Genomic DNA, 57,671 nt, shown 5'->3' on the forward strand with positions numbered 1-57,671 from the left:
AAATGGTCATCTTTCCATCACAATTGCTCAAAGATTTCTCTCTAATGATATTGACAAACTTCTTGCCCTTGTGGAATGAATCAGCCCTGCCTTAAGAAGGGGGGTTGGGGGGATCAAAAGCCTATGAGGCCGCTCTCAAAGACTTGTGTGTACACCGTAGCTGTGTAGGCAGAGGGCAGGGAGCAGCGGGGAGAAGTATGGCTCAAACCCACAATTAAAGTTTTTCGTTCCTGTTCCCTATTCCCAACCCCTTCGATGTTTGTAAAGCCTTTCATCGTTCATTTTAATACTATGTTTCCAATTCATCGCCCGCGTCGGCTGAGAAGCCATCCCCAATTGCGGCGGATGGTGCGCGAAAACCTCCTGACAACCAGTGATTTAATTTACCCGCTTTTTGCCGTACCGGGTAAGGCGATCGCTAACGAAGTCAAATCCATGCCCGGAGTTTACCAACTTTCTGTAGATAAAATCGTGGAAGAAGCCAAGGAAGTCTACGACCTCGGCATTCCAGCCATTATTTTATTTGGCATTCCTGAAGATAAGGATTCAGATGCAACGGGCGCTTGGCACGATTGCGGCATCGTGCAGCAAGCTGCCACCGCCGTAAAACAAGCAGTCCCAGAATTAATTGTCATTGCCGATACCTGTCTGTGCGAATACACTAGTCACGGACACTGCGGTTATCTGGAATTAGGTGATTTAACTGGGCGCGTTCTCAACGATCCGACACTGGAATTGCTGAAAAAAACAGCAGTTTCCCAAGTTAAAGCTGGCGTAGATATCATTGCACCTTCAGGGATGATGGATGGTTTCGTGCAAGCTATTCGTTCGGGTTTAGATGAAGCTGGTTTCCAAGATACGCCGATTCTGTCCTATGCTGCTAAGTATGCTTCAGCTTACTACGGGCCTTTCCGGGATGCCGCCGACTCAACACCGCAATTTGGCGATCGCAGAACCTACCAAATGGACTCCGGTAACAGTCGTGAAGCCTTAAGAGAAATCGAACTCGACATTACCGAAGGTGCAGATATGTTAATGGTCAAGCCAGCCTTGGCCTACATGGATATTATCTGGCGTGTTAAGGAAGCAAGCAACTTACCCGTTGCTGCTTACAACGTTTCTGGCGAATACTCGATGGTTAAAGCTGCTGCCCTCAACGGTTGGATTGATGAAGAACGGGTAGTAATAGAAACATTAACTGGCTTTAAACGGGCTGGCGCTGACTTGATTTTGACTTATCACGCCAAAGATGCTGCTCGTTGGTTAGCAAAACTTGGCAATTAAACTTTCTAGTTTTGATTTCATATTGTCCGCAAGTTTTTGATAAACTTCACTGTTTTTAAAGGCTGCGTATATCAATTGTATTAACGTGCTTCAGATGTAAAACTTACGCACTCAGATCCCCGAATCCTGTTAAAAAGGTAGCCACTGCGTTAGGCGGATAAAGAGACTTGTAGCAAATGGTCTGACTTTAGAAGTTCCCTCCTTTTTTAGCTACGGTGTACACACAAGTTTCTTAACCTGCACCTTTAATGCATCGACTTGCACCTTTAATGCATCGACCTGCACCTTTAATGCATCGACTTGCACCTTTAATGCATCGACTTGCACCTTTAATGCATTGACTTGTACCTTTAATGCATTGACTTGTACCTTTAATGCATTGACCTGCACCTTTAATGCATTGACCTGCAAAAATTAACTTTCCTTACGTTACGCAACAACTCTAATCTAAAAGACTTGTGTGTACACGGTAGCTTTTTAAGGGGAGCCAGTGCGGTCTTCTCCCAAAGGGAGAGGCTAGCGCCAAGGGGGTTTCCCCCATGAGCAACTGGCGTGGATTTAGGGGGATCTAAAAAGTTAGGAGGCTAAACAAAAATGTTCGCTATTAGCAATACTCTGGACAGTTTTAAGTTGAGCCTTAGACAAGAAAGCTATCGATTCATTAGGGTGCTGATTAGAAGAAACAAGCACTCTTTACGATAGCTACATGGAAATTGTACAAAACCCTTTGTCTTTCCAATAACGAGTGCCAAACAACGGGCACTCAATGACCATTTACTCGACACCTTTATTTCAACGTTAGGACTCTCGCCGACTGTAATTAAATCTCATCCTAACTACCAAAACCTACGCTTTTACGGCGTTATTGCTGCTGAATTTTGTCCGGAGTATTGTATTAGGAAACTAGGAAAAATAGGTTGATCTTATGAAAACTACTTTAACTCCTCAAGCAACTCAATCCAAATCTCTACCCCCAGTTGATGCCAAGACTAGAGTCAGTCAATTGATGCGACAGTTGCAAGACGAAATCTGTCAGGTATTGCAACAGCTAGATGGCGAAGGCACGTTTCAGGAAGATGCATGGGAACGACCTGAAGGAGGTGGAGGGCGATCGCGCGTCATCCGCGACGGTGCAGTATTCGAGCAAGGTGGAGTTAATTTCTCTGAAGTCTGGGGTTCTCACCTGCCGCCTTCAATCTTGGCACAACGTCCAGAGGCGGAGGGACATCAGTTTTATGCCACCGGAACTTCAATGGTATTGCATCCGCGCAATCCTTACGTGCCAACTGTTCATCTCAACTACCGCTACTTTGAAGCTGGCCCGGTTTGGTGGTTTGGTGGCGGCATCGATCTAACGCCTTACTATCCCTTTGCTGAAGATGCAGCCCATTTTCATTACACATTAAAGCAGGCTTGTGACGCGCACGATCTCGAATATTATTCAGTGTTTAAGCCTTGGTGCGACGAGTATTTTTATCTCAAACATCGTCAAGAAATGCGGGGCATTGGCGGGATCTTTTTTGACTATCAGGACGGTCAAGGTCAGCTTTATCGAGGCCCCGATCCCAAAGGTGCAGCAGCCATTACCAGCGATCGCGTTGGCATACCAGCATCCCGCAATTGGGAAGAATTATTTGCATTCGTGCAGGATTGCGGTAAAGCTTTTTTACCTGCTTACACGCCAATTGTCAAGCGGCGGCAGTCAATGGAGTATAGCGATCGCGAACGTAATTTTCAATTGTATCGGCGCGGACGCTACGTTGAATTCAATTTAGTTTACGATCGCGGCACAATTTTCGGTCTGCAAACTAACGGGCGCACGGAGTCAATTTTGATGTCTTTACCTCCATTAGTGCGTTGGGAGTACGGTTATCAACCCGAACCAAATACGCCAGAAGCCGAGTTATACCAAGTATTTTTAAAGCCTCAAGATTGGGCAAGCCTAACATCGCTTCTGGTTTAACTTTTGCCGTCAAACCGTTGCTTGCCTGCTTTGCGTTACTAAAGTCCTCACTGAAATTTGAAGGATTGACATGAATTTACAATTGCTCTCGAAACCTTCAAAGCAATGGGCGCTGGCTGTAGTTGTCGGTGGTACTGCCCTTACAGGAATTATCGCTTTCTACGGTATTTATCAATCAAATTCTCAATCCAAATCAACCAGCAAACCCGTTGAAGTTGTGCAAACCAAACCAAAGATTGAGGAAATTACCGCTTTAGGACGGATAGAACCAGCAACGGAAGTCATCAACGTATCCGTACCTGCTACCTTAAGCAACGATCGCGTAGCCAAATTGCTTGTACAGCGTGGCAGTGGCGTTAAAGCAGGTCAAGCGATCGCCATTATGGATTCGCGCGATCGGCTGCAAAATGCTCTACTGGAAGCACAAGCACAAGTCAAAGTATCCCAGGCAGAGTTAGCCAAGGTGCAAGCTGGCGCAAAATCTGGAGAGATTGCCGCCCAAAAAGCTGAAATCGATCGCCTTGAAGAAGAGTTAAAGGGCGAAATAGCTACTAGAGATGCCACCATCTCTCGCTGGCAAGCCGAAGTCAAAACTGCCAATAGTGAGTACAATCGCTATTCCTCGCTTTACCAAAACGGAGCGATTTCTGCTGTGGAAGTAGATCGAAAACAACTTGCTCTGGAAACAGCGCAAGCACAGCTTACCGAAGCGAGAGCTAACCAAAATAAGAGTGTAGATACTCTACGGCAGCAAATCCAGCAAGCTAAGGCAACCCTAAATAAGATTGCTGAGGTACGTCCGGTAGACGTGCAAGCAGCTGATGCCGAGGTCAATAAAGCGATCGCCGCAGTCAAAAAGGCTGAAGCCGATCTCGCTGAAGTTTATATTCGCGCCCCCATAGCAGGTCGCATTCTCGATATTAAGGCCAAACCCGGAGAAGTTGTTGGTGAGAAAGGCATTGCCGAACTCGGACAAACCAGCTCAATGGAAGCGATCGCAGAGGTATATCAAACTGATATTGGCAAAGTTCGTGAAGGTCAACAGGTAACGATTTCGAGTGAGTCGTTCTCCCCAGAGTTACGCGGAACCGTTCGGCTCATTGGACTACAGGTGATGCAACAAGAAGTAACTAGCGGCGAACCTGGAGAAAACCTCGATCGCAAAGTCATTGAAGTGAGAATTGCACTCGATCCACAAGCTAGCAAACGAGTTGCGAACTTAACTAACTTGCAAGTACAGGTTGCTATTCAGCCGAATAACAATATCAACCAATAAGAGGGAACAGGCAAAATTAATACTAATTCTCAAAAGTAATGCGACAAGTAGACCATTTTGTAGAGACGCGATTCATCGCGTCTTCAGTTGAATTTTTAATTTTGAATTGGAGCGAAGCAATTTGACTATCAAAACATTTATATTCGGTAAATTATTCCGCAAAACCCCACTTGCTTGGCGGCAAATGAGCCGTCAAAAGACTCGTTTGTTCGTTGCTATAGCAGGAATTGCCTTTGCTGATTTTCTGATGTTTTTTCAATTGGGAGTTAGGGATGCACTCTTTGATTCGCAAGTTACCCCCTATACCAGCCTTAAAGGAGATTTATTTTTAGTCAATAAACTGTCTGATAACTTGCAATCTATCAAAAGTTTTTCCAGAAATAAGCTCTATAAAATAGCAGGTGTTAACGGTGTAAAATCCCTTGCGACGCTATATGTGGGTCAAGCATCGTGGCGAAATCCTGAAAATCGAGCTAGCCGTAAAATTTTCGTCTACGGAATCGATCCGAATCAGCCAGCATTTGACTTACCAGAACTCGATCAACAATTGAATAAACTGAAGTTATTAAATCGAGCGTTGTTTGACAGAGCCGGATTGGTTCCTCAGCTTGGGGACGTTCCTAGTTTACTGAAAAAACAGAATCCGCTTTCTGTTCAAGCTAACGATTATCAAATTCAAATAGTTGGATTATTTAAGCTCGGTTCTTCTTTTTCTGCTGACGGCAATCTAATCGTCAGCGATTCTACGTTTTTACGGCTCTTTCCCCAACGCCGATCAAACGAAATCGATCTGGGTATTGTTGACGTAGAACCAAATGCTTCAATTGAGCAGATCCAGGCTGATTTACGAGCCAAGCTACCGGATGATTTACTGGTACTAAATCTTGCTGAATTCACTGCCCGTGAAAGTGCATATTGGTCTACAGGTTCCTCTATTGGCCCGACTTTTAACCTTGGTGTTGCAATTGGTTTTTTAGTCGGAGCAGTTATCGTTTATCAAATTCTCTATACCGATGTCTCCGATCATTTGCCCGAATACGCAACGTTAAAAGCAATGGGTTACAGCGATATATATCTGATTGGAGTTATTGTTCAAGAAGCTTTTACTTTAGCGGTTTTGGGCTTTCTTCCAGGTTTTTTGCTCTCAAGTGGATTTTACATTTTTTTTCAATCCGTGACGTTTTTACCGACTGCAATGAAACTAGCTCGTGCGGTAACTGTGCTAGTTTTGACTTTTGTCATGTGTATTGGAGCAGGAGCGATCGCTATGCAAAAGTTACGAGCAGCCGATCCGGCTGATATCTTCTAAGTTTTGAGTTGAAGTTTAGAAAAATATCGCATTTCAAAACTCATAGTTTTCTAGAACCAAGCCCAAACTTACGGTTGAACTCTTATGCTGCAAGAAATTAGTCAGGGAACTCAAAACTCAAAACTTAAAGTTCAAAACACTTCCCAACAACCCGTTATTTCAGTTTGTCATCTCGATTACTACTTCGGTCGGGGAGAACTCTGCAAGCAAGTCTTGTTTGATATTAATCTCGACATTTATTCTGGAGAGATCGTGATTATGACTGGGCCATCTGGTTCTGGTAAAACCACCTTACTAACATTAATAGGTGGATTGAGAGCCGCTAGAGAAGGCAACCTTAAAGTTTTGGGACAGGAAATATCTGGGGCTAGTAAGCGGCAACTGATGCAAGTGCGGCGGCAGATTGGTTATATTTTTCAAGCACACAATTTGTTGACTTTCTTAACAGCAAAGCAGAATGTCCGAATGTCTTTGGAATTACACGATGAGTACCTAAAACAAGATATGGATCGGCTGGCAACGGATACTCTGAAAAGTGTTGGTTTAGGCGATCGCATCGATTATTATCCAGACAGTCTCTCTGGAGGGCAAAAGCAGCGAGTTGCGATCGCTCGTGCCCTAGTCAGTCGTCCTAAAATTGTTCTTGCCGACGAACCTACTGCTGCTCTCGATAAAAAGTCAGGTCGCGATGTTGTAGATATCATGCAGCGTCTAGCTAAAGAGCAGGGTTGCACTATTTTACTCGTCACTCACGATAATCGAATTCTCGATATTGCCGATCGCATTATCCACATGGAAGATGGACGATTAGTACAAGAAGTATCTGCAAAGATTTTATGAGTCAAACCGAAGAACCAAAATATTGCGTATTGCAATCCTATAATGATATTGAAATCCGGCAATACGAGCCAAAAATTGTTGCTGAAACAGTCATTCAAACTGAAAGAGATCGAGCAAACAAGGCTGCATTTTCGATTCTTGCCGCTTACATATTTGGTGAAAACACGTCTGTAACCGAAATTGCTATGACTGCGCCTGTCACGCAATCCCAGCCAAGTGAAAAAATCGCCATGACTGCGCCTGTCATTCAACAAGAAGCGGCAGAAAATCTTGCCACAAGCAATCGGGATACTTGGGCGGTACAGTTCGTGATGCCCTCACAATATACGCTGGCAACGCTGCCAAAACCAAAAGACTCTCGCATTACTATCAAAGAAGTTCCCAGCAACAAAGTAGCGGCAATCCGTTTCTCCGGTCTAGCTGGGGATGAACAATTGCAGGAAAACGAAGCCAAATTATCTGCTTTTCTGGCTCGGCAAGGTATCGAGACAAAAGGTAAAGCGATTTATGCTTTTTATGACTCTCCGTTCATCTTGCCCGCATTTAGACACAATGAAGTCATGCTCGAATTGAAATAATATCTGCACGTTTTGCTTGACACTCTTAATAACTAGATTCTCGCTCTTCGCGATCGCATCAGATCAAATATCTCAGGATAAAAAATTATGATTGCAACGACTCGGTTAAAAACCACCCAATCGGAGGAAATCTTTGCTGCTGCCCAAAAATTAATGCCAGGAGGAGTTAGTTCCCCCGTGCGGGCTTTCAAATCTGTTGGTGGACAGCCAATCGTATTCGATCGTGTCCTTGGCGCTTACATCTGGGATGTGGATGGCAATCAATATATCGATTATGTCGGCAGTTGGGGGCCTGCTATCTGCGGTCACACTCATCCTGAAGTCATTGCCGCTCTGCACGATGCCCTGTATAAAGGAACTAGCTTCGGTGCGCCCTGCTATCTAGAAAATGTACTGGCACAGATGGTAATCGATGCTGTTCCCAGTATCGAGATGGTGCGTTTTGTCAACTCCGGCACGGAAGCTTGTATGGCTGTTCTTCGTCTGATGCGAGCTTTTACGGGGCGGGAGAAAGCAATCAAGTTTGAAGGCTGCTACCACGGACACGCCGATATGTTTCTCGTTAAGGCTGGCTCTGGTATTGCCACTCTCGGTTTGCCCGATTCTCCTGGTGTGCCCAAATCGGTGACTAGCAACACGCTGACTGCTCCTTTCAACGATTTAGAAGCAGTAAGACTATTATTTGAGCAAAATCCCAATGAAATTGCTGGTGTAATTATTGAACCTGTGGTTGGCAATGCAGGTTTTATTCCACCTACTGCGGGTTTTCTTGAAGGTTTGCGAAAACTCACGCAGGAGTATGGAGCGCTATTAGTATTTGATGAAGTGATGACAGGCTTTCGGATCGCTTACGGTGGAGCGCAGGAGAAATTTGGTGTTATTCCTGACTTAACTACATTAGGTAAGGTCATCGGCGGTGGTCTGCCAGTCGGCGCTTATGGTGGTCGCCAAGAAATTATGTCGATGGTTGCTCCAGCCGGAAGCGTGTATCAAGCCGGAACGCTTTCGGGCAATCCACTGGCAATGACAGCAGGGATTAAGACGTTAGAGTTGTTGCAACAACCTGGAACTTACGAGTATCTCGATCGCATTACGAAGCGACTCACAGAGGGGATGCTGGAGATTGCTAAAGAAACAGGCCATGCTGCCTGTGGTGGTCAGATAAGCGGGATGTTTGGTTTCTTCTTTAACGAAGATCCGGTTCGCAATTATGAGGATGCCAAAAAGTCTGACTTAAGTAAATTTGCTCGCTTCCATCGCGGTATGTTAGAACATGGAGTTTATTTAGCTCCATCTCAATTTGAAGCCGGATTTACTTCTTTAGCTCATACCGAAGCAGATATCGATCGCACCCTCGAAGCAGCCCGAACAGTCATGTCTCAGTGAACTAGGCTAATGGTTTGAGCTTAGAGGATTGAAAACTCCTCTTATCAGTATCAAAAGTTTTAGATCCCCTTAAATCCCCCGATGAATTGGGGGACTTTTACTCCGGTTCCCCCCTTTTTAAGGCTACGGTGTACACACAAGTCAAAAAAAGATCAATTTCTCATTGTTCTCTCGTTTATCTCGTTCCTATGCTCTGCATAGGAATGCCTGATTAGAGGTTCTGCCTCTAGTCAGATATTGAGTCAGAGACTCAATGAATGCATTCCCAGTCGGAGACTGGGAACGAGGAAATGCTTATCAAGCTAGGTTTTTAGGACTTGTGTGTACACCGTAACTTTTTAAGGGGAGGACTGGCGTGGATTAGGGGGGATCTAAAGTGCTTCAAGTTACAGAGAAATACTTTTCAAACATCCGCTTAGATAACTGCTCCTAAAGAGGTCAACGTGGCAGTTGCCGCCTCAGTTAAACCTTTAACTCCGAAAATATTCATTTGCTCATAGGGCTTAGTCGCTCTCATGGTTTTTAAGCATTTGCCTGCTCCGATATCCCAAAGTCTAATTGTTTCATCGTCACCGCCACTAACCAAGGTTTGGTTATCTGGACTAAAGGCAAGTGACCAAACCAAGCCTGTATGTCCGTGCAAAACTTTCACGCACTCACCCGTGCAAACGTCCCACAACTTGATTGTCAGATCGTGACTCGTGCTAGCCAGTATCTTGCCATCAGGGCTAAAGGCGATCGATTGCAACCAGTTTGTGTCTGCTTGCAAAACGTTGAGGCAGTCACCCGTGTGCGGATTCCACAGCCTGATTGTTCGATCTGGACTAGCACTTGCCAGGATATTACCATCAGGGGCGATCGCAATTGCCCAAATCCAACTCGTGTGTCCTGCCAACGTTCTGAGGCAGTCACCCGTGTGAATATCCCATAACTTGATCGTTTGATCCCAAGAGCCACTCGCCAATATTTCTCCTTGAGAGATGAAGGCAACTGACCAAACCGCAGCGTTATGTCCCTGTAAGGTTCTTAAGGTTCGACCTGAAGGAACCTCCCATAATTTTATAGTACAGTCCTCACTGCCACTTGCGATCGTCTGGCTATCTGGACTAAAGGCAATCGACAAAACTGCTGCGCGATGTCCTTGTAAGGTTCTTAAGGTTTTACCTGAAGGAACATCCCATATTTTTAGTGTTTTATCTACACTACTGCTGACTAGGATATTTCCTTCATGATTAAAGATAACTGAATGAACCGAGTTGGAATGTCCTTTTAACACTTTGAGGCATTCACCAGTTGCGGCATCCCATAACCTCACAGTGCGATCGCGGCTACTACTAGCAAAAATTTGACAAATGCTTGGTAAGCTAGCACTAACAGGACTAAAGGTAACAGAGAGTATTTGATTGGTATATCCTTGTAGGGTCTTGAGGCATTCACCTGTATCGATACTCCATAACTTCACGGTTTTATCGTGTCCACCGCTAGCCAAAAGCTTGCCTTGGGGACTGAAGGCAACTGCAAAAACCCAACTGAAATGTCCTTGTAGGGTCTTGAGGCATTCACCCGTATCGACACCCCATAACTTCACGGTATGATCGTGCCCACCGCTAGCCAAAAGGTCGCCTTGCGGGCTAAAGTCCACTGAAAAAACTCGATTTGAATGCCCCAGAAGTGTTTTGAGACATTCACCCGTTTGAGTTTTCCATAGCCTAATAGTGCGATCCTCGCTGCCACTTGCCAGTATCTGACCATCTGGACTGAGGGTTATTGATCGTATTCCACTATTATGATGTTTTTCAAACGTTTCCATACACTGTCCAGTATTGATATCCCACAATTTAACAGTGCGATCGTCACTACCACTCAATAGTTGAGTATCTCCCTTAAAGACAACAGATAGTACCCAACTCAAATGTCCTTCAAGTGTTTTGAAGCATTCTCCAGTGCTACTATTCCATAACTTCACAGTGTAATCATCGCTGCCACTTGCTAATGTGCAATTATCTTGGCTAAATGCAACCGACCAAACTTCATTTGTATGCCCTTCTAAGGTGTGAAGGCACTGACCAGTACTAACATCCCACAGCTTTATTGTGTAATCTGTGCTACCGCTAGCGAGAATCTTACCATCAGGGCTGAACGTCAGTGATGTTACCCAACTTTTATGTCGCGTGCAGATGAAGACTGGTTGCACATCGCTAACTTGGTACAAATGAATTTCTCCATTACTGTCACCTACCGCCAGAAGTTCTCCATCAGGACTAAAGGCTACCGCATGAATAGCACCAAAGGTTTCAGTAAACGTACACCTCACTAGATGGGCGTAAGCAAAATTCGTATTTTGCAAATTTACATCTCGTAGGTCAGCCTGCCAAATGCTTAAGCCAGAGAAATCATAGCCCGTTAAATTAGTTCCTAGCTGATTGAGTAAGTTAAGAATATTACCTGCTACATATCCCGGCTCCAAGGGGGATTTCTCTCGCTGTTTGAGTAAGATTTGAGTCAGTTCATATTCCAAGTTTTTTTTGCCTTGCAACAGTGGAATTAATCGGTTGATCGCGGCATAGAGAATGAGACGAATTTGAGTCTCTCTGATATAGTCTTTCGCAGTAGCTTTGATTAGAGCATGGCTTCTAAAAAGCAAAAACTCCTGCTTAACAATCTCCTCACAAACTTGCTCAATCAAGCGACTTGTCACATACTCCATCACGACTGGCTGTAGGGTGAAGTAAACTGTATCTCGTTCGATGAGAGATCGCCGTCCCAAAGATTCTAGGGTTTCAATTAAATTCAGTTGGGGAAAAGGCGATACTAAATCTTCTCGTAATTTAGAGAGGGTTACTGGCTCCCGATTAATCGCTAGCCAGTACATTACATCTTTTCCCTCATCAGATAAACGCTCAAATTGCTGCTCTAATAGGTCACGAAGATCGCCAAATACGCTAGTTTCCTCCTTTAAAAACTCAGAAATATAACCATCAAATAAATCTTGAATCGTAGTTGCCACAATTTTTAAGGCTAAGGCATTGCCTCCATAGCGTTTGACCAGTGCGTTAAATTGAGTTTCTAAACCCTTGAGCCTCTTACTCTTAAGAATTTCCTCTCCCTCTCCTTCTTTTAGTCCACCCAATCTCAAAGTTCGCACTGGTAAGGCTTCTCCTTCTAGAGAGGCGACCTCTTTAGGTTTTTCTCGCGTTGTGAGTAGCAAGCAACTCTGGTGGTCTGATTTACCTACTCGTTTGAGGAGTTCGCCATACTGCTCATATCCAAGGTTATATTGTCCGGCTCGACTTCCACCACGTAACACAGCATCTACATTATCGAACACGACCAAGCAGCGCATTTCCTTAAAGTAGTTAAGCAGCAGGGAAATCTTATCACTAACGCTTTCCGGCAATTCTGCCTCAGTTTCTTGCTCGTCAGACAGAAACTGAATGATGCTACCCAAGAATGTATCAATGGGTGGAGCGTCATAAAGCGATCGCCAGACAATACAATCAAATTTGTCCTGCATTAGTTCTGCCAATTTGATCGACAGACTAGTTTTCCCTACTCCACCCATTCCGAGAATGGTCACTAATCGACAGCTATCCTTCAGCAACCACTCATCCAGAGTACTGAGTTCTTCTGTACGTCCGTAAAATGCTAAGACAGAAACAGCTTCCCCCCAATCTTGACGGCAATTGGGGTCTGAGGTCGAATAATAGCCTTCGCATAGGCAGCTATCAAAACCAAGAAAGAGAGCCTCAAGTGTTCGCTTGTCAACTCCCTTTCTACGGTTCAAAACTTTTCTAATTGTTAGAGGGTCTAAGTTAGTGCGGTAGCTTAACTCTTCAAGAGTGAATCTCTTGCCAAAATTATCTCGAAACTCAAACTTGTGCCTTGCTTCCTCAAACTTCTGTAAACCAACAGAAGTGAGTATAACTCCGCGCTTGCGTCTTGGCATACTCAAATTCCTCTACAGACAAAGATAGATTTAGCACAGAACTTAAGTACTTTTTCACCCAATGTTATTTTAGATTACTTACCCGCTTATAATCCACCTGTAAATAGGCTTTGAGATGCGCTAACCCTGAATACCTTTGTAAGATTCTACTCATTAGTTGCTGCTTCCAGCCAAACTTCCACTTCATCTGCTAGCAACTTCTGGGCTGCATCCATCATTGATGCTGCGATGTCTTTAAGGTCTTCGCGATTGTTCAAGTAAGTTTTTAACGCTTCCATTGGGTCGATGCTGCTACTTGCGCTCAATTCAGGAATCCGGGGCCTGGCTAATTGACTCACTAATTCTGCTTGAATGGTGTAGGTATGAGCGGGATTTAAAGCAGTATGTAGAGAAGAACTGTCAATTAAATCCATCTGTTCAGAGCGAAGTTTGTAAATTAGCCGCACTACAGCATCTTCAATATTATACTTGGCGATCGCTTTCATTAACACCGCTTGCGGCTCGTCTGCTTTTGAGATATCTACCTCAATGGTTTGGAAAGTCCGAACTGTTAAGGGACAAAATTCCCATTCAGCGCTTCCCCGCTCCAGTTCCAGCATTACATAGCCTTTGTCTTCTTTTTCTTCGCTAAAATCTACCCGTTCAATACTCCCTGGATAAATCACCGGCGGATTGTTAGATTTATTCAGATTTTGATGGCGGTGGACGTGTCCTAACGCTACATAATCAAAACAAGGTCGTGTCAGCAAAGATAGGGGTAGAGTAAAGCCTTTACCTACTGCCAAAAAGCGTTCTGCGCCCAAGGTTGCATTGTCAGCCATCAAGTGAGCTAAAAGAATAGTAGGCACATCGGGGTCGAGACGGCGAACTTCCCCTTCTAGCACAACTCGCAGACGTTCCGTTAATAGTTGGTTAACTTCCGCCAAAGACAAACCTTCAGTCTCTTGGCGAGTCATCAAAGTCGAACGAGTCAGCCAAGGCAGAGTAATTACTTGCACTTTGCCATTACGGGTTTCAATACAGTGCGTAGTTAATGTATCACCAACTACAAACCCTGGCACTCCCAAAGTGCGGTAAATATTTAAACTCGCCCCTCCCTGCCCTTGGGAATGTTGGTCATGGTTGCCCACCAACAGCACTGTCGGAATATTCGCATCCATCAGACGGCGAAACTGGCTGGCAAAAGCTTGTTGTACATAAGGCGGTGGTGTAGCATCCGGGAATGCATCGCCACCAAATATCACCATATCAACAGCATCTGTCAGCGCTCGGTCAATACATATAGACAAAGTATTGACAAAATCCTCCAACCGCGTATTTAATCCAGTCGCGGGATTAATTCGTCCGTGGGAGAAGCCGCTTCCCATGTGTATGTCGGAGAGATGGAGGATTTTAATCATATTTGTCCTTTGTTCTTAGTCATTTGTCCTTTGTCTAATACTAATGACTAATACTTCTCTACGAGACGCTACGCGAACGCGGTAGTTGAGCGCAGTCAAAACTCAGTACAAGTGACAAATGACCAATGACCAATAACCAATGACTAAATATGAATTCCGCATTCTGTTTTATCACTTCCCCGCCAGCGTCCGGCGCGTTCGTCTTCGCCTTCGCCTACTTTGGTAGTGATGGGTTGGTCGCCAATGCTGGGATAACCTTGGTCGTGAAGGGGATTGTAGATGACTCCATGTTCAGCCACGTAAACCCAGCTATCTTGGCGTGTCCAAGTAGCGATGGGATTTACTTTCAGCCGACCTTTACCATCAAATTCAAATATGGGCATATTCGCACGGGTTACTGCTTGGTCGCGGCGGCGTCCAGTAATCCAAGCGACGCTGTTGAGTTCGTCTAGACCCCGTAACAGTGGTTCAATTTTTGTAATGTGGTGGAATTTGGCAATATCTTTGTCCCAGAGTTTGTCGCCGTATTTGGCTTCAAAGGCTTCGCGGGTGTCTACATCTGGAGTTTTGAAAGTTTGCAAATCTAGGTTATAGATTTGTATGGCTTTTGCTACCAATTCTAGGCTTTCAGGGAAGTGGTGCAAGGTGTCAAGAAAGATTACAGGAACGGGATGTTTCAGTTCAGTGTAAAGAATATGGGTAATTATCATGTCATCCACGTTAAAGGCGCTTGTTTGCACCAGTCCCGTTGGGATATTTTCTATAGACCATGCCAGTATGTCTTTGGGAGTGGCACTTTCAAATTGCTCATTTAATTTGTCTAAGTCAAAAGCGATCGCTTGGTTTCTAGATTCCGTGGATGCTGTCATGATAATCTTCTATTCAAAATATTTTTACCTTGGTTAAGATTTATTTTATCCCATCAAGGCACGTATTCCGCTCGGAGTTCAGGTATTTATTCTGTTCGGAAATTACTACGTTGTGGAACTGGAGAATGGGAAGTCGGCAGGCCAGAAGAACAAATCATTAAAAGTAAAAATTGATACTTAAGTTCAAAAATAAGTATTTACTAAGAAAGTTTAAGGTAATTTAAGTTTTACATTATTTTTATAGCTATTTATACTGATTTTGATATGGTTAAGGAACTATTAATAAAAGGGATTTTACTTAAATGAACAATGCAAAATTCAGCAATCCATTAGGCCAGTCTATAATTATGGGCGCTTTGATGGTGTTAACTAGCGTTGGTATTATTACAATAATGAACTTTTTCTAAGATCAAGATTTCTCATTTTAGCAATAAGACTTCATATAGTCCCACTCAAAACTGAGTGGGACTTTTACTTTTTTCATCTAGATCAATCCGTGTGTATTAATTTTTTGCTGTGACTTTCGGCAGAGAATAATCCTGAAGCCGTGTTATTACGTAGTTTTGCACTCAGAGAATTTAGAATAGGGATGCGATCGCTATTTCCTTTACCCTAGTGACCGACTGGCGCTTTCGCTCCTGCACCGCCTTTACCCAGAAATAGCAACAGAGGTAATGAGCAAAGGAACCCTACCCCTACGACTCGAAAGCAATCTGCGTAAGATAAAACAGCAGCTTGAATATCTACTGTTTGACTTAATAAAGCTAGTGCTTGTTGTTGTGCTGTTGCCGCATCTATGCCTTGACCTTGGAGTGCCCCGTTGAGCGCATCGAGTCGCTGACTGGTTTCTGGGTCATAAGGGCTAAGTTTTGCTAACAGCATAGCTCGATGAAAAACCTGTCTTCGGTCAAGCAGAGTAGTAAGTAGGGCAATGCCGATACTGCCACCTAGTTGTCGGGTAAGGTTGTAGAAACCAGAACCAGCAGAAACATCTTGTTTAGGTAGCGGGCCTAAAACTGCCAAACTCAAAGGGAGAAACATCAAAACAGTAAAAGCTCCACGCCATACCAATGGCCAAAATAAATCATCTATACCAGTTTGTGGGGTAATTGCTGCGAGTTGAAACATGACTCCAGACGATCCCACAGCGCCCATTGCAATTAAAAATCGGGCATCAATTTTACTAGAGAGTTTGCCTAATAAAACCATAACGATCGCAGACGCTAAAGCACCAGGCGCTAACAATAGTCCTGTCTGCGTTGCCGTAAAGTGCAGCACACTCTGAGCAAATATCGGCACAGCAAAGAGTGTGCCATAAAGCCCCATACCTACCACTGCTGAGAGAACACTTCCCGCAGCTAAAGAACGGTGGCGCAAAACTCTCAAATCCACAGCAGGGTGATCTGTTTTCAGTTCTCGCCAAATAAATAACCCCAATCCGATAATACTGGCGATCGCTAACGTAGTGATGAAACTAGAGGAAAACCAGTCGTCTTGCTCTCCTTCCTCTAACAAAGTTTGCATACAACCAATAGCAATAACCAAAAACCCAATCCCGAACCAATCGACGGCTTGGCTTTGTGTCTCACTCTTATCTTTGTCTTTGGGCAAAAATACTACTGACATCGCCACTGCAACGATCCCGAAGGGAATATTAACAAAGAAAATCCACCGCCAGCCCAAACCATCCACCAAAAATCCTCCTAAAGTCGGGCCGATGGCTGGGCCAGCAATTACACCTACCCCAAAAACTGCCTGTGCTAAACCTTGTTCAGCAGGTGGAAAAGTCTCAAACAAAATCGCTTGGGCTTTAGCTAGCAACCCTCCACCACATAAACCTTGAAGAATTCGAGAAAAAACTAGCATCGGGAGATTAAATGCCAACCCGCATAAAACCGAGGCTAGGGTAAAGCCAATTAACGAGAAGATAAAGTAGGTTTTGCGTCCAAAGTAATCTCCCAGCCATGCAGATAAGGGAATTAAGACGACATTTGCGATCGCATATCCAGTTACCACCCAGCCGACTTCACTAACAGTTGCACCCAAACTAGCCTGTATATCTGTCAGGGCAACGTTAACAATACTAGTATCAATTACTTCTAGTATCGCACCCAGAGAAGCCGTAAAAGCGATCGCCCACTTCAATGGGCCGTGGACATAACCAAATTCGTCAAAACTAGAACTTTTAATGTTGGTAGCCATTATTTAGCACAAATAATATTTGGGAGATGTCAAGCAATGCCAAAGCTAAAATTAAGTATTGTATATATACGCTACGGTAGCGTATCATATAAAAACGGTCAAGAGAGTTTTTCCTGAAAAGCGGCAGAAATACCTATGCTAAAGATGGATGGTCATTGCTGCTGTTTTAGTGCATGAGAATTGGGTTATGAGGCTTATTTCCTTTCCCAGAAGCTATGTTCTATGCCCAAAAGTAGAAGCAAATGGCCAAGAAGATATTGCTTGGGGATGATATTTTTATGAGTAAGCAAATCAACAGCACCTCTGGACGCCCACGCAGCATCCACGCCGACCAAGCTATTCTGCAAGCGACTTTGGATCTGCTTGCAGAGGTAGGATATGAAAGCATGAGTATAGAAGCGATCGCTTCTCGTGCTGGAGTTGGTAAAACAACCATCTATCGGCGTTACACTTCCAAAGAAGAACTAGTTGCAGACGCGATAGAAAGTCTGAGAGATGATTTAGCGATCCCCGATACCGACAGCTTTTGGGGAGACATGGATATCCTGATTAAGAATGCCGCCAAAAAAATAGATAGTCCCCTTGGTCGTCAGACACTTGCGCTGATTGTTAGTACAGCGTCTAGCAATCCTCAATTTGCCGAGGTCTATTGGACAAAATATACCAAACTCAGACGTGAAGCCTTTTCTAAAATACTTGAGCGTGCCAAGTGCAGAGGCGAAATTCACAAGGATGCAGACGTAGACTTAATTATCGACCTTGTAAGCGGTTCACTATATTATGCGCTGATCTTCAAACCCACAACCGAGCCAGTAGAAGCATACATGCGCCGCACCATGAATCTTTTGATAAAGGGAGTAGGGAGTAGGGAATAGGGGAAGAATTCTTATAAGTTCTCACTCTCAACTCTTCCTATTCCCAACTTGTTAGCAAAATAACTTTCCATCATAGGTCATAAATGAGATGATGGAGGGATTAGAGAAAAAGGTGAACAATTGTTATTTTTCTCCTTCCGCTTCTGGTTGCAGAATGGCATCACAATATTGAATGAGGGTTGTCAAGCGATCGCTAATCGTTTGAAGTCTCGTTTGTGCAGTAGATGCTTGCCGCGCTCCTTGGAAAAACATCACATCTATTTCCAACAGGCGCAATTGCTTGCTCATCTCCGTTTGATAAGACTGCACTCGCCAGTTTTCATCAGCCAAAGGCACAATCTGTTGCCCGAAAAATTGCTGCAACGTGGCTACACGCTGCCGCAGTTGTGGTGCAACGATTTGGGTAGTTGTGGCATCGGAGCGTAATTGCTCTAACAAAGTTACGAATGCCAGATATTTCTCACGGTTTAAAGACATCCAGTGCTAGTTAAGATAGTATTAATGTCAAGTAATTTTTCTTTTACAATAAACTTTCTTAAAGACTTATCAGCACTAAAAGCCTCAAATCGTCATTTGAGGCTTTGTTTGCCATCAATGGATTTTCTTTCTTTAACGATCCTTGAAACTCAAACTGGATGACTACCATTGCAATTGGAGAATCATCCTTACATTGCTTTTTCGATCCGTTTTTGGACAACAGCATCTTTTCAGGGGGATGCTGCTAGTTCTATTTATCATTCACTTATCTACCGATCCTTTCTAAACCCAATTGTATGAGCAGTATAGCGATAAATTCATCAGTTGATCTTGCTATTCCCGAATGGTTAAAAAAATGTTTGAAGGAGTCATCGACGAGTAGTGGCGCAGTGGAAGATGACCGAAGGCATCATGATGCCGTCTTAATTGGTCGCGCATTTGAATTTGCTTCCCAACTGCATGAAGGTCAATATCGCAAATCGGGAGAACCATACATTGCTCATCCCATTGCTGTAGCTGAATTGTTGCGTGACTTGGGAGGCAGTGCTGCTATGATAGCAGCTGGATTTCTCCATGATGTCGTCGAAGATACAGAAGTTACAAGTCAAGAAATAGAAGAACGCTTTGGCCCAGAAGTACGGCAATTGGTTGAAGGCGTCACCAAGCTTTCTAAAATCAATTTCACCAGCAAAACCGAAAGCCAAGCCGAAAACTTCCGGCGGATGTTTTTGGCAATGGCGCAAGATATTCGGGTAATTGTGGTGAAATTGGCAGATCGTTTGCATAATATGCGAACTTTACAATATATGTCAGAGGCCAGCCGCCGCCGCAGTGCCCAAGAAACGCGAGATATCTTTGCACCTTTAGCCAATCGTTTGGGAATCTGGCGGATTAAATGGGAATTGGAAGATTTGGCTTTTAAATATTTGGAACCGGAAGCTTTCCGCCAAATGCAGGAGCATGTTTCCGAAAAACGGACGGCACGAGAAGAAAAATTGGCCAAAGCTACAGACATTTTGCGGGAACGTTTGCAGCAAGCCGGAATCCAATTCCAGGATCTTAGCGGTCGTCCCAAGCACCTTTATAGCATTTACCAAAAAATGCACCGCCAACAAAAGGAATTTCATGAAATTTACGATTTGGCGGCGCTGCGGATTATTGTTCAAACCAATGAAGAATGCTATCGGGCGTTGGCGGTGGTTCATGATGCATTTCGCCCAATTCCAGGGAGATTTAAAGACTATATTGGACTGCCAAAGCCGAACCGTTACCAGTCATTGCATACTGGGGTGATTGGATTAACTGGCCGTCCTTTGGAGGTGCAAATTCGGACAATCGAAATGCATCATATCGCCGAATATGGGATTGCCGCCCATTGGAAGTATAAAGAAACAGGTGGTTCTAGCATTAGCCATTTGACAGCGACAGATGACAAGTTTACTTGGCTGCGGCAGTTGCTAGAATGGCAAACCGATCTTAAAGATGCACAAGAATATCTTGATAGCGTCAAAGATAATCTATTTGAAGATGATGTCTATGTCTTCACCCCTAAGGGGGATGTTGTGCCTTTAAGTCCCGGTGCTACCACTGTAGATTTTGCTTATCGCATTCATACAGAAGTAGGAAACCACTGTTCAGGGGCGCGGGTAAATGGGCGAATGGTGCCACTGTCAACGCGGCTGCACAATGGCGATATTGTAGAGGTTCTGACCCAAAAGAACTGCCATCCGAGTTTGGATTGGTTGAACTTCGTCAGAACTTCGGCGGCGAAATATCGGATTAAACAATGGTACAAGCGATCGCGCCGGGAAGAAAATGTCGCCCGTGGACGGGAATTGTTAGAAAAGGAACTAGGTAAAACTGGTTTTGATAGTTTACTGAAGTCGGATGCAATGCAGATTGTCGCCGAAAAGTGTAACTACCATAGCGTGGAAGATTTACTCGCTGGTTTGGGTTATGGAGAAATTACGTTGAACCTAGTGCTAAATCGCTGGCGAGAAGTAGCGAAGGGACAACAACCAGTTTCCACTGTGTCGCCATTTATCCCTAAAGAAGCAAGTACATCAAAAGCTTTGCGAGATGCACCTGCAACTACCTCACGTTCCACAGATTCGCCAATTTTTGGGGTGGAAGGTTTGGTATATTATTTAGCTGGGTGTTGTACCCCGATTCCTGGCGAACCAATTATTGGTGTGGTGACGCGAGGTAGGGGGATTTCAATTCATCGCCAAGGCTGCCATAATCTGGAGACTGTGGAGTATGAACGCTTAGTACCAGTTAGGTGGAACCCAGCCGCAGAAAATAGTGGTCGTCCGCATACGTACCCAGTAGATGTACAAATTGAAGCTCTGGATCGTGTTGGGGTGCTGAAGGATATTTTGTCACGGTTAAGCGACCAAGGAATCAACGTCCGTCATGCCCAGGTGAAAACCTCTACTGGCCAACCAGCATTGATCGACTTAGGAATAGATATACGCGATCGCTTTCAACTAGAGCAAGTCTTCGTCCAAATTAAGAAAATGAGCGACATTTTGAATATCCGCCGCGTCGGTCAAATTGACGAGTAACAGGGGTATCAGTATCCTCATAACCAAAAACCTTCTCTTGCTTACCTAGCAGCCTGTCAGGGAACTCAATGTGGCGGCTATAAACTCCGTCTAAAGAGATAAAACCTTCCCTGGCAGGTTCGTCAACTATTGATTTGACCTATCATGAGTGATATTATTCTGGCGATCTAGAAAATATGAATAAAACCTTCCCTGGCGGGTTCGTCAACGATTTTTTGAGTTTAAAATTGTTAGGAGCAATCAAAAATGGTTTCAGAGAAGTTTTTATTAGTCAAAGGCAAAGCAGGGATGGGAAATCGTTTTCTCGCTCTCTTGGACAGTATTTTATATGCTCAACTTACTAATAGAAAGATAGTTGTTGATTGGAGCGATGAGGTTTACTCGAACAATCGCAGCAATGTTTTTCCTGACTTTTTTAATCTTCATCACGTGACTCAAGCTTCGGAAATACCTTCTACTGAATCTGTCTATCCAAGTTTCTGGAAAAATAGCTTAGATAAATCAGTGAATGAAGTACTGTTATCATACGAATCTCCAGATGATTTGCGATATAACAACCCAAAAATATGGGCAAAATATACTACTAATATGTCTCGCATAGATTATAGTGAAGATATTTTGATTAGATGGTCTTATGTAACAGAGACTTATAAGCTAAGACGACATTTTTTAGGTGATTTCGCTTATCTACAAAGTCTGAGTAATGAAACTATCTTAAAAAAGATAATTAGAGAACATCTGAGTTTACAACCTAATATTGAAGCAATTATTAAAAAAACTGTAGATAATTCTTTTGAAGATATAGTAATCGGGGTTCATGTTAGATATACTGACAGAAAAACTTCCCAAAATCTCTATTTAAAATTTGTTGATAAGATTCTTGAAAAACATCCTAAAAGTTTAATATTTTTAGCTACTGATAATCCCGCAGTAGAAGATTCTTTTAGAGAGAAATATACTAATATTTTAGTGACAGATAAGTGGTATCCTGCGTCAGGCTCATCTTTACACCAGAATCCTGAATGTCCAGATAGATTTGAAAATGGTGTTCAAGCCTTAATAGATATCTATTTATTAAGCAAATGTAATTATCTAATATACAACCAAACTTCTACTTTTGGTGTAGTCGCAAAGTTGATTTCTGATATTCCAGAAGCTAATACAATTGATACTTCTCAATACAGTTTAAAAGGAAAAGTCAAAAACTTAATTGCTTGGCTCAGAGAAAAAACAGTTCTTTCGTGATCTTTTTTTTAATTAGAGGTTAAAAGTTAAAGCAAAGCGACTTGACATATTGGTTATCAATTGAGGTGTAATAGATTCTTAATTTTAGATAATGTCACATCTTTAGAAGCTATCCCCAAAATCGCTTGAGAATATTGATTAGTGTATATATTAGTTCCAATCCCCATGCAACAATTATTTCCCGGAGAGGTATTCGCCAACACTGCTGATTTTGACACTGGTATTCGCCAACTATTACCGCGATACGATGAGATGTTGGAGGTAATTACCCATTGTCTACCTTCCACAAGTCGACGTATTTTAGAATTAGGTTGTGGTACGAGCGAACTTAGTCTCAAGATACTCAACCGCTTTCCAGATGCCCAAGTAATTGCACTAGATTACTCACCTAGAATGTTGCAATTTGCCCAAGATAAAATCACAGCAGATGGATATCAACAACGCTGGACTGGTATACAAGCAGATTTTGGCGACTGGGCAAATAATCCAGAAAACTTGGATATTGGTAGTAAATTTGATGCTTGTGTCTCATCTTTGGCAATTCACCATCTCCAAGATGGGATGAAGTTGAAGTTATTTGAGCGAATTGCTGCTAGCCTCACTCAAAACGGCTGTTTTTGGAATGCAGACCCTACTTTACCAGAATCACCAGCCTTAGCAGAAGTTTACAAGGCGGCACGAGAGGAATGGGCAGTTGAACAGGGAATTAATTTGACAGAGGTTCGCGCTAAACGTGCCACCAGTAGTACTCAAGGTTACTCCAGCCAAGACCAGCTAGCTACTTTGGATGCTCATTTACAAATGTTGAGCAAAGCTGGATTTAAGACAGTTGCAGTGCCTTGGAAATATTATGGTCTGGCAGTGTTTGGTGGCTGGCTGTGAAAATTTTCGGTTTTGGATGCCTAGATTTGAGATTTGTCTGTCTCCAATAGGCATTTATAGCATTAACAACTTGATAGTAACAAAACAGCAATAAATAATATTATTTCTGTTGATAAGAACTAATATATAAACGCATTAGGTCTGTAAAGGAGGTCTTGCTAACTCACACAAGGGTTTTAGCTGAAACTTGCGGTAATTAAGCTGGCTTCGTGTTTTTATACAATATTTCCACATCAAAAGTACCTGTGAGGATACTATCAATCCTCTACAGACCTATCCGAAAATACAGAGTAGAAAATTTCCTTCAGAAAAAACCAGGAACACGCGATTTGGATTCGTTTTTCTGCTCCTTTCTCCAGTGGAGTTAAAGCCACTGTTTGCCATCACTTAGTTTCAAAAGGAGAATATCTTGGATGGCTCGAAATAAAAAGAAATCAGCCGGGTTCAAGCATGAGCATCCACTTGTCTCTAGATGCCCTATTTGTTGTATTATCCCGCCCCATATGCTGGAAAATGTCGTAGTAAATGGCAATCCTCAGCAGCGGAGTTGGGCTTTTCATACATTAAATATTTCAGCACAGCTTCGCGGACGCAGAGATGTCATCGGTACTGTCTCCTTTGCACCTTCACCGGGTGAAAAGCGTCGCACCATCTACGATGCCAAATATGGACAGCAACTCCCTGGCACATTGGTGCGCGCTGAAGGAGATCCACCAAGTAGTGATGCCGCAGTGAATGAAGCCTACGATGCTGCTGGTGCTACTTATGACTTATTTCATGAAATATTCGATCGCAATTCTATTGACGACAAAGGACTACGTTTAGACTCCACGGTGCATTATGGCGTTAAATACGACAACGCCTTTTGGAACGGCGACCAAATGGTTTATGGTGATGGCGACGGAGAAATGTTTCAGCGCTTCACGAAATCAATCGATGTGATTGGGCATGAGTTAGCTCATGGGATAACTCAGTATGAAGCGGGTTTGCAGTATTATGGCGAACCAGGGGCACTAAATGAATCGTTTTCTGATGTCTTTGGTTCTCTGGTGAAACAAAAGTCCAAAAATCAGACTGCACAAGAGGCTGATTGGCTGATTGGCGAAGGTCTTTTAGTGCCGACTGTCAAAGGTATTGCCCTCCGATCGATGAAAGTACCGGGAACAGCTTATGATGATTCAGTATTGGGTAAAGATCCCCAACCAGCCCATGTAAAAGATAAATATACTGGTACTGATGATAACGGTGGGGTGCATATCAACTCAGGAATTCCTAATCATGCTTTTTATCTAGCGGCTGTTGAGATTGGTGGGTATGCTTGGGAAAAAGCTGGCAAAATATGGTATATAGCTTTACGCGATCGCTTGCGTGCCAAAGCAGATTTTAAAAACGCTGCTAACGTCACCATTCAAGTTGCTGGCGAACTCTATGGTAATGATAGTGATGAGCAAAAAGCTGTGCAGAATGCTTGGCAGCAGGTAGGAGTTATCTAGAGTTAAAAGTTTTTTCTTAGCTTCTAACTCCTAACTTTTTTAGATGTGTTGTTTGTTATTGCTAAACTGGGAGGTGAAAACTATCATCTCCCAGTCTTTGTATTTCTCCCAAATAAGTAGCACAACGGAGAGCAAAAAAATGCGGATATCGTTTGAACGCACAGGCGGCTTTGCTGGGATTACCAAGAAAACAACCGTTGATACAGACACTCTCCCGCCACATGAAGCTGCCACCCTTCCCCGACTGGTGGAAGCTGCTGATTTATTTAAGCTACCGGAACTAATTACTTCGCCAAATCCTCAGAGCGATCGCTTTCAATATAAATTAACAGTAGAAGATAACGGTAAGCAGCATACTGTGACCGTCAGTGAGTCAGCATTGCCAGGAACCTTAAGACCACTGATTGAATGGCTACAGACATTAGCACAGAAAAAGTAAAAAGAATTACTTATAAGTCTCTGACGGTATAGAATATCTCCTCAATAGTCGAAATTGTGGCAAAGTGATAGTAACGTAATTCGTAATTATGAATTATTTAATTGATTTTTATTAGTTACTCTCAGGGTTGAGTTCGTTAATTTCTCTGCACTTAGCCTCTGCGGCTTGATATGCTGTCAGATAGTCTTGACCACCCAACATTACATCACCGTAATATTCATAAGGTGGACTGCCATAGATTGGCAACGGATCGTCTTCTGGATAATCTTCTTTTGATTCTTCAATGATGGCTTTCAGTTTTTTAACAGTCAGACTATGTGCTGCAAAATACCAGATTTCTTCGGGATTTTTGTTCAGGTGAGGTAATGTGGGATCGATAATGCGAACATCAGAGGCGCCGTCTAGCTCAATCCAACTGTGTTCAATCGGTCTGTATGGCTTCCCAGCAAAAGCTAAAAATCCCTGAATATACTTTGCTCCCTCAGTGGATAATGCTGCTTTATAAGCATTATCAAACGGAGTGCTAGCTTTGCTGTTTATCTGTTCAGCAATTTTGATTGACAGCGTTTCATCCAATAGTTTGTTCATCAATAGCAAGGATTAGAGCAGCCATAAAAACATATTACCACTGCGACTTACCATTTTGCTTAGGCATTGGGCATTGCTTATTCACTAATGACAAATGACTAATGACTAATGACAAACTCTACTTTGTGCTAATTAGCATTTGTAAATTTATTAACAAGTCGCTTGAGGTGTAAGGCTTAGATAAAAGGGTTTTGACACTATTACCAAGGTTTTTAATCATTTCATGATTGAATGCTAATCCACTAAGACCAATAATTTTGATGTCTGGATTAATTTTTTTCAATACATTGATAGTTGTTGGCCCATCCATACATGGCATCATCATATCAACCAACACTACACTAATTTCTTGTTGATGTTTTGTATATAGTGCGATCGCATCAATCCCATCACTAGCTACTAAAACTTTATAGGCATTTTGTTCTAACCAAGTTTGAGTAACCTCTCGAATTGAAGCTTCATCATCAACAACGAGAATTAATTCTCCATGCCCTGCTGGTAATTTCTGATCTCTAGCTAATTTACCATCTGCTTCGATTGTCTGCGTTACGGGTAAGCAAACTTGAAACTCTGTACCTTTGCCCACTTCACTAATTACATTCACAAAAGCACTGTGGCTTTTGATAATGCCAAGGACTGTTGAAAGACCAAGCCCTGTACCTTTACCCACTTCTTTTGTTGTGAAAAATGGCTCAAAAATTCTATCTACTATTTCTCTTTTAATTCCTGTACCTGTATCACACACGGTAATCATTACATAAGAACCCACCTTCGCATCAATATTCATCCGGGCATAGTAGCTATCAACCCAGAAATTCTTGGCAGAAATCTTTAAGATACCGCCATGAGGCATAGCATCACGAGCATTAATGCAGAGGTTCATCAGCACTTGGTGTAGCTGAGTCGCATCACCAAAGACATTCCACAGGTTTTTCTGAGGAACATCAATGTGGATTTCAATAGCTCTGGAAAATGTTTGCTTAACAATATTTTCAATTTCTAAAATTGAATTACGTACCTGTAAGGTTTTAAAGTTACCTACAGATCCGCGTGAAAACCACAACACTTGTTTAACTAAATCTGCTGCACGTTTAATATTTGTTTCCATAATTGTTAGCCATTTCTGACTGTTTTCATCCGGCAGCTTTGCCTCTAAAAGTTGTACTGTCATCATCATGGGTGTCAGTGCATTATTGAGGTCGTGGGCGATGCCACTTGCTAGAGTGCCCAGACTCTCCATCCGCTGGGCCCGGAGAAACTGGGCTTCAAGTTGCTTTTTCTCTGTGATGTCGGAGTTGACAATCAGAATGGATTCGGCTTGCCCCTCATCATCATTTACTAGTGTCCAGCGACTAGCAACGATGATTTCTTTGCCTTGTTTTGTGACTTGATATAACTCACCTTGCCACGAACCACTCTCAGCTAAAGTTTCTTGAATGTTTTTCAATTGCAAAAAACTTTGCTTTTGATAAAAAAGCTGATTAGCATTCTTGCCCATTACTTCTTCTGCCATCCAACCGTAGACATTTTCAGCCCCTTTATTCCAAAATTGAATTTGGTTAATCAAATTTTGAACGGTAATCGCGTCTGTGGTGATGTTAAGCAAAGCAGCTTGCTCGCGGATTTTCTGTTCTGCATCTTTGTGTTGGCGCAGCGCAGCTTGCTGTTCGGTAATATCAATTACAAAGCCTGCCATCCTCGCAACTTTACCAGTAGAGTCTAAAAAGATATAGCCATTGTTTTCAACTGTGATATAAGTGCCATCTTTACGACATACGCGAAATTCAAGATGGAATCGCTCTTTTGTGGATAAAACGCGGTTAATCTCTTTGTTAAAGAAGCTGCGATCGTCAGGATGAACCAATTCTAGCCAGCGGTTCAAACCTCCCAACATCTCAGGCATAGAGTAACCTAATATTCGCTCTACATTGCCATCATATTTAATCTCATTGGTATGCAAGTGCCAGTCGTAGAGAATCTGACCACTTGCTTGAATTAGTGCTTGATAGCGATTGTTCCACTCATCTAATGCATCTGAATGACATCGTAGTTTTTCCTCTATCCGCAGGCGCTCCAAGATTTCGGTCTCTAAACGTTGATTTTGCTCTGTGAGTTTTTTTGTGAGGTTTCGTAAACGTAAATGGGTATTTACCCTAGCTAAAACCTCTTGATATTCTAAAGGTTTGGTAATGTAATCTACTGCACCAAGATTCAAGCCTTTGACTTTATCTACCTTGTCACTCATGGCAGTTATAAATATTATGGGAATATCTTGAGTGGCTGGATTTTTTTTTAAAAGTCTACAAGTCTCAAAACCGTCAATTACTGGCATTAATACATCCAATAAAATCAGGTCAGGTAAAGCATATTCTGCCATCTGAACGGCACTTTGACCATCTTCAGATACTAAAACTTGAAAGCTGTAATACTCTAAAAAGTCAAATAATACTTGTAAATTAACAGGAGTATCATCGACTATTAGAATCACAGGTTTTTCATTTTTATTAAAATTCATACTTACCTCTTATTAAATTCACTTTAAAATTTATAGAGTTTGTTTTCCTTTAAAATAAAATCTTTATAAGACTGGTGGTAAGTAAGCAGACGCAATTAAATATAAGATGTCATTGCGAGCGGAACGAAGTGAAGCGTGGCAATCTCAGTCTTTGCGATTGCAACTCTTAGAGACGCTCCGCGAACACTTCGTAAGCTAAAAAACATCTAATTTGCATAATCGAATTAAATATAACTCTTGTGGGATGGGCATCTTGCTCGTCCAGTATATGCAATTTAAATGTGGAACAGCTTACCCCTGCGGGAAGGCTTACGCCAACGCAATGACGAACTATCTATCTTATATTTAATTTAGATCCACCTACTTAGGGGAAATTCATAAATTCCTCCTATCTAAAAATCAGGGTTTCAGCTATTGTTTGCGTAAGTCCGGGTTTAGCAAGTTGATGAAGATGTGTGGCAGATGGCACTTTACAGCACTTCCGGCAGCCATGAGGTACATCCTCAAAACTGAAAGCTATGCTAGGAAAGGATAAAAACTGTATTGCATAATAGGGGGAAGTGCTGTATCACCTACTTGTGGAATGGCAAAAATAATTTTGCTATTTAAAATATCTCTTGGCTGATTTGAGATGCCATACTTTCTGCCAATTTTTTTAGATACACACAAATTTTAGACTTAAATTAAAAAGATTTTATTAAATAAAAGTAAACTATTTCCACAAAATAGCGGTTTCCAAGTGATGAAGTGTATATAACAATCTTGAAGTATTCGCGAAAAACAAGATCCTCGGTAACTTTTACGAAGTCGGGGATCTACGGGTTGCAATTCTCACAAATCAAATACTAGTCCTACATACCTCATTCTTATTAGAAAAAGCTATATAGCGATCGCACTTTTATTCTCTTGCCAAAAACAAATAAATATATAGAAAAGTTAAGGTAGCACAGTAGCACAACTAGTTGTACTACCTTATTATGTTTATCTATAAAATCAGGGGGTTGTGGAGGGATCGAGTTTTAGCCGAGCTGTTTTAGGACGACAAGGGCTTCCCCAACAAACCTGCCCAGAAGGCATATTAGTAAAAACACTACTACGAGCGCCAATCACAGCATTAGCTGCGATTTGCACTCCTGGCCCAACAAAACAATCTGCTGCTACCCATGCACCATTTTCAATGGTAATACTCGCTGTTTTCAACCCAAAAGCAGGATCTTGGAGATCGTGAGTACCAGTACACAGATAACTTTTTTGGGAAATTACGCAATGTTCACCAATATGGATCTGATCGAGGCTATATAAAACTACGTCATCTCCAATCCAACTGTAGTTACCAATGGTGACTTTCCAGGGGTAGGTAAAGCGGGCTGTAGGTCGAATTAATACACCTTTGCCGATACGAGCGCCAAATAATCGTAGCAAAGCACAACGCAGAATATTTAACGGTTGAGGAGTGAGGGGAAAGGCGATCGCTTGTACAAACCACCATAATAAAACATACCAACCTGGACGCCCTCGGTCAAACCAAGATTGGTCATATTTGCGTAAATCTACAAAAGGTTGGTCATTAGTCATTAGTAATTAGTCATTATTTGTTATTGTCAGGAATCAATGGTCAATAGCTTTGCTTGTGCTTCTCTGCTCCCCTGCTCCTCTGCTCCCTCCTTCGGGATAGTTGCAGTATTTAAGTGACCACCGCAGTTGCGTAATTCGTAAAGTTTAACGCCAATTTGATATTCATATTGACTCAGCAATCGCCCATATATATATCCGGCTTTGCCATCTAAAAAACCGCGTTGAATTATATAAAACAAAACAAAACGCAAAATGGGTCTAAATGGTAGGTGTACCCAAACTTTTTTCAAAAATCGTTTGCGTTGCACGGCATCGCCAAATAGATTAGCGCCGATAGTACCGCTATCATCTTTACCTGTAAGAATATTAAAATAAACCCTGGCTTCCCAGTTGGAATAGCGGTTGTGGCGTTCTAACCAGTGGTAAAGGTCGCGGAAGTCCTCGTGGAGCATATCATTTTTGAGATACCCAACTTTCCCTTGCAAAATCACGTGTTCGTGAACTTCGTTATCACCAGTATTAGGAATATCTTCTGTATTTAGATTTTCGTAGCGACCTTTTTTATGTTGAAATAAACGTAGATTCCAATCAGGATATTTACCACCATAACGAATCCATTTTCCTAAGAAAAATACGCGGCGGTTGAGATAATAACCTGTATATTCATCATTTTGAATTGCTTGTTCAATTTCTTCCCAGAGTTCGGGGGTAATGCGCTCATCACAATCTACAATTAGTACCCATTTATTACGAAAAGGTAGATTATCTAAAGACCAATTTTTCTTTTTAGGCCAGCGTCCATTGAAGTTGAATTGTACGACATTTACACCGTAAGTTTTAGCAATTTCAATGCTATTGTCGGTACTTTGAGAATCTACTACAAATATTTCATCTGCTCTGCTAAGGCTAGTAAGGCAAGCAGGCAAGTTAGCTTGTTCGTTTTTTGCCGGAATTAATACTGAAACTGGTATTTTAGATGACATATTGAGTAGAAATTATGTTACTAGTTATTTCTTATTTGATGTAGATAAAAGACCCTGAATAGCAGCATTTAAGTAACCAATCTGACCGTAAGCATACACCAGTTTGTCAAACCGTTCTGCTGGATCGGAGAAATACTGTAAAGCCTTATACAAGCCTCGCACAAATCTTTCGCTACCTCGCTGTAATTGAGCGATCCCAGCTTTACCAGCGAGTTGTTCTCGATAGCATTCACTGATACCCTGCCACCAGCCCCGGTTTAAAAACCAGGAGCGTTGGAGGCGTTCTGGGGCTACATTGTGAGCGACGAGTGCTTCGGGAAGATAAGCGACTTGCCAACCACGCTGTAGAGCGAATTCGGTCATTTGCAGTTCTTCATTAGATAATAAATTTTTACCCACTCGGCCGAGATGAGGATCGAAACCGCCAATTTCTTCGAGGAAACTGCGGCGGATGGAGTAATTTAAGCCTCTGGGTGTTGAGCCAGGTTGCTCAATGTAGATGTTACTGTCACCTAAGTCGTATGCACCCAGATTTGCAGCTAGCCCCGGAGATAGCCATCGTGGTTGTTGAATTCCTGAAGGCCACAGGAGAGTGACTTTGCCACCTGCGATCGCTAGCTTAGAATTATTGTAATAGGCAGAATATAAAACTTGTAGCCAGCTCTTACTGGCAACGGCATCGTCATCTAGATAAGCAAGAATATCACCACTGGCGACCTTTGCACCCGTGTTGCGGGCGACAGATAAACCAATGGTGGGTTCAAAAACATACTTCAGGCGCGGATTGTGGGCCCTTTCTTCTACAACCTCACGGGTGCGATCGCTAGATCCGTTATCAACTACTACAATTTCAAAGTCAGCAGCAAAATCTTGATCTAAAAGACTATCAATTGCAGCCCCTAAATAGGTATCTCGATTGTGAGTACAGATAATGGCAGAGATTTGGATGTCTGGCATAGATTGAATTTTGGATTTGAGATTTGGGACTTCGGCTCCTTTCGACTTCTCTACGAGACGCTACGCGTTAGCGGAGCTTTCGCTTTAGCGATACGCTCAAGGCAAGTCGCTCAGTCGAACGATTTTAGATTAAAATCTAAATCCAACGCTATAACTGCTGAGAGTTAATCTAAACCAAAAGTTACCGACCTACCAACCGAGTTTCTTCGGAAATAATCTTTAAAACTTTACGTTTGTTGAATATGACTGTGTAAAACTACAAGAGTTTGCGCCAGTTGACTAAGGCGGGTTTCCAAAGATTGCTTGCGCCCTAGCAGTTGACGTAACTTTTGGTAACGAGCGATCGCCATACTAACATTGGGAACCTGATCCGGTGGACATGGACGCGACCAAACTTTACCAGTATCGTCTACACCACAGAGGCGATAGCCAGTAATAGATGATTGATAAGATACTTTTCCACCAGTGGCACAAATTTCTTCTACGTAGTTCATCAGGCGGTCAACTTCTGCATGGCGCAGTGTCGCAGTTCCTCCTGGTTCTGGTTCGGTGGGATTGGATTCTAACCAGCCATTGACAATTGGCCCTTCTAAGTAAATATCCTGAATTTGTTTCAAAATATTTTGCAATTCTGTCTGCCAACCAGCGACAGTTTCCTGAATTTCTTGCAATAGATTCATCGCCAATGCTGGATTCGCACCGTGGCGATGGCTACTAAAGGTCGGAGTTTTCAACTTGGGTAAGCTGGGTGTTCTGTTACCATTCTCTTCTGCTTGAAAGGTCTGCACAGATTCATGATGAGGAAAGAAATTTTGGTCAGAAGGATAATCAACCTCAGTATTTACATTTAAGTCAATTGTTTGTTCTTGTGACTTTACTTCCCCATCCTGAGAGGATGGAATTTGTGTACTTTCTGTAGGTTCGTTAGCTCCGACGCTGATTCTAAAAGAGAAAGGCCGTTTTGTTGTCGAATCAGTTGTTTCGGCAGTAGAGTCAGTGCCGCGATTCCCTAAATCGTGTAGAGTTGCTTCAATGCGTTTTAAGCCTGCGTTCATAAAGACATCCTAAAGTTTGCTGTCCCCAGTAGTATTGAATAATTGAGAATGGGGTAGTTGGGATTTTTAGCTTTTGCCAGTTCTAACATCTAATGATGCTGGTGCTAATTTTATCCCTTAAAAGTTATTTGAAACAAAAAATCTCACCCATAAAGTAAAAACAGGAGGCGACGGCAATATTCCTTCTGCCTCCTGCCTCTCTTGTTAAAATACTCAGTAAAAAACTTTGGGTAAAATCATCTTAGTAACAGGGCCAGCACGATCTGGTAAAAGTGAATGGGCAGAAACTTTAGCCATGCAGTCAGGAAAAGCAGTTGTTTATGTAGCAACAGCCACTGATAACCTAGATGACCAAGAATGGCATCAACGCATTTTAGAACACCAACAACGTCGTCCCCAAGAGTGGGTAACTTTATCTGTACCTGTGGAACTGTCTGCTACCCTTGCTGATGCCAAACCCTATACCTGTCTTTTAGTTGATTCTTTAGGAACTTGGGTTGCCAATCTCTTAGAACAGGACGAATCTAGCTGGGAAAATACCCTTGCAGAGTTTTTGGAGACGGTGGAACTGGTTGCTGCTGATATCCTGTTCGTAGCAGAAGAGGTGGGTTGGGGTGTGATACCAGCTTATCCACTTGGAAGGGCGTTCCGCGATCGCCTCGGTTCTTTAGTACGCCAGCTAGCAACACTTAGCGAAACTGTTTATTTAGTGACTGGCGGTCATGTTCTCAATCTCAGCATCCTTGGTTCGCCATTGCCAAATAAAGGAGATGCTGGAACATTCAGGAGTCAAGATTCTTAACTGTTGATTGAAATTAATCCAAAATCTAAAATCTAAAATCTAAAATTGTCTTATGGCAACCAAACAAGAAGTTAGAAAATACCTTGCCTACTGGTTTCAGTTGGGTAAGAAAGTTATTACGGGCAACGGCGAGGCAAGCTTTTTGCCCCAGTCGGTGCTAAATGGCGATCGCTATAGTGAAGAATTTGAAGAGTGCTGGCAAAAAATTATTTCACCGGAATCGGGTGATTGTTACCTTGAGGGTACACATGAAACTATTGCTGAATTGTTGACACCAGCATGGAATATGCTGCCTTGCAGCCGATGCAGTATGCCAGTAGCCGCGCGAAACGTTGGGATGCCGGCGTTGTTATGTCCCTGTAATGATTTACCTAACTGGCCGAATACTGAATTGCCAGCACCGCGAGAGCCAATTAAAACTCAAGACCAACTCCAAACAATTCGCGATCGGCTTTTAGATAATATTGCATAAAAAAATTGTTATAAAACCAATCGCAACTTCAACGACTGTCGAAAAACCCATCTGCTCAATTTTTCAAAAACGGAGGTCTAAAACTCTTCCAACCAGGATAGAGTTTTAGACCTCTGTACTTTTCACTTGCAGTAGGTTCGTTGTGGCAGGGTAGAATCTAACACGAAGGGATTATCATTACCTTGGGGTGTTTTAGCGATCGCATGACTGCGTGCTACCTCACCAGCATCAATTGGATCGTCTGCTTGCCACTTACACAGAGTATCCTTTTGTGCTTCAAAGAAGCTTGCATTTGCCAATTGTGGGTAGACTGTGCGGAAATAGAAAATTACGCGAGCAATATCTCCTTTCTTTGCCTCCCGTGGTTCAAAGAATCCCCGTTTGAATTCACTGTATTTGTCAATATCCTGCGGACTTGGTTTGAAACTTAGTTCATCATCATCGAGATACCAAGACGTAGTTTGATTATCAGGAATATCTGCAAATGGAAAGTTGGCGCGATCGCTGTTAACTTCCACACGTGAAGCAAAGAGGTTATGCAAATCGCTTTTTGCTGGGCCTTCAGCTCCCATACTCTGCGGCCAAACGTGTTCAGCATTGATTCTGCGTTGTGCAGCTTCCTCTCTGGGTTTATCTGAATTTGGGTCGATCGGAACACTGTAACCGGCGTAGATGTCCGTTACTATGCCACCTTGGTTATCTATTTTGGTGTAGAGCAAATCACGGGCACTACCATATCCGAGGCTAGCACGAGGAGAGTAAAGGCTATCTAGTTTTTCCAGTAAATCGTCTCCTGTGACACCAGAAAGAATTGTGCCTGGTTTAACTGGTGGTTCAGGACTGCTAACTGGGACTGATGGAATGGGAGTAGTCTCACCAATAGCTGATAGAGTAAATCTAGCAATCACAGGGTCGTGATCGCTGACTACTCTAGAAATACCTGCGTTAACGTGAACAGCATTGATCTCAGGATTTCCATTGTTAAACAAGTTTGGGGTAATCAGGATTTGGTCAATTTGTTCCTTAGTTCCTCGAAAGACATAAGAGAAGCGGTCATCTTGAGGAATTTTGTTTACCAAATTTTTCAGCTGATTTCCTTCAAGGATTTTAATCGGCTGGGAGTCTGGAGTATCGTTTAGATCGCCAAAAACGACAATATTTGCATTACAGCAGTTATTTGGTATTTATCAACTTGTTATTTAGTTACTTGTGGATACTAAATTGCGAGAATAACTAGTAACTAATGCGCTATACCCACTTGCCCTGAGCGTATCGCTAAAGCGAAAGCTCCGCTAACGCGCAGCGTCTTTGTTAGGAGAAGTCGTTCGCGTAGCGTCTCGCAGAGAAGGGATGCCCAATGCCCAAATTCCTAAGTATTTTGCTCAATAACCGTGGCACTATAGAAAATAGAGCTGCAAATTGAGCAATAGGAAGACTAAAGAACATTGTGCAGATAACATTCTTAGGGACGAGTTCCGGTGTACCCACGCGATCGCGCAATGTTTCCAGTGTCGCTCTGAGATTACCCCAAAGGGCAGAACTCTGGTTATTTGACTGTGGCGAAGGTACTCAGCATCAAATTATGCGGAGTGAACTCAAAATGAGTCAACTCTCCCGAATTTTTATCACCCACATGCACGGCGACCATATCTTTGGCTTGATGGGACTTCTTGCTACTTGCGGCTTGGCTGGTAATGTGGAACGAATTGATATCTATGGCCCACCTGGATTAAATGATTACATTCAATCCGCTTCACGTTACTCCTACACACACTTTTCTTACCCAATCAAAGTTCACGCCATCCGTCCAGGGATAATTTATGAAGACGAGGACTTCACCGTTAGCTGCGGTAATTTGCATCATCGTATCACAGCTTTTGGCTACCGCGTAGCCGAAAAAGACCGAACCGGACGCTTTGATGTGGAAAAAGCCAAGGCATTGCAAATTCCTCCTGGTCGGGTTTACGGTCAACTCAAGCGCGGTGAAACTGTCACCCTTGCGGACGGACGGGTGATTGATGGCACCCAATTGTGCGGTCCTACAGAAATTGGTCGAAAGATTGCCTATTGTACAGATACAATTTATTGTGATGGTGCAGTGCAATTAGCTCATGATGCAGATGTATTAATTCATGAAGCAACCTTTGCTCATCAAGATGCAGATATGGCTTTTCAGCGGTTGCATTCTACAACCACAATGGCAGCGCAAACAGCTTTAGCTGCTGGGGCACGTCGGCTGATTATGAGTCATTTCAGTCCCCGCTATGCTCCTGGAAATACCTTAGAGTTAAAGGATCTTCTCAAGGAAGCTCGTGCTATTTTTCCCCGTACTGATATGGCTTACGATTTTATGATTCATGAAGTACCCAGACGACGGGAAATAGAGTTAACCAAGGTAGGCGTTTAAATTTTGGACTTTCCTGCGGAACGCTACGCGTATCGTCCCGTAGGGAAGGAGTACGGCTACGCTCAGTTGAACAATTTTAGATTTTAGATTTCCTATTGAACGCTTCTAATCTAAAATCTAAAATTAACCAGGTTTTATCTTAGATTTTAATAGTCTCAATCATAAGATCAAGCAAATAAACAGTAGCTTCGTTTTCCGAGTAAGTCAACTATTTAACCAACAATTTACGGTTAACTAGATGTATCAAGAATATCTAAATAGTATGGTTTAAATATTTTTATCAATGTGTTTTTTATATTACAAGTTATCAAAATAACTTTAATATATATAGTAAGATTGTGAATTGGATAATTTGATACTCAAATACTTAGAAAAAATAATTAATTTTTCGTCAAGATTTTTATTCCTTAAATAAAATATTTATTAAAATTTTATACTTACAACACTGATTAAGAATTTATATGCATGAATTGATGAACATGAAAGCGCCAGTTGGCATAATATTGTGCCAAATTAGCTTGTCATTGTTGGAAGAAGAATTAAGTATGCGATCGCAGCTATTAGGTGTAAAAAAAAATCATTTCATATTTATCATAAATCTTCCAAATAAATATAGTGTTTCGATATTAGAGGAGTTTAATAGTGGCTAAGACTAGTCTGAATCAAAAGCAACAGGTTACTACTTCAGCACAAGGCGCAGTTGACATCAGACAACTATCTACTATTTTGCTTCGCCGACGCTTTCTGATCTTTGGAGTTTCCTGTGTAGTTATGTCAGCTGCTAGCCTCTTGGCTGTCATGGCCAAACCTACTTACCAGAGCAATATGCAGATATTGGTGAATTCAAATTTATCTGAAGGGGCACAGTCAAATACTCAGGTTACTGATTCAAATTCTCAAGTTATTGATTCCACTACTCAGATGAAATTCATGCTGAGTTCTAAGTTGCTTCAAAAAGCTGTAGATTTACTACATTCTGATTATCCCGATATTACCTTACAAGACATCAATGGTCAAAAAGAACATAACAGAAAAGCACCTTTAGAAGTAACTCCCGAAGCGGGAGGCATAGGAGCAAATAAAGTTTTTAATCAGGCATTTAAAGTTTCTTTTCATGATGACGATCCAGTAAAAGCACAAAGAGTACTTCAAGCGCTACAGAAAGTCTATCAAAACTACAACAAACAGCAGCAAAAAGAACGTCTTAATCAGGGATTAGCTTTTGTAAACACTCGTCTACCTGAGATAAAAAAAGAGGTAAGTAAAGCTGAGAAAAACTTAGAACAGTTTCGCAAAAAACATAAATTCCTCGATCCCGAAGTCCAAAGTAAAATTCTGCTAGAATCTCTAGCCGATATTCAACAACAGCTGCAAACTACTCGTGCCAACCTTCAAGATGTAAACGCTCGCTACGATAATCTAGAGCAACTAATAGCGTCTTCGTCCCAGCAGAATACACTACTTTCTTCTCGTTTAAATCAGTCAAGCCGCTATCAAGCATTATTAAGTGAAATTCAAAAGACTGAACTAGCATTGGCTAAGGAGCGGCTCCGCTATACAGATGATTATCCATCGGTACAAAAATTAAAACAGCAACGCCAAAGTCAACTTTTACTCTTACGAGAAGAGGTTAAAACTGTTACTAATACTAGTAAGGAAAAGCCTTTATTCAAAGGACAAATATTAGGGGTTGATCCAACGCTAGTAGATGAGTTTGTTTTAGTACAAACAAGTGTTTTAGGACTAACCGCCAACGAGAAAAATTTAGTTGATTCAGAACAGCAACTACGCTCTGAGCTAAACAAATACCCAAGTTTAATAGCAGAATATAATCGTCTGCTGCCAAAGGTAGAAACTAGTCGCAAAAATCTTGAACAACTAATCCAGGCACAACAGTCATTAGGACTTAAAGTTGCTCAGGAAGGATATAACTGGCAAGTTTTGGCAGAACCTTCTCCCGGTATTTATATGGGTAACAACAGATTATTATTTTTGGTTGGAGGAGTAGTAATTGGGCCGATTTTAGGTATTTTAGCAGCCTTGATTTTGGAAAAGTTTAATGACGCTATTTATTGTGCCGGAGATTTAAAGAAACTGACGAATCTACGTGTATTGGGATCGGTACCAAAACTACCATTACGTGGCATCAAAAAGCGGCGCTTCGGGCTACCTTGGAATGTCAGAAGAAGCTCAGATTCTTCTGTAATAGAAGCCAGTAATAAATTGCCCGTCCATGAAACTTTGGATATGATCTACCAAAATATTCAAATATTAAAATATCCCTTACCGTTCAAGTCTCTGATGTTTACTTCAGCACTACCAGGGGAAGGAAAAACAACCTTAGTATTAGGGCTTGTAGCTAGCGCTGCCCGAATGCATAGACGGGTATTAGTAATTGACGCTAATCTACATAATCCTAGCTTGCACAAAATCCTGGAACTATCCAATGATTGGGGACTATCTCTGTTATTAGTTGATGAGACAACTACTCATTTTCAAGATTACATCCAGCCCATTCACCCCTCCATTGATATTTTGACTGCTGGGCCAGAACCAGAAGACACAGTGAAGTTGCTCAGTTCTCAACGGATGAAAGAACTAATAGAGGTGTTTGAGCAAAATTATGACCTAGTACTAATAGATGCTCCATCTATTTTAGGCACGGTTGATGCCAGGATTGTGGCATCTTTTTGCAGTGGTATTGTCATGGTAGAGCGGATGGGAAAAGTGACTCGAACTGAACTGACTCAAGCAATAGAAATTTTGAGTAAGTTGAATTTAATTGGAATTATCGCTAATGAAGCGAGCAATTATCAAAAGGTATTGGCATCGTAAATCGAAGAATAAAAGTTTCTCTTCCACAACAGTCAGATTTGGACGATTCACTTTCCCCAATTTCTGATTTCTACTTTATAGTTAAAACAAAATGCATAATTAGTAGGAGGTGGCAACCTCCTGCGTTGGAGAACTGTCTCATCTTAAAGTAGTAGACGCCATAATCCAGAGCGTCAATTAGATACTAGTGTGATTAGATGATCGGTATGAAATTCCAACTTTACTTAGGTTCTTTATTTTCTCAGATTAAAGTACGTTATTGGTGGGTTAGTATCTTTTTGTGGATAGCTTTGGTTGCCCCAGCCCAAGCGTCTGTAATCCTACGCGTGGCAATTGAGAGGGGCGTTAATCAGGTAAAAGTGGGTAGTTCCACCACTGGCATCGTTAAGGATAGTACTGGCCGGACTCTTGGACAGTTGCCAGCAATGAGTGCATATTATGCCCAAGCAGTTCCTGGCGGAGTTGCTTTAGACAAGTGGCAGTCTGGTTTATTTTGGATTGAGCCAACTGGTAAAGGATTTGTTTATATTGGCGATCGCTGGTATCGAGGCAGAACTCTGGTTGTCCCCACAGAAAAAGGCTTAACGGCTGTTAACTGGGTTGACGATCAAGAATATCTCTACAGTGTTCTAGGTGGCGAAATGGATGCTAGCTGGCCCCAAGAAGCTTTAAAAGCCCAAGCGATCGCAGCCCGCACTTATGCCCTCTACGAACGAGAAAAACAACGAAATAATCCCGTTTACGATTTAGGCAATACCCCCGATCGCTGGCAAATTTACAAAGGTGTCATCAGTGAATCTCCTGCTACTTACGCCGCAGTGGATTCCACACTAGGGCAGGTACTAACTTACAAAAATCGGATTATTCTCTCAGTTTTCCACGCTTGTTCTGGGGGACACACTGAAAACGTAGAAGATGTTTGGGGAAGCAGCGAACCTTATCTACGTGCTGTTCAAGACTACGATCAAAATATCCGTGAGTGTAATTGGGTGAAAACCTTCTCGCCCAGTGAAATTAGCGCTAAATTTCCAGAGGTGGGCAGTGTGACGGCGATGATTCCAGAGACATACTCACCTTTCCGCAGTGTTAAAGTTTTAAAAATTGTCGGTAACAAGGGCACGAAGGTGCTACAGGGCGAGGAAGTGCGAACAGCCCTCAAGTTAAAAAGTACCAAATTTAGCGTCACCAAGGGGGCCGATGGTAGTTTTGTATTGCAAGGGCTTGGCTACGGTCATGCTTTAGGCATGAGTCAGTGGGGGGCGTACAATCTGGCTCGGCAAGGAGTGAACCACCTGCAAATTTTGGGACATTATTATCAAGGTGTAGCTCTAACACCAATTCAAGCGAAGTAATCAGGGATTGGGCACAAAAGGCAGAGGGGCAGAGGGGCAGAGGGGATAAAATCCTACTCCAACTTCTCCCCTGCTTCCCTGCCCCTCTGCTCCCTATTCCCCACTCCCCCGTTCTAAGCGCCGTTGCCATTCAGCGTCAATTTGTGCAGAACGTTCAACTTCTTGGTCGAGTAAGTCAGTTTCGCTAGAATACACTAAATCTTCGTTGCCAATGACTTTTTCTGTTGCAAATTGTTGAGCATAGTTGATTTTTTGTTGCAAAAGTGCATCGGGACTTTCCAATAGCCTTGCTCTGGAAAGGCGATCGCGATTGCGATCGCTAATTTTGCGATTACGCCACCGAATCCAGAAATAACGCAATAATGGTATGCCTAAAAAACCTGCTCCGTAAGCCAATAGCAGCCAATAAATTCCTTGTACAAAAGCTACCAGTCCACCTAATTGGGCGGCAAAAGTGCCACCTTTCAACAGACTCCCCAGTACTAAAGCACCAACAAAATTTAGTACACCTAACCCAGCACTCAGCATAATTTGCCCAGAACTTGCGGCGCTAAAGCGCCAGGGAAATTCCTCCAAGCGATCCGATATTGCATAACGGCGCTTTTTAACTGCACTCACCTGCAACTCTGGGAAGTAATAAACAATTTGACTTTCTGGACTTACCCCCGGTTGCCCATTAAATCGCGTCAGAACAGGCAACATATAATCTTCGTACTCTCTTGTGTATCCCTCGCCAATCTCATCCAAATATGGGGCAATTTGTTCTGCTACCACTGCACCACGGTTACTGCGAATCACCGTAGCAATTTCTTGCCAGCGACGTTCTTCTAAGTTGGCGTTAGGATTACCATCGCCAAATAAAAACGAAAACACGGCTTCAAAGAAATTCAGATTGCTTTCTTCCCGGCTTCCACGTCGCGGTTCCTGGTAGTGAGTGTCATAATTTGGGCTAAGATACCAAAATAAATTTGGAAAATAGAAGAAGCCCCCACCACCGGAATTACTGCCCCGATTGCCACCGTCACGATCTGAATTGGCAGCAGTAACGATCATGAAGATAGTAATAGTTATCAGGGCGATGGAAACAGTTAAGAAAATTCCAAAAGAAATGCGAATCAGGTAAAACAGAACACTCCAGACTTTTTTCCACCATTCCTGCAATCGTAGCCGGAAGTATTTATTACGCAAAATTGCTCGAAAATTTTGTGGAAAAAGGAAAACTATATCACCTGAATCCGCTACCTGTAAATGTCCGCCAGCATCAGATGCCAGGGCTAACAAGCTTTGATTAGCTTCAGCGACGTTCAATCCTGCCTGAGTTGCCACATCACCAACGGTGACACGGTAGCCCAGTTGTTCCACAGCTTGCATGATGGTGGGACTGGGAGCCATTGCTCTCCCCTCCTATTGAAATTTATTACCCTTTTCTTAAGTATAAAGTTTTATTTTGAGCGACTTGGCAGGGGTAGGGGTAACAATTCAAAATTCCAAGTGTTGACGTTTGGTCTTCAACTTTTTAATTGACTAGACAATCAACAAATGATCTGATACGCAAAATGATATAATTACTCTCCTCAGCTTGGTTAAATCAGCAAATTTTCTACTCAAATATGGTTCAATACACTCTCGCTCAAAGCCCAGAAATTATCCTTACTGTTTCTGGAAAAGATTCAGCCAAAGCTCGTGATAAAGCAATGGATCAGCTAATGGAACTGATGGATGCAGGTAAGCTACCCACGGAACTGGAAGAAGGATTTGGTCCTCAACAATTAATTGAGGTAAAAGAGTCAACTATTGATAGTGCTAGTGGTGAGGATAGTATTACACAAGCTGTCCAGATTCTGAGTAACTTGGCGACGCTCAAGCTGAAAGTTCAGGAATCACGATCTGAAGCCTTGGAAATTCGCAAAGCTGTTGATATTCTGTTTACTGATGACTCCGTGACTGAAGAGGAAATTACTCGACTCAAGGAAGGTTTTAAAGTTCTCAAAAATTTTGCTCAAGCTAATGTGCGTTACCAAGAAGCGCGGTCTAAAGCAGAACTGGCTCGGCAGACTTTAGATCAAGCTCTCAAATCTCCTGATAAGTAACATTTATAGAATTAGATGAATTGAGACACATCTTAAAAATGCGATTAATTACTCAAAAAGACAGGCATAAGAGCCTGTCTTCAGATTAACTGGGGCGCTAGGATTCGAACCCAGGGATGGCGAGACCAAAACCCGCTGCCTTACCACTTGGCGACGCCCCAACAATTTCACTATGGTTAATATAACACTTAGTCCTGGGTTAATGTCAAGTACTTTAATTGTTGATTTCAGATAATGGGTTTTTACAGCAGCAGATTGATGGGTCGGAATCCTTACACTTAGAATCTTTCATCATTTTGAGGTTGAACCCTTGAATCTTCATGCTTAAGGCATAAAATTCTTTCCTTCGCATCTAAAATCTGCTTTACTTAATGATCGACGCCCTAAAGTCAGTCTCACCTATTTCTTTTTCTTTAGTCTCCAGTCTCGTGAAGAAAGACCCCTGCAATCCGACTTGATGATAGTAGTTGCTTCGTAGCCAGCCATATAAAGAGGGGAATAGTCTTAGCATAGCGGCCGCAAAGTCGGTGCGGTTCTTGAATACATCGATACAGCCATTCAAGTCCTAAGTCTCGAACTATGCGGGGTGCGCGCTTATGAATTCCGGCATAAACTGGGAAAACTCCACCCAGTCCAATCATTACAGCTTGTATTTTGCCCTTATGTTGAGCTATCCAATTTTCTTGTTTGGGACATCCCAAAGACACTAAGACAGCGCTAGCACCACTAGAGTTAATCTTTTGAACCAAGGCTTCGTCTTCAATTTCAGTTAGGGGACGAAAGGGTAGAGGTTCCATTGCCGCAATCTTTATCTGCGGAAATTCCTTCTCTAACCTATTTTGCATCCTAGACAGAATTTCTGTTTGGGAACCTACAAAGAAAATACTCAGATTTTGTGTTTGAGTTAGCTGACACAATGCGAGAAAAATATCCATCCCTGCTACGCGGTCTTGGTAAATAGCTCCCATTTTTCGCATCATCCACACCAGAGGCATACCATCAGGAGTAACTATATCTGCATTTCGCAATACGGTGGCAAACTCTGGATTCCAATGGGCTTCTATGAGCATATGTACATTGGCTACATATACAGTTTTACTCTCACGCCTACTCGCCCACTTCACTATTGTTTGTATCTGGTCGTCAAACCGTAAAGCAGTAATAGGAAAATCAAGCACTTTTTTATTAGGTAGAAGCACTCTCGCCACCATCAATAACTCCTGTATCCAAGAAAACAATTCATAGATTACCTAGACCAATCCAAATTATTTAATATTCGGATTGGATGACTCCTGACTTTTTGTAGGCTTGTGTCATTGTTGGAAGTTAACACATGGAGGTGCAATTGCCTTTTTAGTATACTTTTGGCTTAATCGGTAATACTAGAATTATTTACTGCTGTGTCTTAGCTTACTGTTTTATGTTAAGGATTTTAGACACTGCTTGACAAAATTCATACTTCCTTCATAATTAATTTTTGGTTAGTTCATCCAAGCATTATAATTGCGATAAATTCTTAGAGAGATGCTGTATATTAAGTAGTATATACTACTTAATAAGCTAAGTATAAATGTAAAATGCTAGCCACTTAATCTGCGGGTTTTATACGTAAATATGCGCTTAAGAGGTTGAATTAAAATTAGTATATTTTAATGGCTAATAATTTTTTATTATGATTTCCAAATTTATTACAAACAGATTTAATTTAGTCTCTGTATTGAAAAATCTCTAAATTTTATTTTTTCATGAAATAAAAGCCCAAAAAATAAGGGAAAGATAAACTTATCTTTCCCTGCTCTTTCATTTTTGTTATTGTCTGGCTTGTTACTTTCTTTAAGTCTTTGGCGTAACATTTGCCTTTGTTTTTTCAGTTGACGCTTCCTAGCAGAACCGCCTCTACCTTTGTCATTCCTGCCTTCTTTGCGGGGAGATTCCCATCTTTTCAGGCGCATAAGTTTTTAACCTCTTTAGCACTTGTTTGGTAGTGGGCAGGAGGAGAATCGAACTCCTATGACCGTAAGGCCGCCACATTTTGAGTGTGGTGCGTCTACCAATTCCGCCACCCGCCCTTGTATCTAACCTTAACTAGTATACTCTAAATTAAGAGATTTTGTAACAAGTCTGAAAATTATTTCTCAAAGTTTTGCTGGAATAAGATTTTTAACAGTTCTCCGACTAAAAGCGTGGCAGGGTCAATAAACTAGGGTCAATATCTTGTATTTTGGCACAGCCGCTAAGTGCCATTGCCACATTTAACTCATCTTGTAGTAGTGAGATGACATGAGATACACCGATTTGCCCGGCTACCGCTAGTCCCCACAAAATAGGTCGTCCGATTAGTACTGCTTTTGCTCCTAATGCCAGAGCTTTGAGAATGTCTGTGCCTCTACGAATGCCGCCATCCAACACCACTTCTACTTTACCATCCACTGCCGCTACTATTTCAGCGAGGGCATCTAAAGAAGCGATCGCACCATCAAGTTGTCTGCCACCATGATTGGAAACAACAATTGCTTTGGCTCCATATTCTACAGCCCGCACAGCATCATCTGGGCGTAAAACTCCTTTGATAATTAAAGGTAGACCAGATAAAGACTGCAACCATTCCAAATCGTCCCAAGTGACTGCTGGGTTTAGCTGTTGGGCAAAGTAGGTAAATAATCCAGATTCACCTTTTTCATGGGAAATATCTAGCCCTGAGATGCTAGCAAGATTAGCCAGATGTAAGTCTTGGGGTAAGGCAAACTCATTACGTCTATCTCGCTCTCGCTGTCCGAGAACGGGTGCATCTACAGTTAGACAAAGTGCTTTGTAGCCTGCTTTATAGGCTTTTTCTACCAAAGCACGAGTTAATCCCCGGTCTTTATGGATATAAAGCTGGAACCATCGCAGAGAATCTGGAAACTGATTACATGCAGTCGCCACTTCTTCAATACTCTTTGTTGCCATTGTACTTAACACCATACCCACACCAGCTGATGCAGCAGCTAGGGCAGTGGCAACTTCTCCGTCTGGATGGGCTAGACATTGAAAAGCCATTGGTGCAATTAACAAAGGTAGTTGCAGGGGTTGTCCTAAAATGGAGGTACTTAGATTGCGATCGCTCACATCGACTAATATCCGAGGTCGCAGCTTGACTCGCTCAAAGGCAGCACGATTATCTCGCAATGTGATTTCGTCCCAAGCACCACTGCTATAGTAATCAAGTGTCGTTTGAGACAGATATTCTTTGGCTAGCTTTTCGTACTCAAAAAGGTTGATGGGTTGAAAGCGATCGTCAGTGGATAAATCGTTAGACATAATTAAATCTAAAATAAAACTTTTGTTTGTAGTAAGCGATTTATCTCTCTGCATAAGATTTTAAATTGCTAGAGTCGCTGACTACGATTATTGATGGTCAAGGCTTTCAAATATATTTATTTTTACTTAGTTAGCGATCGCTCAACTGAGTTATGTGCTGAGACGTTCCTCCAACAGCATAAAGATTGCTCCCAAAAAAAGACCTCTGGCACAAAGCAGAGGTCTTTCCGTTTCAGAACGTTGTAAAATTCATAAGCAATGTAAAACGCTGATATGGTTAATTTAATGGCTTCTGTGCCATGAGCGCAAAAATAGTAACCCAATCGACAATCCCATACTGACTATTATTATTACTCCTATACCAAAAATACGTAGGCGCAGCCCGCCGCAGGCATCGCCAACATTTAGGTACAGACCTAGAAATCTAATGCTGCGACCAAAACTTCATCTTATCCAAGGTTTTAGGAGAACTTTTCCCAGGATTGGGCAACTAATTGGCTTAACCAACGGCGTTGTTGCTGATCCAGCAGTGGATCGTCTGCTAGCAACTGAGCGGTCAATTCTTCCAAAGATTGACCCTGAGCGCGGACAATTTTAATTACTCCAGCGATCGCACTGGCAACTAGTTCTTCATCAATCGGCTGTTGTCGCAGAGCAATAATTTCTTGGGGACTGTCTGGAATGGGATAATTCATGGCGTGGGTTTACAGAAATACAAAATGAACAATAAATTTGACAAACTCTTAAAATTTCTTCACTGAATCTTTACGAAACTAATAGGGCGGAGTCTACCTTACTTTGTGCCTTAAGAAAATCTGTCTAAGTGAGTAGATTGATGGGAAATGTCAGGAAAAGATGAAAGAAATCCTTTATTTAGAAGTTCCAACTCCAGAAACAGAAACTGTGCGTAGTTGGTTACAAACAGATTTTGAACCTGGAAATGGAGAAAAAGTGCTTACCTCGGAAGGCTTTCGCCTTCAAATACCCAGTGCTACTACACCTGCTGGAGTCAGTCTTTCCGAAAACTTGCCTACAGAACTTTCGGTATTTGTCTGGTCGGTGCAACGAACTACCTATCTGAAAGTGTTTCGCTGGGCAGAAAAACCCTTTCCCGATGAAGGACAAATTCTGCAACGCTTGACCAAGGAAATCAGAAGCCGTTTTCCGCATCATTACCCAGAACCGCCAGCAATTGATTTATCCCAGCAATCAATATTTGCTGCACTAGGCTCGACTTACCCCCTTACCGTCAAGTATTTTCAGAAAATGCCCAACGGTGAATATGACCTAACTCGTGCCTATTGGTGGGAACAACGATGGCGCGAAGGGGTGCGGAATCCGCAGCAGCCGCGTCAAGTGGTGTTTTCGCGAAGGAGCAGGGGGGAAATAAGGAATGCCCCATCCCCCATGTCCTATGCCCAGTACGACATCATCTATATTGGCGGTGCATTAGGCGTAATTCATGCAGCACTGATGGCAAAACTCGGATATAAAGTCTTGCTGGTGGAACGAATGCCCTTTGGGCGGATGAACCGAGAATGGAATATTTCGCGCGACGAGATTCAAAGCTTGGTTAACTTGGGTTTAGTCACCCCCGCTGAGTTAGAAACCATCATTGCCAGGGAATACAAAGACGGATTCAATAAGTTTTTTGATGCTAATAATCCAGCCAAACTGCGATCGCCCATCCTCCACACACCCACAGTCCTAAATTTAGGCTTGGATTCCGAAAAATGGCTCCAAATGTGTGGGCAAAAACTGCAAGCGGCAGGCGGTGAAATTTGGGATGAAACAGAATTTATCCGTGCAGATATTGATATATCACAGGTAGTTTTGCAAGTCAAGCACTTGCCCAGTCAAATTGAGAAGCAAGTAAGTGGACGACTGCTAATAGATGCAATGGGAACTGCGTCCCCCATCGCTTGGCAATTAAATGGTGGTCGTGCCTTTGATAGTGTCTGTCCGACGGTGGGAGCGGCAATTGAGAGCGGATTTGAGCCGGGAGTATGGGATTCCCAATATGGGGACGTTCTTTACAGTCATGGGGATATTTCGCGGGGAAGGCAGTTAATTTGGGAGTTGTTTCCCGCAGCAGATCAGGAACTGACGATTTATTTATTTCATTACCACGAAGTCAATGCTGAAAATCCCGGTTCCTTGCTGGAAATGTACGAGGACTTTTTCACAATTTTGCCAGAGTATCGCAGGTGCGATATGGACAAATTAGTGTGGAAGAAGCCGACATTTGGGTATATACCAGGGCATTTTAGTGTGGGAAGTCGCGATCGCACAGTTGCCTTCGATCGATTGATTGCGATCGGCGATGCTGCTTCACTGCAATCTCCCCTCGTTTTCACGGGTTTTGGTTCCCTAGTTCGCAACTTAGAGCGCTTAACAACGCTGTTGGATACTGCCCTCAAACATGACTTGTTGAGTTTCCGCCACTTGAACCAAATTCGCGCCTATCAAAGCAACGTTTCCGTGACTTGGCTATTTTCCAAAGGGATGATGGTTCCCACAGGGAAATTTTTACCACCGCAGCGAATTAACTCTATGCTCAACACCTTTTTTGGACTGTTAGCAGACGAACCGCCAGAGGTGGCAGATAACTTCATCAAAGATCGGTGTGATTGGTTAACCTTTAACCGCCTAGCACTGAAAGCAGCTAGGAAAAATCCTGCCTTACTTTTATGGATTTGGGAACTTGCTGGTCCTAGAGATTTAGTGCGATGGCTTGGTAGTTATTTCAACTTCGGTCGTCATGCCCTGGTTAGTGCTTTATTAAGTCCGTGGTTCCCGCACTTCTTAAACCGGGTAGGTTTTTGGCTAGAGCCGCGGAATCCAGGATTGTGGCTGTGGTTATTGGCGATTAATTATGCGATCGCCACAGGCAAACCGCGATCGCGCAGCCAGGTAGCAAAATCTAACCCAGAAGCCATAATTCCGAAGTCAGAAGCAAGAATTCTGAATTAGGAATGGGGCATAGGGCATTGGGCATTAATCACTTGTACAGACGCGATTAATCGCGTCTCTCCTAACTCTTTGGACGAAAATTCGGCAGTTCTACAGATGCCAATGATTTACGCCCCTTCGGTGGACGCTGGGGATAAACTACTGGTGAAGGTGAATTGTCATCATTGGTGTTATCACCTAATAACTCTGAGCACAAATCACTTGCTGAAAATTGTGAAACTTCTGACCAGTAATCTTCAGTTTCTCCAACAGGCGTTTCGGTGTGGGATGGAGTGGAGGAAACCAGCAAGTTATTGGCTGGTGAAAGCACAGAATCCGTCGTCCAAGAAGTAGAGCTAGTTGCAGGAGGATTAATTTCTGCTTCCAAATGTTCCTCCTGTGGATTTTCTAGTTCCTTATCGTCTTCTAAAATTGTTGCTAAAGTCTCCCAAATCGGGGCATCACTAACATCCGTTTTCGCAGTAGGTGGTGGTGATGTAGATACAGGCTGGGAGGTGAAAAACATTTGAATTAGACTATCTAATTGCTGATCTAAATTTGATGAACCCGGAGGTGAAACCGCTTCACTTGTATCTGGAGAATCTTCAACTTCTGGAGATGGGGCGGGCTGTGTTGGTGTTGGCGTGTCTTTCTTAACTGTCCAGTTCCAAGTAGATGAGGGCGTCGCAGTGGGTTCATTTCTTTGGAAGGGGATTGGTGCTGAGGGTTCACCCCAAGAATTATCTAGATCGTTACTCAAGGATTCTTCTTCTGCTGACCAAGGTTGAATTGGCTGTGCATTAGGAAATAAAGACCGAGCTTTTCTAGAAAATCTTCCTTGGCTACTAGTTATGTCTTTAGGATGTTTTGCAGCATCCTCTAGGGAGTCATAGCTAGGAACCGATGTATCTAGACATTTTTCCAAAGCTGCTTTGAATTGCAGCGTCTGGCGTTGTTGTCGCATCAGTCTTGTACGTAACTCCCGACAAACATTTTCTGATTGCAATAACTGCTGAGATTGTTCGTTGTTATTAGTGTGTAGCAACGTACATTCTCGCTCTAACTGGGCCAAGCGTTGTTGGCTAATTTGTAACTGTGCTTTATAAGTATCAGTGAAAATTTCCTGACGTTGAACAGTTTGTACAGCAGTTTCTAATTGTTGAAATAAAGATTTTATCTGTTCTTGAGCCGCAGCTAATTCTTGAGTGTGTTGGTTGAGCATCGACTCGCTAACGCTAGAACGCGTTTTCTGCCACTGCAAAACCTTTTCTGACTCAGCTAGGTTGTCTTTTAGCTGCTCCACTTGTGCATACAAATTATTGTTAGCCGCACGTAATTCTTCGTTCAATGCCAGCAGGTTCTGAAATTCCGAGTCAATAAGTGCTTGTTTGCCGCTTTCAGGCTCTGCAACCCAGTCCTGCTGGGTGGTATCTTGTAAAAATTGTGTATCTTCAGCTGGCATGAGGAGTGGCAGTTTTTTAACTGTCATATTGTCATTAGGCACAACTGAGTAAAAGGGACAACTCGCCTGTTCTGATTGTGGCGAATTAGCAGAATTTAAGGATTCTATCACAGCCCCCTTGTTTGAGGTGTCAGCTTCATTCATCACTCTTGACTCACCTGCTTAAAAATATTCAGCAGTGCTGGCATTAGCATTGCTTATCAACTGTGTCTAATCAGGGTTTGCTCTAGAAGCTAAGTTTAACTCTCTCCAAGCACCAGCAATTAATCATCAATTGGTGTTCCCCATTTTGTATCTAGACTGATGCCGTTATAACACTATGATGCTCTGCCCCGTCAAGAAGAGGTGGAAGGGGAACTCTGGCCCCCTTTGAGGATAGGCGAGAGAGAGGAGAAACCCTGATACGTTAAAAATTAAACTGTATTGGCTGGCTGATGAAGTTTTTTATATGAAAAAACTGCCTTAGATTATACTTTATTTTTTAAAATCGCATCTGTCTTAAGAAGTAAATTGTGATTGTCTCCTAAAATACATTTTGTAATGCCTTATTGAGTACTTAAATATAGATGTCCGTACAAGTATCTACTCTTCTATGATATTCTCTCATCCGAAGCGATCGCTATTTAATGTCAGTAAACAACTAAGAGCTTCCACTATAACTGCAATGTTAAGAGATCCCCGATTATACGAGTAAATACTTATAAAATATTAATAAGGACGTAACAACTTGTCTAAGTAGAATATAAAACTTTGTTAAAGAGTAATCTCAACTTAGTCAGGGCTTTTTTCTCGATAAATACATTGCCAGTAAGCAATTGCAGGTTTTATTGGCTATAAGCTTTTCGATCGACTTATCTCCAATACATCAAGTTTGTTTAATGACTGGAATAAAATCATTTAAAGTATACTTTACTACTTATTTACTTTATTTACACTGTATATTAATTTGCAATAAAAATATAAAACTTGAGTATTATGACGGATATCAATTTTAATTATTTTATTAAAGAATAATTGTAATAACCGCGTTTTCTACTAGAAGTAAAGTAATTATAAAGACCATAATTACTGGCAATTAATCGGGTTGTAGCGCGAAATAAAGTACTGCGGCAGTTAGGCTTTTTCCAAAAAATCAAAATTTAAAATAGGGGTGCTAAAGATGACTGATATACTTGCAATTGGCGCAAATATCAAGCAAGAGACTGCTAAATTACCGCTGCTTGTAGAAAATTGTGACAGCTTTTGGGACAAAGAAATCAGACCGTTATTTACAGATGAGTCTCTATCTTTCAAGGTGAAAACTCTTAACGGAAACTATGTCAAGTACGTCAACTTGGATAATGGAGCTACAACCACACCCTTTGCAACCCTCAAGCAGTACGTGGACGAAATGCTTGACACCTATGGCAGCGTACATCGAGGTTCTGGGCAAAAATCCATCATCACTACACGAGAATATGACGCTAGTCGGAACATCATTCGCGACTTTGTGGGGTCATCTTCAGACAACTATGTAATCTTTGCGAAGAATACAACAGAAGCAATTAATGGAGCTGCCACACTTTGGGCAAAAAAACCTGGGAAAATCTTAGTTTCTGATATCGAGCATTCATCTAACCTGCTGCCTTGGGTTACTAGAGACGAAGTTGTGCAGTATAAAACCCAGCCGGATGGAAGTGTAAGTGTTGCAGAAATTGAAGATATCTTCAAAGCACACCAAAATCTCCCCGAAGCCGAGCAAATTAAGTTAGTAACTATTACAGGTGCTTCGACAATTACAGGTTACAGACCCCCAATTTACGAAATTGCAGCTTTAGCACATCGGTATGGTACGAAGATATTTGCCGACGTGTGTCAGTTGATTCAGCATGAACGAGTTGATATGCGTGCTGATGATGACCCATGTCATTTAGATTTTGTGGCTTTCTCTGGACACAAGATGTACGCCCCTTATGGAACCGGGGTCTTGCTGGGGCCGAAGGAATTTTTTGATAGCTCCTACCCTTATCAAATTGGGGGTGGAAACCTGCCTTATATCACCAGAAACCTAGAGATCAAGCGTTTTTATACAGAACGGGCCCATGACCCCGGAACACCAAACGCAATGGGTGCGATCGCTATTGCCAAGGCAATTGAAATTATCGAAGCAGTGGGGCGCGATCGCATTGCTCAGTATGAACACTCTCTAGTTGAATTTACATATACACGGCTTGGGCTGATTCCTGGTGTTAAAATACATATTCCCGGAGATAACTTAGCCCATGTTATTCCCTTTGATATTGATGGATTTGACGGACGCCTAGTAGCAGAGATTCTGGCACAAGAATATGGTATTGGCGTTCGGGCTGGGGCTTTCTGCACTTATGAATATATTCGCAAACTCAAGAATGTTTCAGACGAGCAAGACTGTGAGATTGCTGAGGAAGTAGATAGAGGAATTACACGTAATATTCCTAGTATTATCCGAGCCAGCTTTGCTGTATATAATACATTAGAAGATTGCGATCGCTTTATAAATGCGATCGCTCAAATAGCTAAAAACGGATTGGCTCACTATTTGCCCAATTACACACAAGATCAGATAACTGGTGTTTGGACAGCGCTAAACAGCTAGTCTCGCCTCTTTTTATCGCCAAAAAATATATGGCAGTCAACTTAACGCGAAATGGGCGGTTATAAACCGCGTCTAGATATAACAAAACCCACCTCCGTGGGTTTCAAAACTTTGATTTGACCTTAGTCCGCGGAGGCGGACTTTGCCTGTGTAGCCGCGTTCACGCAGTGTGCCGCAGGCAATTCCATTCGCCAAGGCTTAAGTTGACTGAAAATTACAAATAATTAAAAGGGGGTAATAGCTTGAGCGATGAAAACCTCTTTGACCAAGAGGATTATTTACAGGCACGGGTTGAACAGTGCATCTGGCAAAAAAGTACAGATGTGGGTATTTCGCGCCAGCGCTTTCTGAAAATACTAGCTACTTTGGTTGGTGCCACAGCCATTGGAGGGTTAGCTAAACCTGCACCTGCTCAGAGTCAGACAGCTATTAAAACTAAAGGCAGCAAAATACTTAAGCCATTACCACCAGGGTATATCTCTCATAGCAAAGGCACATTAGAGATGAACTGGGAAGCGATGTATGGGCGTGGTTATTTAGTACCAAATGATTGGTTCTATGTTCACAACCGCCATACACCTCCCCCTTTTGACCCATCTACATGGCGTTTGCAAATTCATGGAACTGGCGTTTCTGCCCCCTGCGAGTTTACTTACGATGAAATCATCGCCATGCCATCCATCTCAGTCACTTGCGCTATTGAGTGTGCTGCTAATGGTCGGCGCTTCTTTGAAGAAGCTTACAACACACCACTCCCTGGAACACGGTGGAGACTTGGGGCTATTGGTGTGGCTGAGTGGACTGGTGTACCACTTGGTATGTTATTGGAACGAGCTGGACTGAAATCCACAGCAAAAGATGTACTCGTTGAGGGTGCAGATGTGGATTCGTTGGACTCAAAGGAGACAAATAAATCCAAGTTCAGCAGTGTAGTTCCAATTAGCAAAGCATTAGCAGATAACTCGCTCGTTGTCTACGCCATGAACGGAGAACCATTACCTCCAGATCATGGTCAGCCGTGCCGTGTCTTATTCCCTGGTTGGGGAGGAAACGCCAACGTTAAATGGATTGAGCGGATTGAGGTTTCTGAAACACCGATATATACCCAGTGGGTGACAGAGCAGATGGTGCTGGTTGGTGCAGACTACCCAGCGATCGCACCATATAAAGGTAAGCTGATTACCTACCAAAATGTTAAGAGCGCTTTTGAGTTGGCTTGGCCAGCTACGCTTTCGGCTAAAACCCACTTACTACGTGGACGTTCTTGGTCTGGGAAAGGAAAAATTATTCGTGTAGAAGTCAGCCTGAATGGGGGCAAAACTTGGCAATTTGCACGACTAAGAGAACCAAATTTTCCATTTGCGTGGGTACGCTGGGACATTGAATGGAACCCACTTCCTGGGGAATATTTTCTCCAGGCTCGTGCTACTGACAATTTAGGTAATACACAACCGAGTACAGTTCCGTGGAATGACTCTGGATTGCTTTATGGAGGTGTTGTTAGCCATCCGGTGACAGTACAAGGTTAATCACACCAAGTCACTTCTGTAGAAAAATAATTATTTTATGATTGATTTTAGTTGGTTGATTTTAGGGAGTGGAGGTTTAATATCTGGAGTCATAGCTGGGCTTTTAGGAATAGGTGGCGGTATTATCACAATTCCTCTTTTAGTCACACTAGGCTATACTCCCGTTCAGGCGATCGCTACTAGTAGCCTTGCTATTGTAATTACTTCAATTTCTGGGAGTTTGCAAAATTGGTGGATGGGCTACTTTGATTTTAAACGAGTAATTTATTTAGGAATTCCAGCTTTTCTAACTACTGGAATAGGTGTATATTTTGCCAATAAAATTCCATCTTATATAATACTATTTACATTTGGCATCATACTACTTGCTAACATCTATCTGATTGAGCTTCGCAAGCAACTGTCCTTCCAGGAAAAAGAGGATATAGCCCCAATATTCAACCCATTAGTTTCTAAAATTGGAACCGGGGGAGCAGCAGGAATTTTAGCAGGTTTATTCGGCTTAGGTGGCGGTACGATTATGGTTCCGCTGCAAATGTTGCTATTGGGAGAAGAAATTAAAGTAGCAATTCAGACTAGTTTAGGTGTGATTATCATCACTGGTTTAGCTGCCTGTACAGGACACACATTAGAAGGAAATATTCTGTTTGCTCAAGGTATAGTTTTAGGATGTGGTGGTCTTATAGGCGTTCAGATGAGTACTCGCACATTGCCAAAACTACCAGATTATACTGTGAGTTTAGTGCTTCGTATTTTCTTAGGAATACTATCAATTTATATTTTTTGGGAAGCTTGGACAAATTATCAACAAATAATTACTATTTTGTAATTTGGATGTTTTTCAAAGAGATGAGCTATGAGTATTTTTAAAGTTGAAGTTGTCAAAATCAATAGCATTAATCCTCATCCCAATGCCGATCGGCTAGATATTGCCTCTATTGAAGATATGGGGTATCAGGTAATTATAGTCAAAGGTAACTTACACCCTGGAGATTTAGCTTTTTACTTTCCTATTGATAGTGTGATTCCAGAAAACTTTTTAGATGAGTTTGGTATTCGTAACTACTACTCGAAAAAACTACGTGCTGCCAAACTTCGCGGAATTTTTTCTGAGGGTTTGCTTATTCCCGTTGGTAAAAACTTTACGGGAAATGTCGGAGACGACTACACGGAGTATTTTGGTGTCATAAAGTACGAATATCCAATACCTCAAGGGATGAGTGGGGAAGCAGAAAATGTTATTGGACATTACAAATTCCCCAGTCCAGAAAACCTAAAACGTTACAAAAACATACTCATGGAAGGTGAAGAAGTTGTTGTAACAGAGAAGTTGCACGGAACTAACTTCACTGTTTTAGTTGATGCTGATGGCACAACTAAAATTGGCAGCCATAATTACTTCTGGAAAAACAGCGAAGTCAATAAAAAATTAGTTTATATTCGTGCTTACAACGAAAACGAGGCTTTCCAGAAACTTCCACCAGGAACTCAGATTTTTGGAGAAATCTACGGCGTACAAGATATCAAATATGGCTTGAATAATGGAAACATTGGAATTGCTATATTTGCTGTGCGTCGCGGCAGTTATTTTCTCAGTTACAGCGATTTTGTGACTTTTTGCGAGGAATTTGCTTTGCCAAGAGTACCTGTGCTTTATATCGGTGCTTACACTTGGGAAGCGGTGTCTCAGTTCAATAATGCCAATAGTGTAGTCAGTCCCGACTGCATCATGGAAGGCGTTATTGTGCAACCAGTCATTGAGAAAACGCATCCAGAAATAGGTAGAGTAGTCTTGAAGTTGATTAGCGATCGCTATCTGCTCCGTAAGGATGGAACTGAACTCCATTAGGTTCAACTTAATTTTTGGTGGCGACACCTTAACTAACCTTCCGAAATCGACTTAGCAATTATTCTCTTAAGGTAGCCATCGGGGATGAAACCCGGCTAAGGGGAGTTGTTCTGGTTTAATTTCAACAGTTGTAGCATCAGCGATGGGCAACAGAGGCATTAACCACAGGCTACTGGTAGCGATCGTATCTCCATCATCAGTTTTTAAAGTGTTTGGGGGTAATGATGCTGGGGGATTTGTCTGCGGTACTACTTGGTCAAATAACAAGCCCAAACCGTCGGCAGATAAACTCATTTGCACATTCCGTTGAGCGGGAGGCAGTACTAACAATGGTTTCTGTTGCCCGGTTTTCAAATCAATTGCCACCACATAGGGCTGTTCTATGTATTGTTCCTTGGATACTAGCTGTGTTAGCAAGCAGTAGAGGGTGGGTGAGGCGATGTCAAATTGGCAACTGAGAATTGAACCTGTTGTTTTTAATAGCTGTTTCTGCACACCTTGGTTTGTTACCAAAAACAAATCCCGCGTGTAATCTGTATTAAACTTTACCATCGCTGCTTGAGAGCCGTCTTTGGAGAAAGCCTGTACCAAACCAAACTGCGGCAGAAAATCCAAAGGTTTACTGGCATCACCTTGTAGTGGTAAAATCGCTGCTCCCTGTCCTTGAGCAACCGCTACGGCTTTACTATCTGGTGTCACCATAAAGTCTCCTCCCGGCTGGCTTTTTAGACGTTTCGGGGTGGGTTTTTCTACTGAACCATCACTGGTTGCTGGCATAAACCATAGTCCAAAGTCGCCAGGATTAGTTTTATTTCCTCGCTGGATGACAATAGTTTGCCCATCAGGTGATAAGTCAAATTTCAGGTTTTGATAATCTTTACTATCTAAAGTCAGGTCAACTTTGCCTTCTGGTTCTGCTTTTTGTCCAGATTTAGCAGAAACGCCTGTTGTCACTGTATACAGTTGGGCTGAAAGTAAGTCTTGATTGTTTGCGGCACGAGCAGAAAATAAAATTTTCTCTCCATCAGGAAATGACTCAAAGTCGATTACTATCAGGTCTTTGGGGGTAAGTATCCTTTTTTGCTCTTGGGTTAAGTTGTAAAGAACTAACCGTCCCTGTTCTTCTTTGTCGGTTCCGATATAAAGGATGACGCGATCGCGTGTACGGAAGCTACCTGTGAAGGCCTGTATCAGCCGATTTGTACCTTCTTGCTCCGCAAATTTATCTTTAGCTCCTTGTAACTGCACTTTATAATTTGTGCCATAAGGTGCTGGTGTCACCAGTGTATAAACCATCCGCCGC

At 42.4% G+C, this 57,671-nt stretch carries 44 protein-coding genes and 2 tRNA genes (1 of these 46 running past the window's edge); 24 read left to right on the plus strand and 22 right to left on the minus strand.

The genetic code is table 11. The features are described 5' to 3' along the window. Positions 1–291 precede the first annotated feature (291 nt). Positions 292–1,284: a porphobilinogen synthase gene (hemB, locus tag V7K44_RS26100; RefSeq protein WP_334935832.1), complete on the plus strand. Its 993-nt coding sequence runs from the start codon at positions 292–294 to the stop codon at positions 1,282–1,284. A 210-nt stretch (positions 1,285–1,494) separates the two neighbouring features. Here the strand turns inward: hemB and V7K44_RS26105 are convergent, their stop codons facing one another. Further along, positions 1,495–1,695 (minus strand): hypothetical protein, encoded by a 201-nt coding sequence (locus V7K44_RS26105; protein WP_334935833.1) that lies wholly within the window; start codon positions 1,693–1,695, stop codon positions 1,495–1,497. Positions 1,696–2,209: 514 nt separating this feature from the next. On the opposite strand from V7K44_RS26105, the gene hemF reads away from it, so the two are divergent. From hemF to hemL, 6 genes are all read left to right on the plus strand, one after another. Beyond that, positions 2,210–3,247: an oxygen-dependent coproporphyrinogen oxidase gene (hemF, locus tag V7K44_RS26110; RefSeq protein ID WP_334935835.1), complete on the plus strand. Its 1,038-nt coding sequence runs from the start codon at positions 2,210–2,212 to the stop codon at positions 3,245–3,247. A gap of 70 nt (positions 3,248–3,317) precedes the next feature. Next, on the plus strand, positions 3,318–4,523 hold the full coding sequence (locus tag V7K44_RS26115) for an ABC exporter membrane fusion protein (protein ID WP_334935837.1): 1,206 nt from the start codon (positions 3,318–3,320) through the stop codon (positions 4,521–4,523). A 121-nt stretch (positions 4,524–4,644) separates the two neighbouring features. Next, positions 4,645–5,832, plus strand: a complete 1,188-nt coding sequence (gene devC / locus V7K44_RS26120) for an ABC transporter permease DevC (RefSeq protein WP_334935839.1) — start codon at positions 4,645–4,647, stop codon at positions 5,830–5,832. Positions 5,833–5,916: 84 nt separating this feature from the next. After that, on the plus strand, positions 5,917–6,672 hold the full coding sequence (locus V7K44_RS26125; protein ID WP_334935840.1) for a DevA family ABC transporter ATP-binding protein: 756 nt from the start codon (positions 5,917–5,919) through the stop codon (positions 6,670–6,672). Next, a complete protein-coding gene (locus V7K44_RS26130; RefSeq protein WP_334935842.1) occupies positions 6,669–7,250 on the plus strand; it encodes an SOUL family heme-binding protein in 582 nt (193 codons plus the stop codon). The genes V7K44_RS26125 and V7K44_RS26130 overlap by 4 nt, the downstream gene beginning before the upstream one ends. An 87-nt stretch (positions 7,251–7,337) precedes the next feature. Then, positions 7,338–8,636 (plus strand): glutamate-1-semialdehyde 2,1-aminomutase, encoded by a 1,299-nt coding sequence (gene hemL / locus V7K44_RS26135; RefSeq protein ID WP_442940722.1) that lies wholly within the window; start codon positions 7,338–7,340, stop codon positions 8,634–8,636. A 415-nt stretch (positions 8,637–9,051) separates the two neighbouring features. Here hemL and V7K44_RS26140 read toward each other — a convergent pair whose 3' ends face one another. The 4 genes from V7K44_RS26140 to V7K44_RS26155 form a co-directional block, all read right to left on the minus strand. Beyond that, the gene (locus V7K44_RS26140) at positions 9,052–12,582 is read right to left on the minus strand and encodes an NB-ARC domain-containing protein (protein ID WP_334935844.1); all 3,531 of its coding nucleotides are present in this window, start codon (positions 12,580–12,582) and stop codon (positions 9,052–9,054) included. Positions 12,583–12,728: 146 nt separating this feature from the next. Continuing rightward, entirely contained in the window at positions 12,729–13,982 is a 1,254-nt protein-coding gene (locus V7K44_RS26145) for an exonuclease SbcCD subunit D (RefSeq protein ID WP_334935846.1), read from the minus strand. Between the two features lie 143 nt (positions 13,983–14,125). Continuing rightward, positions 14,126–14,851, minus strand: coding sequence for a phosphoadenosine phosphosulfate reductase (cysH, locus tag V7K44_RS26150; RefSeq protein WP_334935848.1), 726 nt, complete (start codon positions 14,849–14,851; stop codon positions 14,126–14,128). Between the two features lie 612 nt (positions 14,852–15,463). Beyond that, positions 15,464–17,053, minus strand: coding sequence for a DHA2 family efflux MFS transporter permease subunit (locus V7K44_RS26155; RefSeq protein WP_334935850.1), 1,590 nt, complete (start codon positions 17,051–17,053; stop codon positions 15,464–15,466). A gap of 278 nt (positions 17,054–17,331) precedes the next feature. Here V7K44_RS26155 and V7K44_RS26160 point away from each other — a divergent pair, with 278 nt between their 5' ends. Further along, complete coding sequence (locus V7K44_RS26160; RefSeq protein WP_334935852.1) at positions 17,332–17,928, plus strand: TetR/AcrR family transcriptional regulator; 597 nt, start codon at positions 17,332–17,334, stop codon at positions 17,926–17,928. 123 nt (positions 17,929–18,051) lie between these two features. Here the strand turns inward: V7K44_RS26160 and patD are convergent, their stop codons facing one another. Beyond that, positions 18,052–18,405 carry a heterocyst frequency control protein PatD gene (gene patD / locus V7K44_RS26165; protein WP_334935854.1) on the minus strand — a complete coding sequence of 118 codons (354 nt, stop codon included), beginning with the start codon at positions 18,403–18,405 and terminating at the stop codon, positions 18,052–18,054. A gap of 296 nt (positions 18,406–18,701) precedes the next feature. On the opposite strand from patD, the gene V7K44_RS26170 reads away from it, so the two are divergent. The 5 genes from V7K44_RS26170 to V7K44_RS26190 all read left to right on the plus strand — a co-directional run bounded on the left by V7K44_RS26170 (position 18,702) and on the right by V7K44_RS26190 (position 25,031). Further along, positions 18,702–20,972: a RelA/SpoT family protein gene (locus tag V7K44_RS26170; protein ID WP_334935856.1), complete on the plus strand. Its 2,271-nt coding sequence runs from the start codon at positions 18,702–18,704 to the stop codon at positions 20,970–20,972. 246 nt (positions 20,973–21,218) lie between these two features. Beyond that, entirely contained in the window at positions 21,219–22,217 is a 999-nt protein-coding gene (locus tag V7K44_RS26175; RefSeq protein ID WP_334935858.1) for a nodulation protein NodZ, read from the plus strand. A gap of 165 nt (positions 22,218–22,382) precedes the next feature. Next, complete coding sequence (locus tag V7K44_RS26180; protein WP_334935860.1) at positions 22,383–23,099, plus strand: class I SAM-dependent methyltransferase; 717 nt, start codon at positions 22,383–22,385, stop codon at positions 23,097–23,099. A 413-nt stretch (positions 23,100–23,512) separates the two neighbouring features. Next, the gene (locus V7K44_RS26185) at positions 23,513–24,592 is read left to right on the plus strand and encodes a M4 family metallopeptidase (protein ID WP_334935863.1); all 1,080 of its coding nucleotides are present in this window, start codon (positions 23,513–23,515) and stop codon (positions 24,590–24,592) included. Positions 24,593–24,731: 139 nt separating this feature from the next. Then, positions 24,732–25,031 carry a protealysin inhibitor emfourin gene (locus tag V7K44_RS26190; RefSeq protein WP_334935865.1) on the plus strand — a complete coding sequence of 100 codons (300 nt, stop codon included), beginning with the start codon at positions 24,732–24,734 and terminating at the stop codon, positions 25,029–25,031. Positions 25,032–25,142: 111 nt separating this feature from the next. Here V7K44_RS26190 and V7K44_RS26195 read toward each other — a convergent pair whose 3' ends face one another. The 6 genes from V7K44_RS26195 to V7K44_RS26220 form a co-directional block, all read right to left on the minus strand. Then, a complete protein-coding gene (locus V7K44_RS26195) occupies positions 25,143–25,619 on the minus strand; it encodes a hypothetical protein (protein ID WP_334935867.1) in 477 nt (158 codons plus the stop codon). A 118-nt stretch (positions 25,620–25,737) separates the two neighbouring features. Then, positions 25,738–28,134, minus strand: coding sequence for a hybrid sensor histidine kinase/response regulator (locus V7K44_RS26200; RefSeq protein ID WP_334935869.1), 2,397 nt, complete (start codon positions 28,132–28,134; stop codon positions 25,738–25,740). Positions 28,135–29,127: 993 nt separating this feature from the next. After that, positions 29,128–29,709 carry a hormogonium polysaccharide biosynthesis acetyltransferase HpsU gene (hpsU, locus tag V7K44_RS26205; RefSeq protein WP_334935871.1) on the minus strand — a complete coding sequence of 194 codons (582 nt, stop codon included), beginning with the start codon at positions 29,707–29,709 and terminating at the stop codon, positions 29,128–29,130. Positions 29,710–29,735: 26 nt separating this feature from the next. Further along, entirely contained in the window at positions 29,736–30,692 is a 957-nt protein-coding gene (locus V7K44_RS26210; RefSeq protein WP_334935873.1) for a glycosyltransferase family 2 protein, read from the minus strand. A gap of 24 nt (positions 30,693–30,716) precedes the next feature. After that, complete coding sequence (locus V7K44_RS26215) at positions 30,717–31,649, minus strand: glycosyltransferase (RefSeq protein ID WP_334935875.1); 933 nt, start codon at positions 31,647–31,649, stop codon at positions 30,717–30,719. Positions 31,650–31,876: 227 nt separating this feature from the next. Further along, positions 31,877–32,704 carry a hypothetical protein gene (locus V7K44_RS26220; RefSeq protein ID WP_334935877.1) on the minus strand — a complete coding sequence of 276 codons (828 nt, stop codon included), beginning with the start codon at positions 32,702–32,704 and terminating at the stop codon, positions 31,877–31,879. Between the two features lie 226 nt (positions 32,705–32,930). On the opposite strand from V7K44_RS26220, the gene cobU reads away from it, so the two are divergent. Together cobU and V7K44_RS26230 are read left to right on the plus strand one after the other, a co-directional pair. Next, positions 32,931–33,506: a bifunctional adenosylcobinamide kinase/adenosylcobinamide-phosphate guanylyltransferase gene (gene cobU / locus V7K44_RS26225; RefSeq protein WP_334935879.1), complete on the plus strand. Its 576-nt coding sequence runs from the start codon at positions 32,931–32,933 to the stop codon at positions 33,504–33,506. 52 nt (positions 33,507–33,558) lie between these two features. After that, entirely contained in the window at positions 33,559–33,978 is a 420-nt protein-coding gene (locus tag V7K44_RS26230; RefSeq protein ID WP_334935881.1) for a hypothetical protein, read from the plus strand. A gap of 122 nt (positions 33,979–34,100) precedes the next feature. On the opposite strand, the gene V7K44_RS26235 is transcribed toward V7K44_RS26230, so the two are convergent. Further along, entirely contained in the window at positions 34,101–35,057 is a 957-nt protein-coding gene (locus V7K44_RS26235) for an endonuclease I family protein (RefSeq protein WP_334935883.1), read from the minus strand. A gap of 368 nt (positions 35,058–35,425) precedes the next feature. Here V7K44_RS26235 and V7K44_RS26240 point away from each other — a divergent pair, with 368 nt between their 5' ends. From V7K44_RS26240 to V7K44_RS26250, 3 genes are all read left to right on the plus strand, one after another. Beyond that, entirely contained in the window at positions 35,426–36,385 is a 960-nt protein-coding gene (locus V7K44_RS26240) for a ribonuclease Z (RefSeq protein WP_334935885.1), read from the plus strand. A 642-nt stretch (positions 36,386–37,027) separates the two neighbouring features. Next, complete coding sequence (locus tag V7K44_RS26245) at positions 37,028–39,220, plus strand: GumC family protein (RefSeq protein ID WP_334935887.1); 2,193 nt, start codon at positions 37,028–37,030, stop codon at positions 39,218–39,220. A 206-nt stretch (positions 39,221–39,426) separates the two neighbouring features. Continuing rightward, entirely contained in the window at positions 39,427–40,572 is a 1,146-nt protein-coding gene (locus V7K44_RS26250) for a SpoIID/LytB domain-containing protein (RefSeq protein ID WP_292814427.1), read from the plus strand. A gap of 93 nt (positions 40,573–40,665) precedes the next feature. Here the strand turns inward: V7K44_RS26250 and V7K44_RS26255 are convergent, their stop codons facing one another. Next, positions 40,666–41,964: a hypothetical protein gene (locus V7K44_RS26255; protein WP_334935889.1), complete on the minus strand. Its 1,299-nt coding sequence runs from the start codon at positions 41,962–41,964 to the stop codon at positions 40,666–40,668. A gap of 218 nt (positions 41,965–42,182) precedes the next feature. Between V7K44_RS26255 and V7K44_RS26260 the strand changes: the two genes are divergently transcribed. Further along, the gene (locus V7K44_RS26260; RefSeq protein WP_334935891.1) at positions 42,183–42,662 is read left to right on the plus strand and encodes a hypothetical protein; all 480 of its coding nucleotides are present in this window, start codon (positions 42,183–42,185) and stop codon (positions 42,660–42,662) included. An 89-nt stretch (positions 42,663–42,751) separates the two neighbouring features. Here V7K44_RS26260 and V7K44_RS26265 read toward each other — a convergent pair. The 6 genes from V7K44_RS26265 to V7K44_RS26290 all read right to left on the minus strand — a co-directional run bounded on the left by V7K44_RS26265 (position 42,752) and on the right by V7K44_RS26290 (position 46,657). After that, a tRNA-Gln gene (locus V7K44_RS26265) sits at positions 42,752–42,823 on the minus strand. Positions 42,824–43,075: 252 nt separating this feature from the next. After that, positions 43,076–43,873 (minus strand): WecB/TagA/CpsF family glycosyltransferase, encoded by a 798-nt coding sequence (locus V7K44_RS26270; protein ID WP_334935893.1) that lies wholly within the window; start codon positions 43,871–43,873, stop codon positions 43,076–43,078. A gap of 489 nt (positions 43,874–44,362) precedes the next feature. Continuing rightward, the gene (locus tag V7K44_RS26275; protein WP_334935895.1) at positions 44,363–44,614 is read right to left on the minus strand and encodes a hypothetical protein; all 252 of its coding nucleotides are present in this window, start codon (positions 44,612–44,614) and stop codon (positions 44,363–44,365) included. Between the two features lie 33 nt (positions 44,615–44,647). Continuing rightward, positions 44,648–44,731, minus strand: a tRNA-Leu gene (locus tag V7K44_RS26280). Positions 44,732–44,837: 106 nt separating this feature from the next. Further along, positions 44,838–45,962: an alpha-hydroxy acid oxidase gene (locus V7K44_RS26285; RefSeq protein ID WP_334935897.1), complete on the minus strand. Its 1,125-nt coding sequence runs from the start codon at positions 45,960–45,962 to the stop codon at positions 44,838–44,840. 461 nt (positions 45,963–46,423) lie between these two features. Next, positions 46,424–46,657, minus strand: a complete 234-nt coding sequence (locus tag V7K44_RS26290) for a hypothetical protein (protein WP_094349603.1) — start codon at positions 46,655–46,657, stop codon at positions 46,424–46,426. A 160-nt stretch (positions 46,658–46,817) separates the two neighbouring features. Between V7K44_RS26290 and V7K44_RS26295 the strand changes: the two genes are divergently transcribed. Next, positions 46,818–48,935: an NAD(P)/FAD-dependent oxidoreductase gene (locus tag V7K44_RS26295; protein WP_334935899.1), complete on the plus strand. Its 2,118-nt coding sequence runs from the start codon at positions 46,818–46,820 to the stop codon at positions 48,933–48,935. Positions 48,936–48,996: 61 nt separating this feature from the next. On the opposite strand, the gene V7K44_RS26300 is transcribed toward V7K44_RS26295, so the two are convergent. Beyond that, positions 48,997–50,520, minus strand: a complete 1,524-nt coding sequence (locus V7K44_RS26300) for a hypothetical protein (RefSeq protein ID WP_334935901.1) — start codon at positions 50,518–50,520, stop codon at positions 48,997–48,999. A 1,015-nt stretch (positions 50,521–51,535) separates the two neighbouring features. On the opposite strand from V7K44_RS26300, the gene V7K44_RS26305 reads away from it, so the two are divergent. The 4 genes from V7K44_RS26305 to V7K44_RS26320 all read left to right on the plus strand — a co-directional run bounded on the left by V7K44_RS26305 (position 51,536) and on the right by V7K44_RS26320 (position 56,368). After that, positions 51,536–52,990: an aminotransferase class V-fold PLP-dependent enzyme gene (locus V7K44_RS26305; protein ID WP_334935903.1), complete on the plus strand. Its 1,455-nt coding sequence runs from the start codon at positions 51,536–51,538 to the stop codon at positions 52,988–52,990. A gap of 242 nt (positions 52,991–53,232) precedes the next feature. After that, complete coding sequence (locus tag V7K44_RS26310) at positions 53,233–54,519, plus strand: sulfite oxidase (RefSeq protein ID WP_334935905.1); 1,287 nt, start codon at positions 53,233–53,235, stop codon at positions 54,517–54,519. A gap of 37 nt (positions 54,520–54,556) precedes the next feature. Further along, positions 54,557–55,348 (plus strand): sulfite exporter TauE/SafE family protein, encoded by a 792-nt coding sequence (locus V7K44_RS26315; protein ID WP_334935907.1) that lies wholly within the window; start codon positions 54,557–54,559, stop codon positions 55,346–55,348. Positions 55,349–55,375: 27 nt separating this feature from the next. Continuing rightward, on the plus strand, positions 55,376–56,368 hold the full coding sequence (locus V7K44_RS26320; protein ID WP_334935909.1) for an RNA ligase (ATP): 993 nt from the start codon (positions 55,376–55,378) through the stop codon (positions 56,366–56,368). A gap of 66 nt (positions 56,369–56,434) precedes the next feature. Here V7K44_RS26320 and V7K44_RS26325 read toward each other — a convergent pair whose 3' ends face one another. After that, positions 56,435–57,671: the 3' portion of an Ig-like domain-containing protein gene (locus tag V7K44_RS26325; RefSeq protein WP_334935911.1), read on the minus strand. The gene runs 260 nt beyond the window's last position; only the last 1,237 of its 1,497 coding nucleotides appear in the window; its start codon lies off the right edge, out of view — the gene reads right to left on this strand; the stop codon is at positions 56,435–56,437.

The organism is Nostoc sp. (assembly GCF_036917235.1).
In the GTDB taxonomy this organism is placed as follows: Bacteria; Cyanobacteriota; Cyanobacteriia; order Cyanobacteriales; family Nostocaceae; genus Nostoc.

Excerpts from the sequence above, each read along its gene's own strand:
- hemB (WP_334935832.1), top strand. The coding sequence starts at position 292 with ATGTTTCCAATTCATCGCCCGCGTCGGCTGAGAAGCCATCCCCAATTG.
- hemF (WP_334935835.1), top strand. The coding sequence starts at position 2,210 with ATGAAAACTACTTTAACTCCTCAAGCAACTCAATCCAAATCTCTACCC.
- V7K44_RS26115 (WP_334935837.1), top strand. The coding sequence starts at position 3,318 with ATGAATTTACAATTGCTCTCGAAACCTTCAAAGCAATGGGCGCTGGCT.
- V7K44_RS26125 (WP_334935840.1), top strand. The coding sequence starts at position 5,917 with ATGCTGCAAGAAATTAGTCAGGGAACTCAAAACTCAAAACTTAAAGTT.
- V7K44_RS26130 (WP_334935842.1), top strand. The coding sequence starts at position 6,669 with ATGAGTCAAACCGAAGAACCAAAATATTGCGTATTGCAATCCTATAAT.
- hemL (WP_442940722.1), top strand. The coding sequence starts at position 7,338 with ATGATTGCAACGACTCGGTTAAAAACCACCCAATCGGAGGAAATCTTT.
- V7K44_RS26140 (WP_334935844.1), bottom strand. The coding sequence starts at position 12,582 with ATGCCAAGACGCAAGCGCGGAGTTATACTCACTTCTGTTGGTTTACAG.
- V7K44_RS26145 (WP_334935846.1), bottom strand. The coding sequence starts at position 13,982 with ATGATTAAAATCCTCCATCTCTCCGACATACACATGGGAAGCGGCTTC.
- cysH (WP_334935848.1), bottom strand. The coding sequence starts at position 14,851 with ATGACAGCATCCACGGAATCTAGAAACCAAGCGATCGCTTTTGACTTA.
- V7K44_RS26155 (WP_334935850.1), bottom strand. The coding sequence starts at position 17,053 with ATGGCTACCAACATTAAAAGTTCTAGTTTTGACGAATTTGGTTATGTC.
- V7K44_RS26160 (WP_334935852.1), top strand. The coding sequence starts at position 17,332 with ATGAGTAAGCAAATCAACAGCACCTCTGGACGCCCACGCAGCATCCAC.
- patD (WP_334935854.1), bottom strand. The coding sequence starts at position 18,405 with ATGTCTTTAAACCGTGAGAAATATCTGGCATTCGTAACTTTGTTAGAG.
- V7K44_RS26170 (WP_334935856.1), top strand. The coding sequence starts at position 18,702 with ATGAGCAGTATAGCGATAAATTCATCAGTTGATCTTGCTATTCCCGAA.
- V7K44_RS26175 (WP_334935858.1), top strand. The coding sequence starts at position 21,219 with ATGGTTTCAGAGAAGTTTTTATTAGTCAAAGGCAAAGCAGGGATGGGA.
- V7K44_RS26180 (WP_334935860.1), top strand. The coding sequence starts at position 22,383 with ATGCAACAATTATTTCCCGGAGAGGTATTCGCCAACACTGCTGATTTT.
- V7K44_RS26185 (WP_334935863.1), top strand. The coding sequence starts at position 23,513 with ATGGCTCGAAATAAAAAGAAATCAGCCGGGTTCAAGCATGAGCATCCA.
- V7K44_RS26190 (WP_334935865.1), top strand. The coding sequence starts at position 24,732 with ATGCGGATATCGTTTGAACGCACAGGCGGCTTTGCTGGGATTACCAAG.
- V7K44_RS26195 (WP_334935867.1), bottom strand. The coding sequence starts at position 25,619 with ATGAACAAACTATTGGATGAAACGCTGTCAATCAAAATTGCTGAACAG.
- V7K44_RS26200 (WP_334935869.1), bottom strand. The coding sequence starts at position 28,134 with ATGAATTTTAATAAAAATGAAAAACCTGTGATTCTAATAGTCGATGAT.
- hpsU (WP_334935871.1), bottom strand. The coding sequence starts at position 29,709 with ATGACTAATGACCAACCTTTTGTAGATTTACGCAAATATGACCAATCT.
- V7K44_RS26210 (WP_334935873.1), bottom strand. The coding sequence starts at position 30,692 with ATGTCATCTAAAATACCAGTTTCAGTATTAATTCCGGCAAAAAACGAA.
- V7K44_RS26215 (WP_334935875.1), bottom strand. The coding sequence starts at position 31,649 with ATGCCAGACATCCAAATCTCTGCCATTATCTGTACTCACAATCGAGAT.
- V7K44_RS26220 (WP_334935877.1), bottom strand. The coding sequence starts at position 32,704 with ATGAACGCAGGCTTAAAACGCATTGAAGCAACTCTACACGATTTAGGG.
- V7K44_RS26230 (WP_334935881.1), top strand. The coding sequence starts at position 33,559 with ATGGCAACCAAACAAGAAGTTAGAAAATACCTTGCCTACTGGTTTCAG.
- V7K44_RS26250 (WP_292814427.1), top strand. The coding sequence starts at position 39,427 with ATGAAATTCCAACTTTACTTAGGTTCTTTATTTTCTCAGATTAAAGTA.
- V7K44_RS26255 (WP_334935889.1), bottom strand. The coding sequence starts at position 41,964 with ATGGCTCCCAGTCCCACCATCATGCAAGCTGTGGAACAACTGGGCTAC.
- V7K44_RS26260 (WP_334935891.1), top strand. The coding sequence starts at position 42,183 with ATGGTTCAATACACTCTCGCTCAAAGCCCAGAAATTATCCTTACTGTT.
- V7K44_RS26270 (WP_334935893.1), bottom strand. The coding sequence starts at position 43,873 with ATGGTGGCGAGAGTGCTTCTACCTAATAAAAAAGTGCTTGATTTTCCT.
- V7K44_RS26275 (WP_334935895.1), bottom strand. The coding sequence starts at position 44,614 with ATGCGCCTGAAAAGATGGGAATCTCCCCGCAAAGAAGGCAGGAATGAC.
- V7K44_RS26285 (WP_334935897.1), bottom strand. The coding sequence starts at position 45,962 with ATGTCTAACGATTTATCCACTGACGATCGCTTTCAACCCATCAACCTT.
- V7K44_RS26290 (WP_094349603.1), bottom strand. The coding sequence starts at position 46,657 with ATGAATTATCCCATTCCAGACAGTCCCCAAGAAATTATTGCTCTGCGA.
- V7K44_RS26295 (WP_334935899.1), top strand. The coding sequence starts at position 46,818 with ATGAAAGAAATCCTTTATTTAGAAGTTCCAACTCCAGAAACAGAAACT.
- V7K44_RS26300 (WP_334935901.1), bottom strand. The coding sequence starts at position 50,520 with ATGAATGAAGCTGACACCTCAAACAAGGGGGCTGTGATAGAATCCTTA.
- V7K44_RS26305 (WP_334935903.1), top strand. The coding sequence starts at position 51,536 with ATGACTGATATACTTGCAATTGGCGCAAATATCAAGCAAGAGACTGCT.
- V7K44_RS26315 (WP_334935907.1), top strand. The coding sequence starts at position 54,557 with ATGATTGATTTTAGTTGGTTGATTTTAGGGAGTGGAGGTTTAATATCT.
- V7K44_RS26320 (WP_334935909.1), top strand. The coding sequence starts at position 55,376 with ATGAGTATTTTTAAAGTTGAAGTTGTCAAAATCAATAGCATTAATCCT.